Genomic DNA, 57,236 nt, shown 5'->3' on the forward strand with positions numbered 1-57,236 from the left:
TTCGTTCCGTACAAAAGCAGTTTACAACCCGAAGGCCTTCATCCTGCACGCGGCATGGCTGGATCAGGCTTGCGCCCATTGTCCAAAATTCCCCACTGCTGCCTCCCGTAGGAGTCTGGGCCGTGTCTCAGTCCCAGTGTGGCTGGTCGTCCTCTCAGACCAGCTACAGATCGAAGGCTTGGTGAGCCTTTACCTCACCAACTACCTAATCTGCCATCGGCCGCTCCATTCGCGCAAGGTCTTGCGATCCCCTGCTTTCATCCGTAGATCGTATGCGGTATTAGCACAGCTTTCGCTGCGTTATCCCCCACGATTGGGCACGTTCCGATGTATTACTCACCCGTTCGCCACTCGCCGCCAGGATTGCTCCCGCGCTGCCGTTCGACTTGCATGTGTAAGGCATGCCGCCAGCGTTCAATCTGAGCCAGGATCAAACTCTATAGTTCGATCTTGATTTGCGCCTGATCTCGCGACCAGGCAAAACTCATAAAAAAAGAAATTGAAGTGAACTTCACTTCTATTCTCATGAGCGTTTTTAAGTCTTGCGACTTGTTCCGAAGAACTTGTGCAATTACCTTCAAACGCCCACGCTTATCGGCTGTAATTTTTTAACGATCACCGAAGCAACTTGTCGTTTACTTCGTTTGCTTGCTGCGATCAGCGAAGCCTTGTAGTCTAGCACGATTTTTAAAGAATCGCCAAACTTTTTTCGCTTTCTTTTTCTTCGTTATTCGCGACTCACAACTTTCATTGTCAGCCACCGAAGTCATTTCAGCGGAGCCTTGCAGTCTAGCACGATTTTTTCAAATCCACCAAACTATTTTGGCTTTTCACATCCGCCAACTTCTTTCGCAACCCGCAACTTTCATCGCAAGTCGCTGAAGCAGTTCGTTTCAGCGAAGCCTCCGATTATGCACTGTTTTTTCAAACGGCGTCAACTTTCGAAGACTTTTTCTTCACCCCATCCAACCAGTCCCGAAGAGCCCGTCAGACCCGAACACCACAGGCATTCAGCAGCGAAGCCCACGAGTATATGACAGATTTGGGCTTGCGCAAGACGCTCGTGAAAGAATCTTGGATCGGCGTCACAACGGGCTCTTCTCTGCTCCAGATATAGAGGAGGAAACACTCCCCAGGACGATCCGACATCCCCTCCTCCGATAATCCGCGCCACATGGCACTCATCACACTCCTCGACGCACAGCTCGCGTTCGGTCACGTCCCGCTGCTGGATCATGCGGACTTCTCTCTTCTCGAATCGGAGCGCATCGGCCTGATCGGCCGCAACGGCGCTGGCAAGTCCTCCCTGCTCAAGATACTGGGCGGCCTGGAAAAGACCGACGACGGCACCCTGCAGCTGCAGCAGAACCTCCGCGTCGCCTACGTCGCCCAGGAGCCCGCGCTCGACATGGATGCCGACGTCTTCACCGCCGCCAGCCAGGGCCTGGCTCCCGTCATCGCGCTGCGCGATCTCTATCTCTCCGGTGCCGAAGGCCTGGACCTCGACGCCCTTCAGTCCCAGATCGAAGCCTTCGACGCATGGAACTGGGAGCAGCGCGTGGAAGAGACGCTGCACCGCCTGCACCTCGACCGCGACGCGCGCGTCGGCTCGCTCTCCGGCGGCACCCGCAAGCGCGTGGCCCTTGCCCAGGCACTGGTGGCGGCTCCGGACGTCCTCCTGCTCGACGAGCCCACCAACCACCTGGACCTCGACTCCATCGAATGGCTCGAACAGCTTCTGATCGACTTCAAGGGCAGCGTCGTCACCGTCACCCATGACCGCAGCTTCCTGAACCGCGTCGCGACCCGCATCGTCGAGTTGGACCGGGGCAAGCTCGGCTCTTACCCCGGCAACTTCGAACAGTACCTCGCCCAGAAGGAAGAGCAGCTCGCCCAGGAGGCGGTGATCAACGCCAAGGCCGACAAGCTGCTGGCCCAGGAGGAAATCTGGATCCGCAAGGGCGTGGAAGCCCGCCGCACCCGCAGCCAGAGCCGCATCACCCGCCTGCAGGAGCTGCGTGCCAGCCACGCCGCCCGCCGGAACGTGCAGGGCAGCGTCAACATGGACGTGGCTTCGGGCCAGGCCAGCGGCAAGATCGTGGCCGAGCTCACCGACGCCACCAAGTCCTTCGGCGACAAGACCGTGATCCGCAAGTTCAGCGGCACCATCCTGCGCGGCGACAAGGTCGGCCTGCTCGGCCCCAACGGCGCGGGCAAGACCACCCTGCTGAAGCTGATCCTCGGCGAGCTCGAGCCCGACAGCGGCAAGATCCGCCGCGGCACCAACCTGCAGGTGGCGTACTTCGACCAGATGCGGGACAAGCTCGACCTCGACGCCACGCTGGAAGACTTCATCAGCCCTGGCAGCGAGTGGATCGAGATCGGCACGCAGAAGAAGCACGTCAAGAGCTACCTCTCCGACTTCCTCTTCTCCCCGGCGCGCGCCAATTCGCCCGTGCGCTCGCTCAGCGGCGGCGAGCGCAACCGCCTGCTGCTGGCCCGCCTGTTCGCGCGCCCGGCCAACGTGCTGGTGCTCGACGAGCCGACCAACGACCTCGACATCGACACCCTCGAGCTGCTCGAAGAACCTGCTGCAGGACTACGACGGCACCGTGTTCCTCGTGAGCCACGACCGCACCTTCCTGGACAACGTGGTCACCAGCACCATCGCGTACGAAGGCGACGGCCGCTGGCGCGAGTACGAAGGCAGCGTGCAGGACTGGCTGACGCAGTCCAAGCGCGCCCGCGAAATCGCCGAGCAGCGCCTTGCCGCGGCTGCGGCAGCAGCACCGGCGGCGGCTCCCGCCCCTGCGGCGGAAGCGCCCGCCCCGAAGGCGGCACCAGGCCCGCGCAAGAAGCTCTCTTACAAGGAGCAGCGCGAGCTCGACGCCCTTCCCGCTCAAATCGAGGCCCTCGAAACCGAACAGAAGCGCATCACCGAAATGCTCGAGCTCGACGGCGGCGCCATCTACGCCACCGACTCCTCTCGCGCGGCCGAGCTGGCGGAGCGCCACGCCAAGATCGACGACGAACTGCTGGCCGCCATGGAGCGCCAGGAAGAACTCTCCGCCGGGCGCTGACACCCGGGCGCGCCTGCCGTCCGACGCGCGGCGGCCGCCGACTAGGCTATATATGCGGCACCTCCCTTCAAGCCCCGGGAAAGCCGCATGCCTTCATCCTTCCAGACGTTCTTCCGCCGGTCGACGGCACTGCTGGCGCTGCTGACCCTCGGCGCCTGCGCGCAGCTGCCGCAGAACGTCGACCGCCCCGTCTCGACCGCCATCGCCGCGCCGGCCACCGGCACCGCACTGGCCGACCTGGTACAGCAGCGCCGGCAGGCCGAGAAGGCTCGCTACGAATCCGGCTTCCTGCTGCTGGGCGGTCCGCAGGCGGCCTACGGCAGTCGCCTGGCGCTGATCGAGGGCGCCCAGAAGACGCTGGACCTGCAGTACTACACCATCCACGCCGACGCCAGCACCGGCCGGCTGGTGCGCGGCCTGCGCGCGGCCGCCGAGCGCGGCGTGCGGGTGCGCGTGCTGCTCGACGACTTCCACACCACAGGCCGCGACGCGCTGGTGCTGGGCCTGGCCTTCATTCCCAACATCCAGATGCGGCTGTTCAACCCGCTCGCGGGCTCGCGCGATTCCACCTTCAGCCGCCTGCTCAACTCGATCGACGACGCCTCGCGCATCCAGCAGCGCATGCACAACAAGCTGTTCCTGGCCGACAACGTGCTGGGCGTGACGGGCGGGCGCAACCTGGGCGACGCCTACTTCGGCAACGCGACCAACGGCAACTTCGTCGATGTCGACGTGCTGGCCGCCGGCCCCATCGTGCAGGACCTGTCGCGCAGCTTCGACAGCTACTGGAACAACGAGCGCGCCTACCCGGTGCAGTCGCTGGTCACCCGCGAGGAGCTGCAGGCCATGCGCGACCGCGCGAAAAGGGCCGACCAGGAACTGGCCGAGGAATCGACCCGCCAGAAGGAAGGCGCCGGCGCCCCCACCGCCGAGCAGCGCGCCCGCGCCTGGGACGAGAAGCCGCTGGACCTGCGCACCGCCACCTTCGTCTGGGCGCCGGCCGTGATGCTGGCCGACAAGCCCGGCAAGATTCCGGCCGACTCGGACCCGGGCAACAAGAAAGCGCCCGGCCTCGTGGTGAGCCGGCCCGACGACAAGGCCGGCGCCTCCCGCGGCGCAGCCTCGCTGGAAGCCGCCTCCGACCTCGCCGCCAGCGGCGACACCGTGGTCGAGGGGCTGCTGCAGCTCATCGGCCAGGCACGAACCGACCTGACCATCATCTCGCCCTACTTCGTGCCCGGAAAGGACATGCTGCAGGCCTTCTCCACGGCCCGCGCCCGCAACGTGCGCATCCGCGTGCTGACCAACTCGCTGGCCTCCAACGACGCGCCGGTGGCGCACGTGGGCTACGCGCGCCACCGCGAGGCGCTGCTGAAGATGGGCATCGAGCTCTACGAGCTGCGCAGCGAGCAGGCGAGCTTCGGCAATGTCTTCGGTTCCTCGGGCGGCAGCAGTGCCCCCGGCGAATCTCGCGCGATGCTGCACTCCAAGGTGCTGGTGATGGACGGACGGCTGCTGGTGGTGGGCTCGATGAACCTCGACCTGCGCTCCCAGCTGCAGAACACCGAGATCGCGCTGCTGATCCGCAGCAACGAGCTTTCGCGCGCCGCCACCGAGCAGATCGAGCGCGGTATGAGCGAGCGCTCGTGGCACGTCGAGCTGGTCGACGGCTCGCTGGTGTGGCGGGCGCCCCAGGGCAGCGGCCTGAAGGACGCCACCACCGAGCCCGACGCCGGCGCCATGCTGCGGCTGATGCTCAAGCTCTTCGGGCCGCTGGCGCCGGACCAGCTGCTTTGAATGAAGCCTTGAGGCTGCCGCTCAGTGCTTGTGCTGGTGCGCCGATCCGGCCGCATCGGCACCTTCGGGCGCACCCACCGGCAGCGTCACGTCGAGCGTGGTCTTGGCGCCCTTGGCGTCCTGGAAGCTCAGCGTCATCGGCACGGTCGCGCCCTTCGCCAGCGCGCCCTTCAGGTCCATCATCATCACGTGGTAGCCGCCGGGCTTGAGCTCGACGGTCTGGCCCGCAGGCAGGTCGAGGCCGGCCGGGAGCTCGCGCATCTTCATGGTGTCGCCCTCCATCTTCATCTCGTGCACTTCGGCGACACCGGCGGCCGGCGTGGAGATGCCCACCAGCTTCGCGCCGGTGGGCGAGGTCAGCTTCATGAAGGCACCGGTGCCGCTCTGGCCCGGCACCGACTGGCGCACCCAGCCGTCGCGCACGTCGACCGTGGCCACGCCCTGCGCCACCACATTCAGCTTTGCGGCGGGGCTCTTCAAGCCGGCGGTGGAACTGCCCGAGGCCGGCACCTCGGCCCAGTCGGCCGCGCCCACGTCGCAGCTCTGCAGCACCTTGAACCACAGCGTGCCCGGCGTCGCGGGCACCTTGCCGCGCAGTACGAACTCGGCGCGCTCACTGCCAGGCAGCGCGTTGCCGGGCGTCTCTGCCGTCCAGCGGACTTCACCGTCGCCGCTCTTCTGCACGTCGAGCTTCCAGCCCTTGCGCGCCTGCGCGTCGCTCAGGACGAAGCCCTTGGGCAGGCGCACGGCCAGGCCGGTGGTGGCCTTGGCGCCTTCGCATGCGTGGCCGACGCGGAAGGCGGCGTCGTAGTCGCTGCCGACGGTCACGCCGCCCGGTCGCAGCGTGACGTGCGCCACCGCGGCGCCCATGCCGGCCAGCATGGCGCATGCGGCGGTGGTCCTGAGGATGGCCGTCGAAGTCGTTTTGTTCATGTCGTTTGGTCCTTGCGGTTGGAACGGGGAGTCATCAATCAAAGGTCGAACTTCAGCTCGGCCACGTAGGTGCGCTGCGGGTACGGGTGGAAGGCCCAGTACTTGTTGTTGTTCAGGTTGTCGATGCCGAAGGAGGCGCTCCACTGCCGGTCGATCCGGTAGCGTATGCGCGCATCAACCACGAAGAACTTCGAGAAGCCCATGTACGCGAAGCCGTTGGGGTCGCTGTTGTCGAGCGTGCCGTACTGCCTGCCGCTGTAGCGCGCGCCGACGGTGTAGCTCCAGCGGTCGTCGGGCCGGTAGGTGGCCAGCAGCGTGGCGCGCACCCTGGGCACGCGCGGCTGGTCGTGGCCGACGCTGGCCGGGAAGCCGCTGTTGGCGGTGATCTTCGAGCGGGTCAGCGTGAGGCTGCCGCTCAGGTCCAGCCCGCGCACGCCCACGTCGGACGCGTTCAGCGCCACCTCCAGCCCGCGCGTGCGGATGGCGTCGACGTTCTGCACCGTGCTCACCAGGTTGTTGAGCGCCTGGGTGTAGAGCGCGTCCTTCGTGTTCTCGAAGAAGAGCGTGGTGCGCAGCACGCCGTCGAGCCCCCAGCCCTTGAGGTCGCGCTCGGCGGTGAGCTCGGTGGTCCACGAGCGCTCGGGGCGCAGGTTGGGGTTGGTGTTGACGATCTGGTTGCCGCTGATCGAGCCCTGGTAGAGCTCGCTCACCGTCGGCATGCGCACCGCGCGGCCGGTGGAAGCCTTGAGCAGCCAGTCGGAGGTGGCCTGCCAGGCGACCGCCGCCTTGGGCGAGTCGTAGCTGTTCTTGCGCGGGGCAAAGTTCAGCAGCGTGGCGGCGTTGCCGAGCTGGCCGCCGTAGGCCTCCCAGCGCTCGTGGCGCAGGCCGAGCGTGGTCTTCCAGTCCTTGGCGAAGCGCCAGGTGTCCTGCACGTAGAGCGACTGCAGCCGGGTGTTGCCGTTGAAGGCCGAGAACGGCGAGACGGGCGAGCCGCCGATCCAGTCGAGTGTGTTGCCGACGCTGGTGCGCAGCCGCGCCGTGTCCTGCTGGAAGCCGAAGTCGACCACGTGCGCGCCCACGCCCTCGGCCGAGCCGGTGGGGCGCCAGGTGCCGGCCGCCTTGAAGGTGCTCCAGCCGGTGCCGCCCATGTCGGTGGTGCGGCCCGGGCCGCCGCTGAAGGCGCCCGGCAGCGGCGTGGTGGGCGTGCGGGAGGTGTCGCGCGAGTAGTCGTAGAGGCTGGCGGCCACCTCCCAGTCGAACACGCCGCCGGTGTGGCTCTTCACCGAGAGGCCGTGCATGTAGTGCGTGAGCGCGGTTTCGGTGGGGGCGAGCGCTGCGCTGGGCGAGTCGAGGTTGAAGGTGCGTCCGCCGATGTTCACCCTCCCGCCGTACACCGGCCGGCCGAGGGCGTCGCGCAGCCAGGTGTCGACGCCGCCGTGGGTGGTGTTGTTCCATGCGCCCAGCGTGTAGGTGGCGCGCACCGTGGGCGAGAAGTCGTAGGCCAGCTTGAGCTTGGCCTGCTCCTGCGTGGTGTCGTAGATGGTGGAGCCGCCGACCAGCCACCAGGGCTGGTTCGACGGGTTCAGCCCGCCCACCGCGCCGGTCACCGGCGTGCCCGCGCTGCCCACGGTGCCGGCGCTGACGAGCCGGTTGCCGAACACCAGCGCCTGCCCCTTGCTGTGCGTGCGCGAGGCGCTGAGCCACCACGACCAGTCGCCACTGCGGCTGCCCAGCGACAGGTCGAGCTGCTGCCCGGCCGGCGAGGAGTGGCTGTTGTAGAGGTCGAAGTTCGAGACGAAGCCGCTGAGCTTGACGTGCGCCTCGAACTTGGTCGGCATGCGCGTGACGTAGTCGACCACCGCGCCCACCGAGTTGCCCGGGTACGCCGCCGAGAACGGCCCGTACAGCACGTCGACGCGCTCGATCTCCTCGGGCGACACCATGCCCCAGCGCGGCGCGTAGGTGGCGCCGTTGCCCAGCGGGTTCGACAGCATGATGCCGTCGGCGTACACCATCGAGCGCGCGCTGTTCCCGGTACCCGAGGCGCGCGTGGCGAGTACGGCGTGGTTGAAGTCGCCGATGTAGCGCTTGCGCACGACCAGGCTCGGCAGGTACTTCAGCGCGTCCTCGCTGTCGGTGGCGTTGACGGTCTCGACGATCTGCTCGTGCGTCACGCCTTCGATGGTGGTGGGGATCTGCGCCGGCAGCGAAGTCGGCCGCCCGCCGGTCACGGTGATGGTGTTCAGCGTGCGGCCGCCGGGGCCGCCTTCAGGGACGTCGGCCGGCTGCGCCTGTTGCGCCAGCGCGGGCACGCCAAGGGGGAATGCCATGGCGATCGCCAGGGCGCGGGAATGCTTGTTCAAGAGGAACCTTCTCCACGGAGCTTCAAACCGGACGGGCCGGACAAGCCGCGTACGCGCTTCGGGCGCGCGTGCACGGCTACGGTTTCGAAAGCGTCAGGAGAGGTTTGGCGGCCCGCGCGCCGGCAGCGGCGCCGCGGTGGCCGCGGCCAGTCGCGCGGCGGGGATGGGCTGGACCACGCGGCCCAGCGGCAGGGGAAGATCGAAGGCCGGCGCCGCCATGGCCGGCGGCGGAGCGCCAGTCAGCACGCACAGCGGGCAGTCCATGTGCGAGGCGCCCATTTCCTTGACGCCGTCCTCGGTGTGGACCACCACCTTGATGGAGCCCGCGGCGGAGCACACCAGCTCCATGGCTTGCGGGTTCACCAGCGGCGACGCCACCGCCACGCCCAGCGACATCACGAACCACAGCAGCAGCCAACGCCCGGCGAGGGCGATGGAGCGGGTGGATCGGTGCAGCGCGTGCATGGCGGCCGCGATTATCGGCGCACTTTGCCCTTGGCGGCAGGGGCCGCGGCCTTGGAGGGCGCGCGGGCCCCGCCCCTGGACGCGGCGGGTGCCGCCTTGGCCGACTTTCCGCCCCTTGCGGCAGCCGCGGGCGTCGCCTTTCCGCGCTGGCCCTTGACCGCCTTGCCGCCGCGCACCGCCCTGGGCGATGGCGAAGGCGCCGCGAGCGCGGGCATGGGCTGCGCGGTCTGCTCCTGCGCGCTGGTGAGCACTGGCGTCACGGTGAAGCCGCGTGCCGCCATGAGCGTGGGCAGCCCCTGCGGGCCGATCATGTGCAGCGCACCGACCGCGGCGAACACGCCCTTGCCGCCTGCATGCAGGCGCTCAATGCCGTCGGCAAGGTTCGGGTTGCGGTCGTCGAGCAGGCGCTTGAGCAGCCGCTGCTCGGCGGGCGTGTTGAGGCAGTCGCACCATTCGGGGTAGCGGGCCAGCCGAGCCGCGTCGCTGCGGGCCCAGACCTCGGCCAGTTCCTTGATCTGGCCGCGCAGCTTGCCCGATTCGAGCTCGTCGAGCGCCGCGTCGACCTGCTCGGCCTCCTCGGACTCGGAGCCGCCGGTCAGCACCTTGAGCTGGTCGGCCGCATTCTCGAGAGCGACGATCGGCTTGTTGCTGTTGCGCGCGGCGACCGCCAGCGTCTCGTCCACGCCGAATTCCGGGTACAGCCCGTCGGCTCGCCCCACCAGCCCGGCCAGCGCCGTGACCTGCAGGATCGGCTGCAGCTTCGACAGCGAGCCCGGCGGCACGCAGGCCTCGCTGTTCTGGCGCTCCAGACGGCGGGCGCGCTCGCCGCTGAGCATGCGCGCCAGCAGTTCAGGGTCGGCCGGGCGGGCCATGGCGCGGGCGGTGGATTCGTCGCGCATGTCGAGTTCGAGCGCGACGGTGTCGCTCTGCGCCAGTGCCTTCTGGATGGTCGGGCCGGGCCGCACCCAGTCGCCGCGGCCGATGTGGATGGTGCCGTAGAGCCACGAGGTGCGCCCGTCGCGCTCGATGCGCCAGAGCACGCCGCGGTCGATGCCGTTGCGCACGACCACGCCGGGCTTCTCGAGGCTCGCGATGGCAGAGGGCGGGCAGGCCGCCCGGGCCGCCCCGAAGGTGAAGAGGAAAGCGATGCCGCACAGGGGCGCGGCGAGGATCCGGAGTATCCGCAAGGCTTGCTCCACGATGAAAGAAAGTCCGGCATTCTCACAGCACCGCTGCCCATAATCCGAAACCATGCAGAGCATCTTCCACCTTGCCTTCAATGTCCGCGACCTCGACGGCGCCCGCCGCTTCTACGGCGGCGTGCTCGGTTGCGCCGAAGGCCGCAGCACCGACACATGGGTCGACTTCGACTTCTTCGGCCACCAGATTTCCCTTCACCTGGGCGAGCCCTTCGCCACCGCCCCCACCGGCCGCGTCGGCGACGTGATGGTGCCGATGCCGCACTTCGGCCTCGCGCTCGCGCTGCCCGACTGGCAGGCGATGGCGAAGCGGCTCGAGGCCGCCGGCACCGAGTTCGTGCTGAAGCCGCAGGTGCGCTTCGAAGGGCAACCGGGCGAGCAGTGGACGATGTTCTTCCTCGACCCGTTCGGCAATCCGATCGAGGTCAAGGGCTTCCGTTCGCTGGACACCCTCTACGACAAGTAATAAGAAGAAGCAGCAGATGCTCCCGCGTGCGGCCGCCGTCATCGCTCCCCTCGCGCTGCTGTGCGCCACGCTCGCGCACGCCCAGCTCGACTGCGAGCTCAACGGCCGCAGCGTGAACCCCGACGACGGCAGCAGCACCGCGGGCAAGACCGGCCTGCTGCGCTGCAAGGACCGCTCGACCGGCGAGCTGCAGCGCGAGTCGCAGATACAGAACGGCGTGTCGATGGGCCTCGTGCGCATCTACGAGAAGGGCAAGCTCGCCAAGGAGCACAGCGTCAACGCCAAGGGCAACCTGCACGGCCGCGCGCGCGAGTTCTCGCCCACCGGCCGCGTGCTGCGCGACGCCACCTACGACGACGGCCAGGAGCGCGGACTGGTACGCAGCTTCTACCCCGACGGCAAGCTGCGCCGCGCGATCTTCTATCCCAACTCCGACACCGGCGGCGGCAACGAGCGCGCATCGGTCGAGTTCACCGAGCACGGCCAGCTCTCGGCCCTGCGCTGCGCCGACGCGCCCACGCTGGCGCCGGTGGTGGACGACGCCAGGCTCTGCGGCTTCTCGGGCACCGGCCCGTCGCAGGTCGACCTGTTCGACGCGCGCGGCATCCTGCGCTCGCGGCTCGCATACGTGTCGGGCAAGCGGGTGCGCGCGCAGAGCTTCTACGACAACGGCAAGACTTCGTCGCTCGACGAGACCGTGGGCAACCAGCGCACCGAGCAGAGCTTCTCGTCCGAAGGCGTCAAGCGCCGCGAGACCGCCTTCCTGCTGGTGGAGCGCACGAGCGTCCGCGTGCGCGAGCAGGCTTTCTCCGAAAAGGGCACGCTGGTGCGCGACCAGCGCTGGAACAGCGCGGGCGAGCCGATCGTCGACGACAGCTACTACATCAACGGCCAGCCGCGCAGCAAGTCGGCCTACAGCGGCAGCGGCGACGCGCGCAGCGTCGAGATCACCGAGTTCTACGACAGCGGCCAGCGCGCCGCGCAAGGCCGCTACGAGATCCAGGGCCGCAACCGGCAGATCCCGGTCGGCACCCATCAGCGCTTCAGCGAGAAGGGCACGCTGCTGGCCGAGTCGAGCTTCGACGCCAAGGGCCGCGTCACGCGCGAGCGCGCTTGGGACGAGAACGGCGAACTGCAGCGCGACGACGAAGTCTTCGAGGACGGCTCGCGCAAGGCATACACAAGGTAACTGGGCTCGCCCCCAGGCTGCGCGCACTTCGTGTCGCTCCTCCACCCCCTACCGGGGGCAACACCTGCGGCCCGGCGAAGCCGGTTCCGCGGTGTTTCGCGAAAAGAGCTGCTCCTGGCGAGCTCAGTCCAGCTTGATTCCTGCCTGCTTGATGATCGGGCCCCAGCGCTTCGATTCCGCGCGCGACAGCGCCGCGAACTGCGCCGGCGTGCCCGGCATCGCTTCCATGCCGAAGTCGTCGAAGCGCTTCTGCACGGCCGGCGTGCCGAAGGCCTTGTTCAGGTCGCCGTTGAGCTTGTTGACCACCGCCGCCGGCAGGTTGGCCGGGCCAAGGATGCCCTGGAACGCGAACACCTCCGTGTTGGGCACGCCCACCTCGGCCAGCGTCGGCACGTTGGGCAGCGGCTTGCTGCGCGCGCCGGAGCCGATGGCCAGCACGCGCACCTTGTTGCTCTGCATGACCGGCAGGCCCGAGGCCAGGTCGAGGAACATGCAGGGCACCTGACCGCCCATCACGTCGGCCATGGCCGGCGCCGCGCCGCGGTACGGGATGTGGGTGATGAAGGTGCCGGTGCGAACCTTGAACATTTCCATGGCCAGGTGGTGCGGCGAGCCGTTGCCGGGCGAGGCGTAGTTGACCTTGCCGGGGTTGGCCTTCACGTAGGCCAGGAACTCCTTGAAGTTCTTCGCCGGGAAGTCCGGGTGCACCACCAGGGCCAGCGGGAACTTGCCGATGGCGCCGATGTAGGTGAAGTCTTTCTCGGGGCTGAAGGGCAGCTTGCTGAACAGGTGCTCGTTGAAGGCCAGCACCGCGTTGTCGGCCGAGAGGATCGTGTAGCCGTCGGGCTTGCTCTTGGCGACGATGTCGGCGCCGATGTTGGTCGAGGCGCCGGGGCGGTTGTCCACCACGATCTGCTGGCCCAGCGTCTGGCGCATGGCCTCGGCCAGCACGCGCGCGATCACGTCGGTGCCGCCGCCGGCCGGATAGGGTACGACCCACTTGATGAGCTGCGCGGGGTACTCCTGCGCGCGGGCGAAGGGCGATGCGGCCATTGCGGCGCCGGAGGCGAGCGTGGCGAGAAGGGTGCGGCGATCCATGGAATCAGTCTCCAATCTGCTGGTTGTATGTATGTCGTTCCGGAAATCAGGAAGCGGACAGGGATGGTACGGGCAGAGCGCGCAGTGCGTCGGCCAGTGCGGTGCGGCAGCGTGCCTCGTCGCCGACCTGTTCGAAGAGCAGCAGCGCGAGCCGCGCGAGGAACAGCGATTCGCGCTCGGCGCCGGCTTCGGTGATGGCTCTCGCGCATTCGGCATAGAGGCGGTCGCGGGCGTCGGGTTGGAGCTGCGGTGTGGTGGTCGTCGTCATGCGGAAATCTCCCGGGCCGCGCGGGCCAGTGCGGGTTGCAGGGCGCCGGCCGGCAGGCGATGCCAGCGCGCGGCCACGTGGCCGTCGGGGCGCAGCAGGTAGACGGCGCCGTCCCTGGCGCCCAGCGCTTCGAACATGGCGGGCGACGCATGCGCGTCGGCACCGTCGATGCCCGGGCTCGCGATGCTGCGCACGATGAAGGGCAGCGCGCCCTTGCGTGCCCGCTCGATGTCGGCGGCAGGCAGCGCGACGAGGTCGGGCCGCAGCACCAGCAGCGTGAAGGTGGGCGCGATCCAGTCGGTGAGATGGCCGCGTTCGAGCTGCTGCTCGGGCATCGCCTCGCCCGGCAGCGGGCCGGCGGGCAGCGCATCGCCCTCGCTCGACAGCGGCGACGCCGCATAGCGCACCGCCTGCGTCTGGCGCGGGTTGATGAGCTGCGCGATACCGCGGTGCGCCTCCGACAGCGACAGCGCCCCCTCGCGCAGCAGGTCGAATCCGCGCGAGGGCGGCGACATGAACTCGGTGCTGCGCATCGCGTTCTCGGCGTTGACGTGGAAGGCCTCGATGCGCTCCTGCGAGTACGAATCGAGCAGCTCAGCGTCGGACAGCCCCTTCGCGACGAAGGAGAGCTTCCACGCGAGGTTGTCCGCGTCGTCGAAACCGGAATTGAGCCCGCGCACGCCGAAGATCGGCATTGCGTGCGCTGCGTTGCCCGCGAAGACGACGCGGCCGTGGCGGTAGCTTTCGAGCGTCATCGCGCCGGCGCGGTAGACCGAGGTCCATACCGTCTTCCAGGGCAGGTGGCCTTCGCCGATGGCGTCGAGGTGGCGCTGCACGAACTCGGCCACCGCCGCCGGCTGCAGCGCCTCCTCGGTGCTCTGGCCGGGGCGCAGCTGGTAGTCGATGCGCCAGATGTCGTCGGGCTGGCGGTGCATGAGCACGGTCGAGCCGGGGTTCCACGGCGGGTCGAACCAGGCGCGGCGCTCGGTGGGGTGGCCGCTCTTGAGTTCGATGTCGATGATCACGTAGCGGCCTTCGTAGCCCGTGCCTTCCAGCGCGAGCCCCATCGCCTTGCGCACGAAGCTCTGGCCGCCATCGCAGGCCGCGAGCCACCGGCCGCGCAGCCGGTAGGCGCCTTGGGCGTTGCGCACGTCGAGCGTCACGCCTTCGTCGTCCTGCGCGAGGCCGGTGAGCTCGGTGCCCCAGCGGATGTCGACGAGCCCCGGCGTGCGCTCGTTGCGGCGCAGGATCTCCTCCAGCAGGTAGTGCTCGGCGTAGTACTGCTCGAGGTTGATCATCGGCGGCAGCTTCTGCCGCTCGTCGTGCGGCATCTCGAAGCGGAACACCTCGGCGGTCTTGTAGAAGCTGCGCCCGCCGGTCCAGGGCAGGCCCTTGTCCATGAAGGCGCGCAGCACGCCGAGCCGCTCCATGATCTCCAGGCTGCGGCGCGAGATGCAGGCCGCGCGGCTGCCGACGCACACGGTGTCGTCGGCTTCGAGGATCACGCTGCGCAGGCCGTGGTTCGCGAGCCCCAGCGCGAGCGCCATGCCGACCGGGCCGCCGCCCGCGATCACCACCGGGTGGCCGGCCGCTTCGACGCCGTCGGGGCCGAGTTGCGGCGTGCGGGGTTCGTAGCGCGTGTAGTGGAAGGCGCCGACCGAAGGCGGCAATCCGGCATCGGCGCCGGGCTTCGGCGGCACGGGGCCGCTGGCGGCATCGCCCAGGGTGGCAGCGGGGGAGTTCGTCATCCGGCGGGATTGTCCCGATGCGGGGCGAGCGGCAATGTCATAACTTCGTACGAGGTGTTTACCCGTATCCATCCCCACTTCTCCTCCTTTCCTCACGCATGAGACGCTGGCGCATCCACCCTTGCGAGGACGCCGCGCTGGCCGCGGCCGTGGTCGGCGACGTGCTCTCCGGCGTGGGCACGCCGCTGCTCGCGACCAGCTACCTCAAGGCCATGCAGCGCGTGATGCCGGTGACCTTCTGCACCGTGTTCGTGGTCGATGCCGCCGGGCGCATCGAGCTGGTGTCGGCCGCCAGCAGCTACGGCAGCACCGCCGAGCGCACATCGGAACGCTACGTGGCACAGCGCTTCGACCTGCTCGACCCCAACATGGCCTGGCTCGCGGCGCGCAAGCTGCCCAGGCGCGCCCAGCTCTGGATGGGCCACCAGCGCGCCGACGAGGTGGCCGATCCGGTGTATCGCGCCGCCTGCTACGGCGACGTGGGCATCCGCGAGCGCGCGTCGGTGCTGTTGCTGCAGCCCACCGGGCAGCGCGTGGCGGTGAGCTTCTATCGCAGCCTCGCGCAGCCGGAGTTCGGCGCGGCGGACTTCGCGCTCATCGAGGCGCACGCCACGCTGCTGGCCGACGCCACCGCAGCGCACGGCCGCAGCGCAGTCGGCGCCCGCAAGGCGGTGGAGCCCGCCCTCGCCGAAAGGCTGCTGCGCCTGAGCCTGCGCGAGCGCGAGGTCATCGGCCATCTGATGGCCGGCCGCACCGCCAAGGAGGCGGCGCGCGAGATCGGCGTGGAGCTGACGACCGTGCGCACCCACCAGTACCGGGCGTTCCGGCGGCTGGGGATACGGTCGCAGAAGGAGCTGCTGCGCGGCGCGGGGCCGCACTGAGCGGGCCGCTTCAGTCTTCCGGGGTTTCTTCCTCGGCCTGCGGGGTTTCGTCGCCGGCCTGCGGTTTGACCAACGACACCGGCGCATCCTTCGGCCGCCCGGCCGTCGACACGATCTCCTGGTCGATCGCGCCGAAGATCGAGCGCCCATCCAGCCCCTTCATCTCGATGCGGATGGTGTCGCCGAACTTCATGAAGTCGGTGTAGGGCTGGCCGGTCTGGATGGTCTCGATGCAGCGCTTCTCGGCGATGCACGAGTAGCCCTTGGGCCACTCCATCTGGCCGTCCTTTTTCTCCACGCCCTTGTTGCTCACGGTGCCGCTGCCGACGATGCTGCCGGCGCGCACGTTGCGCGTCTTGGCGATGTGGGCGATGAGCTGGCCGAAGTGGAAGGTCATTTCCGGGCCGGCGTCGCACATGCCGACCTTGCGGCCGTTCCAGCTGCTTTGCAGCGCGAGGTGCACGCGGCCGTGCTGCCAGGCCTCGCCGAGCTCGTCGAGCGTGACGGCCACGGGGCTGAAGGCGGTGGCGGGCTTGCTCTGGAAGAAGCCGAAGCCCTTGGCGAGTTCGGCCGGGATGAGATTGCGCAGGCTCACGTCGTTGGCCAGCATCACGAGGCGGATGCCGTCGAGCGCCTGGTCGGGCGTGGCGCCCATGCGCACGTCGCCGGTGACGACGGCGATCTCGGCCTCGAAGTCGATACCCATGGCCTCGCTGGGCACGACCACGTCGTCGGTCGGGCCGAGGAAGTCGTCGCTGCCGCCCTGGTACATCAGCGGGTCGGTGTAGAAGCTTTCGGGCACCTCGGCGTTGCGCGCCTTGCGCACCAGTTCCACGTGGTTGATGTAGGCCGAGCCGTCGGCCCACTGGTAGGCGCGCGGCAGCGGGGCCATGCACATCGAGGGGTCGAAGGGAAAGGCGTGGCGCGCGCGGCCGGCGTTGAGATTCGCGTACAGGTCCTGCAGCTGCGGGCTCATGAAGCCCCAGTCGTCCAGCACCTGCTGCAGCCGGTTGGCGATGCCGGTGGCGTAATGGGCGAGCGTGAGGTCGCGCGAGACGACGACGAGCTGGCCGTCGCGCGAGCCGTCCTTCAGGGTGGCTAGTTTCATGATGCGGTGCGTGCGTGCGTGAGGACTGGAGCGGGCCGCCGGCACGGACCGGTCGCCGCTCCCACTTAAACTGGTTGGACGGGCGGCAGTTTACCGAGGTGGTCTTTGGTGAACCTCCGGGCCGGCGCCCCACTCCACATACCGATGCCGACGCTCGTCGCCCCTTCTTCCTCGCCGTCGCTGCCTCCCGGCCTGCCGGGGCGTCCGTCGTGGCGGGTGCTGATCGGGTTGACGCTGCTGGTGGGGCTGGTCCACGTGCTGCTGCTCGGGCTGGCGCCGATGGCCATCGGCCCGGAGCCCTCGCCGCTGGCGAACAAGTTCAGCACGCGCACCATCGTGATCGCGCCGCCGGCCGCCGAAGCGCCTGCACCGGCGGCCGCACCGGCCGAAGCGAAGCCCGCGCCGCCCCCGAAGCCCAAACGGCCGCGCGAAGCCTCGGTGCCCAAACCGAAGCCCGCACCGAAGCCGGCCCCCGCCGAGCCATCGCCCGAACCTGAGGCAGCCGCGACGCCCACGCCTGAAACGCCCAATCTGACGGCCCAGGCCGCTACCGATTCAGGAGCAACACCGCCCGAAGCGGCGGCCAGCGCGCCAGCTGGGGCGACATCGCCTTCCGGTGGCAGCGGAACCGGCACGCAGGCGGCGGCCGGGGGCGAGGCCTCGGGCACCATCGCCGGCACGCAGGCGATGAAGATCCCGGGCTCGGTCACGCTGGATTTCGAGGCCACCGGACAGAGTGGCTCATCCCCCCAGCGCGGCGTGTTCGGCGAGCTGGTCTGGCTGCAGGACGGCACCCGCTACGACGGCCGGCTGACGCTCAAGGCCGTGTTCTTCACCCTGCTCAACTGGCACAGCACGGGGCGCATCGGCCCTTCGGGCCTGGAGCCGGAGCGGTACTCCGAAAGCCGCAAGTCCGAGGTGGCGTCGCATTTCGTGCGCGACCAGAACCAGATCGTCTTCAGCAACAACGCGCCCCCGGTGCCGCTGCTGCCGGGCGCGCAGGACCGCATGAGCGTGATGATGCAGCTCGGCGGCCTGCTGGCGGCCAGCCCGCAGCGCTATCCCGCCGGCACCAGGATCTCGGTGCAGACCGTGGGCCCTCGGGACGCCGATGTCTGGGTCTTCGTGGTCGGAGAGGAGGAAAAACTCAGCCTGCCGGCCGGCGAATTCACCGCCCGCAAGCTCACGCGCGACCCGCGCAAGGCCTTCGACCGGAAACTGGAGCTCTGGCTGGCCCCGGAATACGGGTATCTACCCGTTCGGATCAAGCAAACCGAGACCAACGGGGACTTCGCTGACGCCCAGTTGCGCAAACCCCTGCCTTCAGGCCCGCCCAATTGAGGAGAAAGTCACACTAACGAAGCGAAAGGAGCCAGGGATATGCCAATTAGCCAGTTGGTTTTACAGATAGACAACCTATCTTGAAACTGGCGCGTTGATTGCTATCTAACCCCCATGAACGCCATCGACATTCTCACAGGGCCCGCCATGAACATGCTTTATGACTCGGAGTCTTTCGTCGTCGTGCACGTGCAGCCCAACGAGGGCGACGCGCCCGCGCAGCCGAACATGCCGGTCCTGGAGCGCCATGGCTTCGAGATCGTGGACAAGCGATCGGGCAAGGAGGTCTACCTCGACGGCTCCTGGGCCGAACTGTTCCAGCAGCAGATCGCCGCGTGGCAGCTCAATACCCCCACGCAGGAAGAAGTCGAAGACACGCTCGAGGGCTACGCCGAACTGGCGCACACCCCGGTTCTGGTGCACTGAGCCCGATCCGGCCAGCTTCCCGAAAGATCACCAAAAAGCGCCCCGAGGGGCGCTTTTTTCATGTCTTGCCATCCCGCGGCGCCCTCAGCGGTAGATCCACCGGAACATCGGCCCCACGATCAGCAGCACCGCCACCAGCCGGCAGACCTGGAAGGCCGTGACCACCGGCACGCCCAGTTGCAGCACCTTGGCGGTGATCGACATCTCGGCGATGCCGCCGGGCGAGGTGCCCAGGATCATCGTGGCCGGATGCAGCCCTGTCGCCCACGCCAGCAGCCACGCCACCGCGGCGCAGAGCAGCAGCATGCCGAAGGTGCCCAGCACCACCGAGCCCAGCCAGCGCGGCGCCGTGTGCAGGAACTCCCGGCTGAAGCGCACGCCCAGGCTCACGGCGATGACCAGCTGCGCCGTGTTCGACATCCAAGCGGGCACGGCCGACAGCGACTGGCCCGCGATGGTGAAGCCCATCGCCACCAGCAGCGGCCCGATGAACCACGGGTTGGTGCGCTTCAGCGCGCGCATCGCCAGGGCGCCGATGCCCGTCGCCGCTGCCAGCAGCGCAAGGCCGCCCGGGTTCACTTCCCGCACGCCGGGCGGGTTGATCTCCAGCCCGTGCAGCCCGCTCCACTGCATCGCGAAAGGGATGGTCACCGTCACCACCACCAGCCGCAGGCTGTGCGCCGACGGCCACGAGATCGGTACGCGCGCCGGCCGATTCGGCCATCAGCGTCATCTCCGACGCGCCGCCGATGGCGCCGGAGAAGTAAGTCGTGGCTCTCATGGATCGATCCGGTACATGCGGCATGCGCCCCGCATGCATCGCGTGCAGCCAGCGTCCGAAGCCCACACCCAGCAGCAGCGCCCACGCGATCGCCAGCACGATCGCCCACCACACGCTGGCCACCAGCCCGACCACGTGCGGCGTGAAGTAAAGCCCCAGCGCGGTGCCGATGGTCCACTGCCCCACGTTGCGCAGCGGCGTGAAGCTGGCGGTGGGCGCGCCTGCGATCGAGGCCAGCGACACCGCGAGCAGCGGGCCGATCATCCAGGGCAGCGGGGTGCGCAGCGCGAGGCAGACGCCCGCGGCAGCGAGCGCGAGCAGCAGCGTGGCCAGCACGCGAACGGGATAACGGGAAAGCACGGACCGGAAGAAGGGACGACAGGGAAAAGCGGCGGCGGACGGCACCGCGTGCGCGCGCCGGGGGCATAGTATGGCGCGATGCCCCTTCCATACTGGCCCGCCCGGGTTTCACGCTTCCTGCTGCCGCCCCTGTTCGCCGCGACCGCATTCACGGGCTGTTCGGCGCTGTCCTCTTTCTCCGGCGCCGATGCACCCGACGCTCCCATCGCGCGCCGCGTGGCCGCCCTGCAGCCGGTCGACGCCCTGCTGATCGGCGAGCAGCACGATGCGCCGGAGCACCACGTCATCGAGCGCGAGGCGGTCGAGGCGCTGGCCGCGCGCGGCCATCTCGCCGCCCTGGCGCTGGAGATGGCCGAGGAAGGCCGCAGCACCGCGCAGCTCGCGCCTACCGCCACCGAGGCGCAGGTGCAGGCCGCGCTCGACTGGAGCGACAAGGCCTGGCCCTGGGCCAGCTACGGCCCCGCCGTGATGGCCGCCGTGCGCGCCGGCGTGCCGGTGGTCGGCGCCAACCTGCCGCGCTCACGCATGAAGAACGCGATGGCCGACGTCTCGCTCGACGTGCAGCTCAACGGCGAGGCCTTCACCGCCCAGCAGGATGCCGTGCGCGACGGCCATTGCCGGATGCTTCCCGAATCGCAGATCGTTCCCATGACGCGCATCCAGGTGGGCCGCGATCGCGCGATGGCGCAGGCCATCGTCAAGGCGAGGAAGCCGGGCCAGACGGTGCTGCTGATCGCCGGCGCCGGCCATGTGGTGCGCACGCTCGGCGTACCGCAGCACCTGCCCGACGACGTGAAGATCGCCACCGTGCGGCTGCTGGCGGCACCCGCCTCAGCCGCCGGCCCCAAGACCGGCCCTCAGACCGGCGATTACGACCGCATCTGGCGCACGCCGCCGCTGCCCGAGAAGGACTACTGCGCCGAGTTCACGCGCCAGGCCAGGCCGCAGCCCAAGACCTGAGCTGACCTGAAAAGAAAAACGCCGCCGGCCCGAAGGCCCGCGGCGTTTTTTGTCGCCCCGGGAACGGCGCAGCTCAGCGAGAGCTTATCGTCGACACTGCCGAGTTGCCCGTCGCCGACGCCGTGATCTGGTTGCCCGTGGTGCGCAGCGTGCTGTTGCCCACCGGGCCCGAGATGCCGACGCCGAAGTTCACGCTGGTCACGGTGGCCGTCACCGCGCCGCTGTTGACTTGGTAGTTGCCCACCGCGGCGCTCGGCGCACCGGTGTTCAGCGCCGTCTGCGTCACGCGGTTGGTCGCGCTGTTGCCGAAGGCCTGTGCGGCCAGCGTGTTGCCGGGGACGCCAGCCGTGCCGTTCGACACGCCCGCGCCGGTGCCGTTGAGCGCCACCTGGTAGCTGGTGCCCGTGCTCGTGGCAGTCACCGCGCCCGCGTTGTTCTGGCTGTTGAGGATCGCGGCGCTCGCGCCGACGTTCAGCGCCAGCGGCGCGCCGACGAGGTTGGACGAGCCCGCAGCGGCCGCGCCGCCGTAGCTGCTGCCCGCGCTCGACTCCAGCACGTTGGTCGCCGCATTGCCGCGCGCCAGCGCCGCCGTGGTGTTGCCGTCGAGCGAGACGCTGCTGCCGTTGAGCGGCACCGCGCTCGCCAGCGTGGCATTGGCCACGGTGCTCGACGTCGCCGTCACGCCCGCCGTGCTGCTCTGCACGTTGAGAATGCCGGCGCTCGCGCCCTGCGTCGCGCTGCTCGCCACGGTGACGGTGTTGGTGGCGCGGTTGGCCGTGGCTTCGGCGAAGGTGCTGTTGCCCGAGATCGTGAACGCGCCGTTGGCCAGCGTCGTCGTGGGCGCGGCGTTGTCGTCGTTGCGGATCGTGGTGGCGGCTGTGCTGCTCACGGTCGATGCGGCCGTCTGGCGGTTCGACAGCACGTGGTCGGCGGTGGCCGCGATGTTGTCGGAGCTGCCGGTCTCGCTGAGCGTGGCGGAGCCCGTCGCGCCCGCCGGCTGGGTGTTGACCGCGCTCACGCTCAGCGCGTTGGCCGCGTCGTTCATCACGCCCAGCGCGGCGTTGCTGTTGCCCGAGAGCCGCACGGTCGAGTTGGTGGAGCCGGCCGGCGCGAACACTTCGAGCAAGGACGACGCAGTCACCGCCGCGGTGCCCGACTGGCTCGACTGCAGCGCGCTGCGCGCGCCCACGTTCGAACCCGCCAGTGCCACGCTGTTGAGCGCGGTGTTGGCCACGGCCTTGGCGCTCTGGCTGTTGCCGCTCACGCTCAGCGTGGAGGCGCCGACCGCAGACAGCGGTGCCGAGTCGATGCCGATGCTGCCCGTCGCGGTGGCTGACACGGTGCCGGTGCCGACCTGCACGTTGGCCAGCGCATGGTCGGCCGACACCGCGACAGTCGAGGCCGGCCCGCCGGTGGCGGTCGCCGATGCCGGCAGGCCTCCGGCGATGGCGCCGCCCTTCACGTCGATGCTGTTGGTCGCGGCGCTGCCGGTGGCGGCGGCTGTGGTGCCGTTGCCGTCCAGCGTGGCGCTGCTGCCGGCCAGCGCGGTCGGGCCGGTAAGCGTGAGCTTTGTCGCGTTGTTGGCATTGGCGGTCACGGCCGCGCTGCTGTCCTGCGCGTTGAGCACCGCGGTCTTCGCCGACTGCGAGGCGCCGCCGGCGAGCGAAGCCGCGTTGGTCGCGCGGTTGGCCGAGGCTTCGGAGTACGTCGTGTTGCCCGAGGCCGCGAAGCTGCTGTTGGTCAGGCCCGCATTGCCGGCCACCAGCCGGTCTTCGTTGTAGACGGCCGTGTCGGCGGTGCTGCCGACCGAGGTTCCGGCCGACTGGCGGTTCACCAGCACCTGGTCGCCCGTCGCCAAGGTGTTGCCCGGCAGCGGGCCCTGGGCGATGAGCGCGGGCACCGGGAGCGCGCTGGAGGTGCCGCCCGTCACGCTGAGCTTGTTGTCCACGTCGTTGATCACGCCCAATGCCGAGTTCGCGTTGTTCGACAGCTTCACCGACGAGCCCGACACCGAGGCCGGTGCAAAGGCCTGCGTGAAGGAGCGCGCCTCCACCGCCGCCGCGCTGCCCTGCGAGGACATCAGCGCGGCGCGCGCCGATACGCCGGTGGCCGCGAGCGCGATGGCGTTGCTGCCGGTGTTGGCCACGGCCTTCGCGCCCTGCGTGTTGTTCGAGGCGCTCAGCGTGGAGCCCGAGATGACCGCGCCCGGGGCCGTGTCCACGCCGAAGGCGGCCGCCACCTTCGAAGAGATGGTCGGGCTGGTCACCAGCTGGATGTTCGAGAGCGCATGGTCGGCCACCGCGCCTGCAATGCCCCCGATGTCGGCTGCGCCGCCGAGCGGCAGCCCGTTGCCCACCGCGATGGTGTTGCCCTTCACGTCGATGCGGTTGGCCGCGGCGTTGCCCGTGGCCGAGCCGCTTGCCGAGTTGCCGTCCACCGCCACCTGCGAGCCCTGGATGCTCGCGCCGCCCAGCACCACCTGCACGCCGTCCTTGTTGGTCAACAGCGGGCCTTCCTGGCCGGTCAGCGAGCTCACCGCCGCGCTGGTGAGCTGCAGGTTCTGCACCGCGGTGGTGGTCGAGACGCCGACCGCATCGATGGTCACGCCGTTGCTCGCGCTGTTGCTGGTCGCGCCGGCCAGCGTGGCGTTGCCGGTGGCGGCGATCTTCGAGTTGCTGACCGCGCCGCCGACCGAGATGCTGACTTCGGGCCCGCCGCTGCGCTGCGCCGACACCGAGCCCTGGCCCGACTGCGCGTTCTGCACGCTGAAGGCCGCGTTGGCGGCGAGCGTGCTGCCCGTGAGCGTCGCGCCCGACAGCGAGAAGCCGGAGGTGTCGATGTTGTTGCCCGTCACCTTCACCGTGTTGCCGGTGGCGCGGCTGCCGTAGGCCAGCGCCTCGGCCGTGTTGTCCGAGCTGGTGACCGAGCCGCCGGTCAGCGTGCCCGTGACTGTCGTGCGCGCCACGATGCCCCCGGCCGCGGTGGCGTCGACGACGGTGCCCGTGCCCGCCACCGCCTGCGTGTTGGTGACGTTGGCCACAGAGGCGTTCGCGCCGCTGACGTTGTTGACGTTCAGCGTCACGCCGCTGGCCGCATCGTTGCCGTAGGCAGCGGCGACGAAGGCGTTGCCGCTGTTCGCGACGCTCGCCGCGGAGACGTTGCCGGCGACCGTGGCCGCGAAGGTGTTGGGCCCGGTGGCTGCCGAATTGACGTTGGCCTGCACCGACTGGTCGTTGAGCACGCCGTAGGCGGCGCTCACCGTCGGCAGCGCGCCGGCCGCGTTGCTGAAGGGCAGCCCGCTGAGCGCGTCGACGGTGACGTTGGATGCCGGCGTGATGCCCAGGCCGGGCGCCGCCGCCACGTTGCCCGCGCTCACGCCGAGCGCGTTGGCGGCCGAGTTGCCGTAGGAGATGGCACGCTGCAGGTTGCCGGTGAGCGAGGCCGAGCCGCCGGCGAGGTTGCCGTTCACCAGGATCCGCGCCTCGGGGCTCGACAGCCCCGCGCCGACGGCGGAGTTCGCGTCGTTCATCTGCACGCTCGCAATGCCCGCGCCCGTGCCCACCGAGTTGCCCGTGAGCGTGAGCGTGTTGGTGGCGCCGCTGCCCAGCGCCACGGCTTCCTGCCGGTTGCCGTCCAGCGACAGCGTGCTGTTGCCCACCGCCGCGCCGCCGCCGTTGGCGGTCAGCCAGATCTGCGAGCCGATGTTCACGGCCGCGACGCCGCCGCCGTAGTTGCCCTGCAGGTTGGTGAGCGTGGCCGAGCCGCCGGCGGACACGCGCCCGTCGGAATCCGTGCCGCCCGTGAGCGTGGCGTTGCCGGTGCCCAGCGCCACCGTACCGGCCTGCAGCGCGAGGCTCTGCGTGATCTGGTTGCCCTGCGCGCTGGCCGCCGAGGTGTTGTCTGAAACGCTGACCGAGCTGCCCGTGGTCTGGCCCGTGCCGGGCGACTCGCCGGTCTGCGCCGCGATGACCGAAGGCAGCAGCAGCGCGCTGACCGGTGCATTCAGGTTGGCCTGCTGGTTCGACACCGCGGTGGTGCCGGTGAACGAGGCCGCGTTCTTGCCGGTGGCGATGGCGCTGGAGGCGGTGTTGCCCGTGACGGTGGCCGTGACGCTGTTATCCGCCAGCGTGACCGCGCTGTTCTTGCTCGACTGCACGCCGGCCAGGATCTGCGCGCCCACGGTCTGCGCGACGGTGATCACGCCGAGGTTGCCCTGGCTGTTGACGATGGCCAGGTCGCTGTTGACGTTGCTGGTCACGCCCGCGCCGTTGTGGATGCTGTTGTTGGCCGCGGTGGCCGCCGTGCCGCTGCCCGCGACGCTCACGTCGTCGATCAGGATGCGGTTGCCCGCAACGCCGGCCGTGGCGCCCAGCGCCTCGTTGCCCGTGGCCTCGCTGGAGATCGCGTTGCCCTGCACCGATAGCGACCCCTGCAGCACGTTGGAGCCGCCTGCGGGCGCGCCGCTGACGATGCCCACGATCACCGAGCCGGCGTTGAGCGCGCTGCGCACCGCGAGAATGCCGTTGCCGTTCGCCTGCAGGTTCGCGACCACCGCCGAGCCGGCGAAGGTGGGCGCGCCGCCCGACTGGATCTCGGCCGTGCTGCTGGCGCTGTTGGCCTTGAGCACGGCCGAGATCGAATTGCGTTCCAGCGACGCGGCCGTGGTCATCGTGTTGCCCGCGTTCGCGGTCAGCATCAGGTCGACCATGTTGCCCAGCACCTGCGCGCTGGAGCCCGCCCCCGTTGCCGACTGCAGCGAGGTGACGACGATGTTGCCCTTCGCGTCGAAGAGCGGTGCACCCGCCGGATAGGTCAGCACCGAGGTGCCCGCCTGCACCGGCGCAGCCGCCGCGGCTGCGCCCGAAATCACCGAGCTGCCGCTGTTGAGCGTGGTGGCGGCCGAGATGGTGTTGTCGGCGTTGACCACGCTGCCGGTCTGCAGCGTGCTCGATTCGGAGGCGAGCTTGCTGCCGGCCACGCTGCTGTCGATCACGCCCGTGTTGGTGGCCACGCCCAGCGTTGCCGCGTTGTTCACCGGAGAACCGGGCGCCGGCTGGATGCCGTTGCCGAAGCTGTTGCCGGTGGCGGTCGCGCCGATCAGGTTGCCGCTGGTGTTCACCGCCACCGGGTTCGGGTTCGATGGCGTGCCGGTGGAGGTGGTGCCCACGGTGGCGCCGGTGATGGTGGCGTTGACGTTGGCCGAGTTGGTGGTGCCCGCATTCACCGAGGGCGTGCCGGTGGCCGTGCCGTTGTAGGCGGCATCGACCGAAGTCTCCGCGGCCTGCGCGCCGGAGGCCGCGGCGATCAGCGCCAGCGCGACTGCGGTGCCGATGCTGCTGCGGCTGAACATGGGCGCGCGTGCGGCCCGGCTCTGGATCTTGCGTGCTTTCATGTCGTGACTCCTCGGATGTTGGATGCGGTCTGGCTTGGAAAACGGATGGATGCGCGGTGCGTGGAGCGCGCAGAGCGCCGGTCAGTCGCCCTTGACGGCGCTGTCGGAAGAAGAAGAAGCGGTAGGAGCTGAGGAAGGCGCGGCGCCGCCGACCACCGGGCTGCCGACGCGCAGCTTGGCGATCTCCTGCAGCCCCGGGCCGTCGCGATGGATCGAGGTGTCGGCCGCGTCGGGGCGCCAAGTGATGCTGATCGCGCCCGGCGCCACGCCGCGGTTGGCCAGCGCCGAGGTGACGGCCGCGATGCGCTGGTCGGTGAGCTCGTCGCGCTTGCGGGCGTCCCAGTTCTCGGTGTCGCGCGCCACCAGCACGATGTCGGTCGTGCCCTTCTTGGCCGCGCCCGCGATCTGGTCAATGAGCGCGAGCGAGGCGCCGCCCAGCGTGGTCGCGCCGAAGTCGAAGGGCACCTGCGTCGCCGTGCCCGTGAGGCGTGCGCCGCCCGCGCCGCCGGCGTTGACGGCCACGCTGCCCTGCGCGACCGGCGAGGTGACGGCCGCGCCGCCCACCGCCGCTTCGCCGGGGTTGTCGACCTTGCGCAGCTCGGCCGCGGGCGTGAGCGGAATGGGCTCCCCGCCGCCGGGGCGCATCGTCATGCAGGGCCGGTGGTCGACCTGCGTGACGGCGGCCATGAGGCGCACCACGCCCTCTTCCAGCGCGGCGCGCACGCCCATCTGCACCGGCTCCTGGCCCTTGGCGCCGATGTCCACGTCGTACAGCTTGCTGCCGAAGAAGCGGAACACGTTCAGGCCCACTTCGTAGCCGTTGAACTGCTTGGTGAGGCTCACCGTGCGCACCACCATCAGCGACTTGGTGTCGACGATGCGCAGGTCGATGCTCACCGACTGGCTGAAGGTGCGCGCCTTGACGCCCACCTGGTTCACGCCGAACTCCGCGCCGCCGGAGTTGATGTTGTAGTTGAGCTCGGTGATGCCACCCACGATGAAGTAGTCGGACTTGTTGATGGTGCCGCCGAAGTACGGCAGCCACGGCACGTTCTGCCCGCCGTTGGGGCCGCCGAGCTGGTGCGTGCGTCCGTCGCCGAGCTGGCGCCGGTCGGCATACGCGAGCTCGCGCTCGGCGATCACCGGGTCGAAGCGCTCGGCGATGCTCACCGCGCCGCCGAGCTTGCCGAGTGCCGAATACACCATCAGCGCGCCGCCTTGCGTGATGGCGTTGCCTTCGTTGATGCTGTACTTGCCGGTGTAGTCCTTCACGTCGCCCACGCCGATGATCACCGGCGGGCGCCGCGTGGCCGCGATGTGGTCGGAGTAGCAGGCGAGCACCGCCTCCATCGGCGTGACGTTGTCGCGCACCGCGGGGCCGAGCACCACGGGTGCCTCGTTCGGTGCGAAGCGCTGCTGCGGCGCGGAGACGCAGCCTGCGAGCGCCAGCGTGGCGAAGGCGGCTGCAAGAGCGAATGTGCGGCGGATGCGTTGCTGCATGACTCGCTCCCGCTCAGTTGAGCACGCCGAAAGCGCAGGCCGAGCTGCCGCCCACGCTCGCGGTCTGCGCACCGGTGTTGCCCTGCGCCGAATTCAGCGCCTGGTTGGCCGCGCCCTGCACCTGCGAACTGGTGCCGCCGACGATGCCCGATGCGACCGCGCCCGAGTTGGCCTGCGAGGTGCCCACCGTCGCGCCACCCAGCGTGCCCACCGCCGTGCGGCTGTCGTTGCCCGATGCATTCGAGGTGGCGCCCGCCGTGCTCGGCGAATTCGCGACCGTGCTGTTGTTGCCGTCGTTGCCGGTGGAGGTGGCCGAGACGTTGCAGTTGTACTGGCGGCCGACGTAGTTGTTGGTGTTGTAGACCGGCGCGGCGTAGTAGCCGCTCTTCTGCTTGCGGAGCATGTCCTGGATCGCGGCCTGGTTGACCTTGTCGGTGCTGGTCTGGAACTGCCATGCGGCGTTCTCGCCGACGTTGTTGGCGTGCGCAGCCAGAGGCATGCACAGCAGTGCCCAAAGAAATACGCGTTGCATGACGGTCCCTCTTTCGAAAATACACCCGATGGATTTACGAGTGCTGCGTTTCGCGGAGGGATGCTAGGGACCGGCTGCCATGGCCGGTATCCCTGGAACCGGTAGGCGGCATCCCGCGAACCGGTAGAAGTTAAGGAGGCCGGAAAGAAGAAGAGCCGGGCAGGCCGGCTCTTCAAGGCACAGGGCGGTGCAGGCCCTGCGTGGATTGCGGATGCTGCGCGGGCGCGCTCAGGCGTGCGCCTTGATCGAATCGGCCAGCGTGTTCACCAGCGTGTCGATGTGCGACTTCTCGACGATGTACGGCGGCGCGATCACCAGCACGTCGCCCGCGGGCCGCACCAGCGCGCCCTTGTGGAAGCAGTCTAGGAAGATCTCGTAGGCGCGCTTGCCCGGCGTGCCCGCGATGGGCGCGAGCTCTACCGCCGCGGCCAGACCGAGGCTGCGGATGCTGATGACGTTGGGCAGGCCCTTGAACGTGCTGTGGAATGCATCGCCCAGCACCTTGCCCATTTCGCCGGCGCGCGCGAAGAGGTTCTCCTGCTTGAACAGATCGAGCGTGGCGATGGCCGCGGCGCAGGCCACGGGGTGGCCCGAGTAGGTGTAGCCGTGGAAGAACTCGACCACGTGCTCGGGTGCGTCGGTCTTCATCATCGCGTCGTAGAGCTTGTCTCGGCAGATCACGCCGCCCAGCGGGATGACGCCGTTGGTCACGCACTTGGCGAAGTTCAGCATGTCGGGCACCACGCCGAAGTAGTCGGACGCGAAGTTGGTGCCCATGCGGCCGAAGCCGGTGATGACCTCGTCGAAGATCAGCAGGATGCCGTGCTTGTCGCAGATCTCGCGCAGGCGCTTGAGGTAGCCCTTGGGCGGCAGGTACCAGCCGGCCGATCCGGCCACCGGCTCCACGATGATCGCGGCCACGTTGCTCGGGTCGTGCAACGGCAGGATGCGCGTCTCGAGCTCGACCAGCGGGTCTTCGGCCCACACCGGCTCCTCGTTGTGGATGTAGGCGTGGTTCACCGGATCGTGGATGAAGCGCATGTGGTCCACTCGCGGCAGGAAGGCCGAGCCGAACACCTTGCGGTTGCCCGGGATGCCGCCCACCGACATGCCGCCGAAGCCCACGCCGTGGTAGCCCTTCTCGCGGCCGATGAACACGTTGCGGTGGCCCTCGCCGCGCGCGCGGTGGTACGCCAGCGCCACCTTCATCGAGGTGTCGGCGGCTTCGGAGCCCGAGTTGCAGAAGAGCACCTTGTTGAGGTCGCCGGGAGCGAGCGAGGCAATCATCTCGGCCGCCTTGAAGGCCTTATCGTTGCTCACCTGGAAGGCGGTGGCGTAGTCGAGCGTGTCGAGCTGCTTCTTGATCGCCTCGTTGATCGGCTTGCGGTTGTGGCCCGCGCCCACGCACCACAGCGAGGAGATGCCGTCGATCACCTTGCGGCCGTCGTGAGTGGTGAACTCCATGCCGTCGGCCGCGACGAACACGCGCGGGTCCTTGCGGAAATGACGGTTGGGGGTGAAGGGCAACCACTGGTTGTCCATGTTGAAGTCCTGGTAGGCCATGTCTCGCTCCTGCGGTTGGGTTATCGGGGAGGGGAAAATCGCGATTCTGGCACCCCTGCGACAATCCCACCCCTGGATAGGGATCACCCCCAGGCTTGCCCACTGCGTGTGGCCGCCAACCCCCTTGCCGGGAGGCGATACCTTCGGTCCGGCAAGCCGGTTCCGCGGTATCCCTGGAATCGGCACGTGGCGGTACAGCCGCCTGCCGGTCGATCGAGCAACTGAACTGATATGACAACGAATACGCCCGCCTACATCCTGAACCTCTACTGCCCCGACCGCACGGGCATCGTGCACGCCGTCTCGGGCTTCCTGCTCGAGCGCGGCGCCAACATCGAGGAGGCGGCCCAGTACAACGACCACGACACGGGTCTTTTCTTCATGCGCGTGCGCTTCGCCTGCGGCGCCCACAGCGAAGCCGTGCTGCGGGAAGAACTGAAGACATTCGCCACCGGCTTCGGCATGACGCTGCAGCTGCACGCGGCCGCCCAGCCGATGAAGACGGTGATCATGGTCAGCAAGGAAGGCCATTGCCTCAACGACCTGCTGTTCCGCTGGAAGAGCGGGCTGCTGGCCATCGACGTGCGCGCCATCATCTCGAACCACCGCGACTTCTACCAGCTGGCCGCCAGCTACAACGTGCCCTTCCACCACATCCCGGTGACGGCCGCGACCAAGGCGCAGGCCGAGGCGAAGCAGCTGGAGATCATCGAGGCCGAGGGCGCCGAACTCGTGGTGCTCGCGCGCTACATGCAGATCCTGAGCGACAACCTGTGCCGGAGCCTCTCGGGCCGCGCGATCAACATCCACCACTCGTTCCTGCCCAGCTTCAAGGGCGCCAAGCCCTACTATCAGGCCCACGACCGCGGCGTGAAGCTGATCGGCGCCACCGCCCACTACGTGACGGCCGACCTCGACGAAGGCCCGATCATCGAGCAGGACGTGGCCCGCGCCGACCACACCGATACGGTCGAAGACCTCACGGCCCGCGGCCGCGACACCGAGAGCCAGGTGCTGGCGCGCGCGGTGAAGTGGCACAGCGAGCACCGCGTGCTGCTGAACGGGCACCGCACGGTGGTGTTCCGCTGAGCATCCGGCAGCAGGCCCCCAAATAGACATGCCCCCTTTTCAGGGGGCATGTTCGCTTCAGGCACCGCCGTCAGTTGCGGTACGGATTGTTCGGCCGGCGGTCGTAGCGATTCGGCACGCCGTCGCCGTCACGGTCCCAGCGGCCCCTGTCGTAGACCCAGCGGTCGCCGTCCTGGCGCCACTCCGGTGCGCGGTAGGCATAGCCCGGGCGGGCGCGGACCCAGCCGCCGCCGATCCACACGTGGCGGCCGCCGCGCCACTCGTAATGTCCCGGCGCCCACACGTAACCGCGGCGCGGCGGGGGAACGCGCTCATAGCGCGGCGGAGGCGGCGGCGTCTGGATGGTGACCACGGGTTGCGCCTGCGCAGCCGTCGGAACGGTGATCGCGCCCACCGACAGAAGCGATGCAGCGCCGACGGAAAGAGCCAATGCGAGTTTTTTCATGAAGAACTCCTCATGAGTTGTTGGAGGAGCCTTCATGCTGCCCAGCCGTTGTGAACCTCCTGTAAGCCGCGCGCGAAGTCTTGTGTAAAGCTGTGACGCGCGTTTTGGGGTCTTTTTGGCTCGTGCTAGCGCTCACTCACAGCCGTTTCACAGCTGTTTTGCGGCCTTCACTCCTGCAGTTCGTGCAGGTCTATGGCCGTGGCCATCGCCGCATGGCCAGCCTTGTTGGGATGCAGGTGGTCGCCCGAGTCGAAGAGCGGGTTGAGCGCCTGCGGGTCTGCCGGATCGCGCAGCGCGGCGTCGAAATCGATCACGCCGTCGACGTCCTGCTTGCCGCGGATCCACCGGTTCACAGCCTCGCGCATGGCTTCGTTCCCTTCGCTCCAGTAGGGCGTGTTCCTGAACGGCGGCACGGTGCCGATCAGCACCTTCACGCCCTTGGCGCGCGCCTGCTTCACCAGCTGCCGCAGCCCCTCGGTGATGCGCTCGGCCGTGGGCATGTCGCGCGGCTTGAGCTCGGCGCCGGGCACCTTGGCGAACATCGCGCGGCCGATGTCGTTGGTGCCCAGCAGGATGATCGCGTGCGTCACGCCGCTCTGCTTGAGCACGTCGAGCTCGAAGCGAGAGAGCCCGCTGGGCCCGATGCCGTCGGCCAGCAGCCGGTTGCCGCCGATGCCGACGTTGAGCACCGCGACGTCCTGGCCGCCGGGCTGCGTGTCGCGCAGGCGGGTGGCCAGCATGTCGGGGTATGAGCCGATGGTGGCCTCGGCACCACCCGCGGTGATCGAATCGCCGAAGGCCACGACAGTGCGAATGGACTTGGTGGTGAGCACGTCGAGCCCGGTCACGACCTGGTTGAAGGAAAGCGGCACCGGGTTCTGGAGCTTCGGCGACCTCACCGCATTGCCGGGCGCCATCCATGTCGTGCCGGGCTCCTGCAGCGCGATAGTGGCGAAGGGCGCGGCGCGATCGAAGAAGGCGCTCGCGACCACGGTCTGCCCAGCCTCCACCGCCAGATCGACGCCGTCGCTCCACACCTCGGCACCAGGTGCGATCGTGACGCTGGACCGCCCGCCGAAGCGCAGTTCACGCAACGTCGTCGGCGAAAAGGCTTCGGCACCGGTGCCGCGCGCCGCGCTCGCGGCGGCAATGCGCAGCGGCGTCTTGCCGAAACGGTTCGAGAAGCGGATGCGGATGCGCTCGCCGTCGAGCGACAACTCCAACTTCTGGCGAAGCGTCCGTCCACGCAGGTCATTGCCCGCGGGCGAGGAGTACCTGGCACCTCCAGGGCTCGCGGCCAGCTCGGCGAAGTCGAGCGGCGCCACCGCCCAGCTCGCGACCCAATGCGCCTCCGCAGGCTGCCGCGGACGCCCGTCGGGCGTGACGGCCTGAACGCCGACGGCCAGCAGGGCAAGGAGGAAGGCAGCCACCCAGTGTGCGACGGCAACGTCGCGGAGGCGGGCTGCCCATCGGGAGACCAGGTTCATGCGCGCAAAGCGGCCCAGTGTACGGAGCCACTGTTCCCCCGCGCGTGACGAGGTCTAAAGCCCGGTTACCAGGTGTCTACATATGCAACCGCCGGTCCCTGCGCCTTCGTGGCCGATGAAAGGCCGCGCACCAGCCAGGTGCGCGTTTCCGCGGGGTCGATCACCGCGTCGATCTCCAGCGTCTGCGCCATGTGAATGGCCTCGCCGTTCTCGTACTGCTGCGCCACCAGCTTCTTGAAGAGCGCATCGCGTTCGGCGCCCTCGGGTGCGGCGGCCAGCTCCTTGCGGAAGCCCAGCCGCACCGCACCTTCGAGGCCCATCGCGCCGAACTCGCCCGTCGGCCAGGCCACGGTGAACACCGGCGCATCGAAGCCGCCCGCCGTCATTGCCTGCGCGCCCAGGCCATAGCCCTTGCGCAGCACCACGGCAAAGAAGGGCACGCGCAGGTGCGAGGCCACCATGAACATGCGGCACACGTGACGCACCTGCGCCTGCGCCTCGATCTCGGGCCCGACCATGAAGCCCGGCGTGTCGCACAACGAAACAATTGGCAGGCCGTGCGCATTGCACAGCTGCATGAAGCGCGCCGATTTGTCGGCCGCTTCCACATCGATGGCGCCGCCCAGGTGATGCGGGTTGTTGGCCATCAGTCCGACCGGCCTGCCCTCGATGCGCGCGAGCGCGGTGACGATGCCCGCGCCGAAGCCCGCGCGCAGCTCGAGCAGCGAGCCGGTGTCGGCCACGCCGCGCATCGCGGCGCGCACGTCGTACACGCGCAGGCGGTTCTCGGGCACCACGTGGCGCAGCGTGCGCGGGTCGGCGCACTGCCAGTCGGAGGTCGCGCCCTGGAAGTACGAGAGGTACTGCTTCGCCGCGGCTACCGCCGCGGCCTCGTCTTCCACCAGGATGTCGATCACGCCGTTGCGCGACTGCACGCCGCTCGGCCCGATCTGCTCCGGCGCGAAGGTGCCGAGCCCGCCGCCCTCGATCATCGCGGGGCCGCTCATGCCGATGTTGCTGCCCCTGGTGGCGATGATCACGTCGGCGCAGCCCAGCAGCGCCGCGTTGCCCGCGAAGCAGCGGCCATGCACGATGCCCACCACCGGCACCTTGCCCGACAGCGCCGCGAACTGGCTGAAGGTGTGGTTGTTGAGGCCGGCCACGATGGGCATGTCGGTGTCGCCCGGCCGCCCGCCGCCGCCTTCCGCGAACAGCACCACCGGCAGCTGCAGCTGGTGCGCCACCGCGAGCAGCCGGTCGGTCTTGTGGTGGTTGCGCATGCCCTGCGTGCCGGCCAGCACGGTGTAGTCGTAGGCCAGCACCGCGCAGCGCGAGGCCTCGGGCCCGAACAGCTTCGCATTGACGCTGCCCAGCCCCGTGACCATGCCGTCGGCGGGCGTGTTGGCGACGAGGTCTTCCAGCGTGCGCCGCCGCGTCTGTGCGGCGATGGCCAGCGCGCCGTACTCGATGAAGTTGCCGGGGTCGGACGCGGTGTCGCACAGGTCCGCGATGTTCTCGCGCGCGGTGCGGCCGCCCTGCGCATGGCGCTTGTCGACGGCCGCCTTGCGGTTGGCGTCGAGCGTGTAGGCATGGCGGTCGATCACCTTCCGCAGGTCGGGGCGGATCGCATCGAGATCCTGCTCGGCGCGAGCCTCTGCCTGCACGGCCTGCGCATCGACTGCTTCGAGCTGCACCAGCGACTGCCCTTCGACGAGATAGTCGCCCGGCGCCGCCAGCAGCGCCACCACGCGGCCGGCCACTGGCGCGTGCAGCAGGTGCTCCATCTTCATCGCTTCGAGCACGCCGAGCTGCGCACCGACCGGCAACACGTCGCCCACCTCGACCTCGAACTGCACGAGGCGCGCGGGCATCGGGGCCTTGACGGTGAGTTCGTCCGATCCGTCGTCGGCGACAACGGGCGGCGGCTCGGCGGACGCCGTCACCGTCTTCCTCGCCTGCTTCTCGAACGCCGACGCAGCAGCCAGCAGATCGCCCAGGTGCGCCTCCACGAAGCGTGTGTGCACCGCCTGCGTCGCGAACTCGGGCCGTGCCGCGATGGCGCGCAGCAGCGCCAGATTGGTGGCGATGCCCTCGATGTGGCATTCGTCGAGCGCGCGCAGCGAGCGGCGCAGCGCGTCCTCGAAGCGCGGCGACGGCGAATGCACGATGAGCTTGGCCAGCAGCGTGTCGTAGTGCGGCGAAGGCGCCAGGCCCGCGTAGCCGTGCGTGTCCACCCGCACGCCGGGGCCGGCCGGCAGGTCGAAGCGCGCGAGCGTGCCGCCCGATGGCCGCGCGTTGCCGCGGCCATCGAGCGTTTCGGCGTTGATGCGCCACTGCACCGCGAAGCCGCGCTGCGGCGCGGTGCGATCGGCCTCCACACCGAGCTCGGCCAGCGGCTGGCCGGCCGCGACGGCGATCTGCAGCTGCACCAGGTCCAGCCCCGTCACCGCCTCGGTCACGGTGTGCTCGACCTGCAGGCGCGGATTGGCCTCGATGAACACGAAGGGCAGCGTCGCCGAGGACGCATCGACCAGGAACTCAAAGGTGCCGAGCCCCCGGTAGCCCACCGCCTTGGCCATGCGCAGCGCGGCCTGCGTGACCTGCGCACGCAAGGCCTCGGGCAGCGAGGGGCTGGGCGCGATCTCCACCAGCTTCTGGAAGCGCCGCTGCAGCGTGCATTCGCGCTCGCCGAGGCTGGCCACAACCTTGCCGTCGCCGATCACCTGCACCTCGATGTGCCGTGCGTTCAGCATCAGCCGCTCGACGTACACGCCCTCGATGCCGAACGCCGCGCTGGCCTCCGACATGCAGCGCGCATGCGCCTCGGGCAGCTCCTGCGCGTTCAGCACCGCGCGCATGCCGCGCCCGCCGCCGCCGCCGATGGCCTTGACCATCACGCCCGCGCCCTGCGCCTGCTGCTCGGCGTAGAAGGCCTGCGCCTGCGCGAGCGTCACGGCGCCGGCGCTGCCGGGCATCACCGGCACGTCGCATTGCGTTGCGAGTTCGCGTGCGTGTGCCTTGTCGCCGAACAGGCCGAGCTGTTCGGGCGTGGGGCCGATGAAGACCAGGCCCGCATCCGCGCAGGCCTGCGCGAAATCGGTGCGCTCGCTGAGGAAGCCGTAGCCGGGATGCACCGCGTCGCAGCCCTGCGCCTTCGCTACCGCGATCAGCGCGGCGGCATCGAGATATGCGGAGGGGCCGGTGGCATCGAGCGCCACCGCCGTGTCGGCCAGCTGCGCATGCAGTGCGGCGGCATCGTCGCGCGCATGCACCGCCACGCTGGCGATGCCCAGGTCGCGCAGCGCGCGCACCAGGCGCACCGCGATCTCGCCGCGGTTGGCAATCAGAACTTTGGAGAACAGCAAACGGAACCTCTCAGTTTTTGTCTTTGAGCAGGCGGCGCAGCACCTTGCCCGCCCCGGTGGTGGGCAGCGCGTCGATGAAGCTCACCGCGCGCGGCGCCTTGTAGCTCGCCATGTTGTCGCGCGCCCAGGCGATGAGCGCATCGGCTTCGAGCGCGGCGCCGGTCTTGCGCACGATGAAGGCCTTCACTACCTCGCCCTTCTCCGCGTCGGGCTGCGCAACGACGGCCGCCTGCGCCACCGCCGGGTGCTTGATGAGGATGGTCTCGACCTCCTCGGGGAACACGCTGTAGCCCGAGACCTTGATCATTTCCTTGAAGCGGCCGATGAAGGTGAGGTAGCCGTCGGCGTCGATCTTGCCCATGTCGCCCGTGTGCACCCAGCCGTTGCGCAGCGTGGCGGCCGTGGCCTCGGGCTTGTTCCAGTAGCCCTTGAAGGTGCCGGGGCTGGTGAGCACGATCTCGCCGACCTCGCCCGCGGGCAGGTCTGCCAGCGTGTCGGCATCGACGATGCGGATCTTCACGCCCGGCACCGCGACGCCCTGCGTGCCCCAGCGCGGCGCATGGTGCGGGGTGTAGGTGTCGCAGGTGTGGGTCTCGCTCAGCCCGTAGGCGGCCTCGAACGAAGTGCAGCTGGGCGCATGCGAGCGCCACTGCAGCGCCAGCGGCTCGGTGAAGGCGATGCCGAAGCTGGTCACCGGGTTCATCTTCAGGCTGCGCAGGTCGAAGCCGCCGATGTCCGGCACCTGCATGCAGGCCACGTTCATCGGCGCGATGCTGTACCACCAGCTCACCTTGTAGGCAGCAATGGCCTGCAGCGCCGCGCGCGGATCGAAGCGGTGCAGCAGCACCGAGGCCGCGCCGGTGAGCACCGGCACGTTGACGCCCATCAGCATGCCGGCGATGTGATACAGCGGCGCGATGGACAGCAGCACGTCGTCGGGCCCCACGCCGTTGCAGTCGGCCGCCGCGCGCGTCTTGAAGAGCGCGTTGCCGTAGCTCAGCATCGCCCCCTTGGGCAGGCCGATGGTGCCCGAGGTGTAGGTCATGAGCGCGACGTCGTCCATGTCGATGGCCACCGGCTGCGGCCTGGCGTCGGCGCGCATCACGGCGAGGAAGTCTTCGCAGCCTTCGGCCGTGGCGCGGCCAGCCCTGCGCTCTGCCGCCAGCTCCGGCGGCAGGTCGAGCTCGGGCTCGGGCGGCAGCAGGTCGGCGTAGTGCACCACGAACACGTGTTCGAGCGCGCTCTGCGGCTGCACCTTGCGCACCACCGGCAACAGCGGCGCAGCCGCGACGATCACGCGCGCCTTCAGGTCGTTGACCTGGTAGGCCAGCTCGTGCTCCTTGTTGAGCGGCCCGCTCGGGCAGACGATGGCGCCGATCTTCTGGATGCCGAAGTGCGCGACAAGGTACTGCGGACAGTTGTTGAGGAAGAGCACCACCGGCTCGCCCTTCTTCACGCCCAGCGCCTGCAGGCGCGCGGCGAAGGCGTCGCTCGCACGGTCGAGCTCGTCCCAGCTCATCGCGTGGCCGTACCAGATGCAGGCGGGGCTGGCGCCGCGTTCTCGCGCGTGGGCGCGCAGGTACTCGTGCAGGGGCTGCTGCGGGCGTTCGGGCAATGTCTCCATGGCGTCACTTTCTCAGGGTTATCGATAGCAGCCCGCAAGGGGCTGGCGCTTGCCAATGGTGCATGGTGCACGAACAATCCTACCCATGGGTATAACTTCCGCGACACGGCAAAAACCCTCTGGAGACCAGAGCGACACCACGGCACAGCCGCACCTGCCGCAAGGCACCGGCCGCCAGCGCGCGGCCACGCAGGGCACCGACCTGCAGCGCGAGCGCATCCTGCAGGCGGCTGCGCAGCTCTTCGCGGCGCAGGGCTACGCCAACACCACCATGGCGCAGATCGTGCGCGAACTGGGCGTGACCAAGCCCTTCGTGTACTACTACTTCCGCGACAAGCAGGAGATCTTCGAGACGCTGTCGTGGCGCCCCGCGGTCGACTGCTTCACCGCGCTCGACTTCGCCGCCACCGACCCGCGCCGCGCGAGCGAGAAGGTGCTCGAAGGCCTGGAGCGGCTGATCCGCGCGACCATCTCGCACCACCCGGTGGCCTTCTTCCCGTACCGCGAGCCGCAGGTGTACCGCCCCGAGTACATCGCCGCGCAGAAGAAGCTCGCGCATCACTTCTACGAGCTGCTGTGCCCGCTGCTCGAGGAAGCGCGCGCCGACGGCGACCTCGACTTCACCGAAACCAAGATCACCGCGCTCGCAGCCTGCAGCCTGCCGGGCTTCCTCTACAGCTGGTATCGCCCGGGAGGGCGCCTCTCGCCCGACGAGGTCGTGGCCGAGCTCACCAGGCTGGCGAGCCGCGTGATCGGGCTGCGAACGAAGAACTGAAGACAACACCTCCGGAGACAAAGCACCATGAAGTCCAGCAAAGCGCCACTGGCGCGGATCGCCCTTGCCTGCCTGATTGCCGCCGCCGGCGCGGCACACGCCCAGCAGGCGACCTACAAGATCGCCTACATCGACCCGCTCTCGGGCCCCTTCGCCAACGTGGGCGAGCTGATGCTGATGCACACGCAGTACGCCATCGAGGACATCAACGCGAAGGGCGGCGTGCTCGGCGGCACGAAGCTGCAGCTGCTGCAATTCGACAGCAAGCTCTCGGCCCAGGAGAGCCAGAGCGCGCTGCAGGCTGCCATCGACCAGGGCGCGAAGGCCATCGTGACCGGCGGCTCGGGCTCCTCGGTGGTCACGGCCCTTGTGCAGTCGGTGGCGCGCTGGAACCAGCGCAACCCGGGCAAGGAGCTGATCGTGCTGAACCACTCCTCCATCGACCCCGAGATGACGGGCAAGGCCTGCAGCTTCTGGCACTTCCAGACCGAGGCCAACACCGCGATGAAGATGAAGGCGCTGGCCAACTACATCAAGAAGACGCCCGACGTGAAGAAGGTCTACTTGCTGAACCAGGACTACGCGCACGGCAAGCAGTGGGCGAGCTACGGCAGGCAGCTGGTGGGCCTGGCGCGGCCTGACATCCAGTTCGTGGGCGAGACGCTGCACCCTATCGGCCGGGTGAAGGACTTCGCGCCCTACATCGCCAACGTGAAGCAAAGCGGCGCCGACTCGGTCATCACCGGCAACTGGGGCCAGGACATGACGCTGCTGCTGAAGGCGGCCGGCGACGCGGGCTACAACCTGCGCTACTTCAACCACAGCGCGGGCTCGGTGCCGGGCACGGTCACGGCGGTGTCGCAGGCCAAGCTGGGCCAGCTGACCTGGGTGGCCGAATGGCACCCGGGCGAGGCCGATACGCCGAAGGTCGACGCGCTCGCCAAGGCCTACAAGGCCAAGACCGGCAAGGACTTCCTCGCGCCGCGCATCGACATGACGCCGCGCCTGCTGGCCGCGGCCATCAACAAGGCCGGCTCCACCGACACGGTGAAGGTCGCGCATGCGCTCGAAGACCTGAGCTTCGACTCCGTGGTGGGCCCGGTGCGCATGCGCGCCGAAGACCACCAGCTGCTGCTGCCGCAGGTCGTCAACACCATCGTGCCGGTGGACGGCAAGACGGTGAAGACCGGCTGGGAAGGCACGAACTATGGTTTTCGCACCGACGCGGTCTATACCGGGAACGAACTGGCACAGGGCACGGAGTGCAAGATGGTCCGGCCCTGAGCTATTTCTTCACGACTGCTGAAGAGGGCGGGGTCTTGTAAGGGAAACCCCGTCCTGCCTGTCGCCTGTGCCGTCGGGATACTCCGGCTTGCGAAGCCCGGATATCAGAGGCGGGTCCATTCCAAAGGCACAACAAGACCATGGCAGGCAAAAACTCGCTCCACCCGATCCCGCATCCGGCGAAGAAGCCCTTCGTCGGCAACCTGCTGTCGATCGGCTCCGACTCCCCCGTGCTCGACATGTGGAAGATCGCGCAGGACCTGGGCGGCATCTACTGGCTGGACATGCCGGGCATGCCGGTGATCGTGGTGTCGTCGCCCGCGCTGGTGGACGAGCTCTGCGAGGAGGAACGCTTCGACAAGAGCACGCGCGGTGCGCTGCGCCGGCTGCGCGCCGCGTCGCACGGCCTCTTCACTTCCGACACGCACGAGGAGACCTGGTCGAAGCCGCACAACATCCTCCTGGCCAACTTCAGCCAGCGTGCGATGCAGGCCTACCACCCGATGATGCTGGACATCGCCGGGCAACTGGTCACCAAGTGGGAGCGGCTCAATTTCGACGAGGAGGTGGACGTGGTGCGCGACATGACCGCGCTCACGCTCGACACCATCGGCCTGTGCGGCTTCGGCTACCGCTTCAACTCCTTCTACCGCGAAGGCTTCCACCCCTTCGTCGATGCGATGGTGCGCACGCTGGAGACGGTGCAGAACCGCCGCGGCCTGCCGCTCGAGGAGCTGATGCTCAAGAAGGAGCTCGCCCAGCAGCGCAAGGACATCCGCTACATGCACAAGATGGTGGAAGACATCATCGAGGAGCGGCGCGCGAGCGGGGCCGACATCGCCACCAAGCCCGACCTGCTGAGCTACATGATCGCGGGCGTGGACAAGAAGAGCGGCGAGAAGCTCACCGACAAGATGATTCGCGACGAGTGCATCGAATTCCTCATCGCGGGGCACGAGACCACCAGCGGGCTGCTGTCGTTCGCCATCTACTTCCTGCTGAACAACCCCGACGCCATGGCCAAGGCGCAGGCCGAGGTCGACAACGTGTTCGGCCCCGACACCACGCAGAAGCCCACCTACGCGCAGGTCAACCGCCTGCAGTACGTGATGCAGGTGCTGAAGGAATCGCTGCGGCTGTACCCGACGGCGCCTGCGATCTCGATGCGCGCCAAGGAAGACACGAAGATCGGCGGCCAGTACACGATCAAGAAGAACAACATGGTCATCATGCATGCGCTGGCGCTGCATCGCGACAAGGGCATCTGGGGCGAGGACGCCGACCAGTTCAACCCCGACCACTTCAGCCGCGAGGCCGAGCGCGAGCGGCCGGTGAACGCCTTCAAGCCCTTCGGCAACGGCCAGCGCGCCTGCATCGGGCGGCAGTTCGCCCTGCAGGAGGCGGTGCTCACGCTGGGCATGATCCTGCAGCGCTTCAACCTGGTGGACCACACGGGCTACAAGCTGAAGATCAAGGAAGCGCTCACGATCAAGCCGGAGAGCTTCAGGATCAAGGCGCTGCTGCGCGATCCGGCCACGCGCCCGCGCGGCAACATGAGCGATGCGGCCGCGGCGCCGGTGCAGCCCGCCAAGGCCGCCGAGCGCAAGCCGCAGGCGGCGCGCCACGGCACCTCGCTGCTGGTGCTGCAGGGCTCGAACCTCGGCACCGCCGAAGACCTCGCGCGACAGCTCGCGGAGGCCGGCGAGATGCGCGGCTTCTCCACGCAGCTGGCCTCGCTCGACGACTATGCCGAGCGGCTGCCGGCCAGCGGCGCGGTCGCGATCGTCTGCGCCTCGTACAACGGCGCGGCGCCCGACAACGCGGCCGAGTTCCACCGCTGGCTCGACAAGGCCGACGACTCGCTCAACGGCGTGCGCTTCAGCGTCTTCGGCTGCGGCAACACAGACTGGGCTTCCACCTACCAGGCAGTGCCGCGCCGCATCGACGAGCGGCTCGAAGCGCTGGGCGCCACGCGCGTCCACCCGCGCGGCGAAGGCGATGCGCGCGAGGACATGGACGGCGCCTTCCAGGACTGGAGCGACGCCCTGTGGCCCGAACTGGCGAAGGCCTTCGGCATCAAGACAGGCGCCGACACGCCCGCGCAGAGCGAGCCGCTCTACACGCTGGAAGAGCTGCCGCCGCCGCAGAAGAACGCGATCGTCGATGCGCTGGGCGCGGTGGCGCTGCGCGTCATCGAGAACCGCGAACTGCAAAGCGGCGGCAATGGAGAAGCCGGCCGATCCACGCGGCACGTCGAACTGATGCTGCCCGAGGGCCTCGTCTACCGCGCCGGCGACCACCTGAGCGTGGTGCCGCGCAACAGCCCCGCGCAGGTCGAACGCGCGATGGCGCGCTTCGGCTTCGACCGCACGGCCCACGTGCGCCTGCATGCCGTCGCGGGCCGCAAGGCCGCGCTGCCGGTGGAACAGGTGATCGCGGTCGACCGCCTGCTGGGCGACTACGTCGAGCTGCAGGACGTGGCCACGCGCAAGCAGATCGCCACGCTCGCGGCGTACACCGAGTGCCCGTTCACGAAACCGAAGCTGGAGGCCCTCTCGGGCAGCGACGATGCCTCGCAGGCCGCGTACAAGGCCGAGGTGCTGCACAAGCGCAAGTCGCTGCTCGACCTGCTGGAAGAGCACCGTGCCTGCCAGGTGCCGTTCGCCGTGTTCCTGGAGATGCTGTCGCCGCTCTCGCCGCGCTACTACTCGATTTCCTCGTCGCCGACGATGACGCCAGGCCGCTGCAGCGTGACGGTGGGCGTGGTGAGCGGGCCGGCCAAGTCGGGCATCGGCACCTTCGAGGGCGTGTGCTCCAACTTCCTGGCGCGCGCCGAGGCCGGCGACACGGTGCACGGCGTGGTGCGCGAGACCACGGCCGAAGGCTTCAGGCTGCCGGAAGATGCGAGCCGGCCGCTCATCATGGTCGGCCCCGGCACCGGCCTCGCGCCGTTCCGCGGCTTCCTGCAGGAGCGCGCGGCGCAGGCCGAGGCGGGCACCGCGCTCGGCGAGGCACTGCTCTTCTTCGGCTGCCGCCATCCCGAGCAGGACTTCATCTACGCCGACGAACTCCAGGCCTGGGCACGCCGCGGCCTGATGAAGCTGCACACCGCCTTCTCGCGCGCAGGCGAGCGCAAGGTCTACGTGCAGGACCTGATCCGCGAACAGGCCGCCCAGGTGTGGAAGCTGCTGGAAGCCGGCGCGGTGGTCTACGTGTGCGGTGACGGCTCGCGCATGGAGCCCGACGTGCGGCGCACGTTGAGCGACCTCGCGCGCGAGCATGGGCATGACAGCACCGCGTGGATGGACAGGATGATTGCCGACCAGCGCTACGTGCTGGACGTGTGGGCGGGGAACTGAGGGGTCAGGCTTCCAGCGCTGGAGCGAAGGTTTCCAGCGTGCCGCGCACGCACCAGCCGTCGGCGGTCAGCGCCATCACGCTGTCGGAGAGTCGTTCGAACCCGGCAGCTGCCCTGACCTTTTCGGCGGCGGCGCACATGCGGCCCAGCGCCTCGGCGCTGCCCCGGCTGTCGGCGAAGTAGACGACGTCGCGGCTCGGCACCACCGCGACCAGCTCGCCCTCGAAGTCCTGCGCGAGCTGCGCCCACAGATCAGGCAGCAGCAGCATGCAGGCCTCGAAGCCGTCGCCCGCGACGAGCGCCCTGTAGCAGCCGAGATCCCGCGTGCGGACATTGGGCGCCACCAGCCGCAGCATGTTGTCGATGGCCAGTTCGTACATCGACTGGGTGTCGAGCCCCGTCTCTAGCAGGCCCTCGCGCGTGAGCGTGACGAACTGCACCGACGTGTCGACCACGAAGCTCACCACCAGGTCGGAGTCGGCGGCGAGCGGAAAGGCCACGGCCTCGTGCGCCTTGCGGCTGCCGCCGAGCGCCTCGATCAGGCCAAGCATGGGCCGCATCGCTTCCTCGAGCAGGCCGGCATGCCTGATGCGAGGGTAGATGGGCGGGAGGCTGTGCATGGTGGCGCCATTGTTCGGGGCGGGACGGAGGCGCCGCAAGTGACGGAAGTCATGTCTGAAGGCATATGTCCGGCCAGCCGAAGGCCCGGAAATCACCGCCCGGTGCGTCAGAAAGCGAAAAAGCCGGCAACCGCCGGCTTTTTCGATCGAGCCCTTGCAGCTCAGGCTCCCCTGTCCGGATCCGGATAGACCAGCGGCCCCAGCACCCCGCGATTGAACGGCTTCCACTCGCCCTCCGGCTGCGCCAGCCGGTCCGCCACCGCATAGAGCACCGCCGGGTGCGCTCCCAGGCCCAGGTGGCTGGCGACGACCTCGATGTTCTCCGACTGCGGGCCGGTCTTCTCGATGCTGCAGCGCCATGCGACGACGCCGTCGGTGCGGCTGAAGATCGAGGTGGTGGGCACGGGCGGCGTGGGCTGCACGAACTTCATGCGGCGCGGGTCGTGCGAGCTCTGGCCGCTCACGCCTTCGTACACGCGCCATGCGTTGGTGGCGCGCGGGCTGCCCGAGAAGGGGCTGCCCAGCGTGATGACGTTGCGGATCATGTGCGAGTACGAAGAAGCCAGCATCCGCGCGTACACGCCGCCCAGGCTCCAGCCGATGACGCTGACCTTCTGGCCGCTGCCGTCGTGCAGCGTCTTCAGCAGTTCGACCATGCCTTGCTCCACGCCCTCGCGCGGGCCGAAGTTGCGGCCCTGGCCCCAGCCGTGGGCGTCGTAGCCGCGGCTGCAGAGGTATCGGCGCAGCAGCAGCGTGGAGCCGTCGCCCGCCACCAGGCCCGGCAGCACCAGCACCGGGTGCCCGTCGCCGCGCGGCGTGAGCTGCAGCAGGGGCCACATGGCGATGCCGGCGCCGGTTTCCCAGAGCGCGCGGGCTTCAGCCAGCAGCAGCAGGCGCGAGGGCGGCGTGATGTGTTCCTTGGCGTAGGTGGCGGTGGTCATGATGGTTGGCTCCTTTGTGGTTTTTATCTGCTTCAGGACGAACATGAGGCCCGCGGACCCAATGCCCTGTGGGACGACAGCGGCATTTATCCGAGGTATTTGGCCCTCAGGTAATCGAGGTAAGCCCTCGATTCGCCGGAAACATACGGGGAAACCAGCGTGAGCGTGTAGAAAGCCGCAAGGCCCGGGTCGGCCTGCGCCAGCGCCTCCCGCCCCGGCACCAGCCGCTCGAACGAGAGCCAGCAGGTGGTGGTGAAGACCATCTGCAGCGCCAGGATGCGGGCCTGCTCCGCGCTGGTCTCGATCACGCCCGAGGCCACGAGGCCTTCGCACAGCGTCTGCGCGGCGAGCAGGTTCTGCGCGGTGAGGGCCTGCGCGCGCTGGCCGAGCGCCGGGTATTCGCTGGCCAGGAAGGCCATGTCGCGGTAGATGAAGCGGTATTCGTCGATGGCCTCGAAGCGCAGGTGCAGCGCCAGCCAGAGGTCGTCGATGGCCGCGATGGAGGCCGATGAGCCGTTCAGGGCCTCCAGCCGCTGCTCGAAGCGCCTGAACAGCCATTCGACGATGAGCTGCTTGGCCTTGAAGTGGTAGTGCAGGTTGCCCGGGCTGATGCCCAGTTCCGCTGCGATCTTGTGGGTCGACACGGCCGCGAGGCCTTGCGCGTTGAACAGCGCGAGGCTGGCCTGCAGGATGCGGTCGCGCGTGGTGTTGGAGCTGGCCACAAGCGGCTTGCTGCTTTGCCTGCCGTTCAGCGCTTGCCGCGCCCGCGGGTTGTGCCTGCGCTGCCACCTGTGCCGGTGCCGGCTTCGAGTTGCACCACGCGCTCGCGCAACTGCGCCACTTCGTCGCGCAGGGCCTGCACCTCGGCGGCGTCGGGCATGCCCAGGCGCTGCATGGCGGTGGCGACGCGCTGGTCGAACACGTCCTCGAACTTGCGGATGCCGAAGCTGTCGAGCCCCAGGCCAGGGACCTTGCCCTGCCCGATGCCGAGCAGGCCTTCGATCACGTTGGCCTGGCGCTTGGCAACGTCGTTGCGCACGTTGTCCAGCGCCTTGAGGCCGGCGCGCAGCAGGACTTCGGCCTTGCCGGGCTCGGCGGGCTTCTTGCTCGCCGCGGGCGCCGCCTTACGGGGCGCCGTCTTCCCGGCGGCTGCCGGAGCCTTCTTCGCAGGCGCTGCCCTCTTCTTCAACTTTGCAGTTTCGTCAGGACGGGTCGCCATGCAGTGCTCCAGATGCCGGAAAAAGGGAAAAGGGCGCCGCAAGGCGCCCGGGGGTCAGGCCGCCTTGCGAGCGGCGGCGCGGCGAACCGGCTTCTTCGCGGCGGCGGCCTTGGCCTTCACCGTGCGAACCGGCTTGGCGGCTTGTTCGGTGCCGTTCACGCGGGCTTCGATCTGCTTGGTGCCGGCGGCGATGCGGTCGGCGATCTGCACCGAGACGGTGGCCAGCGGCTGGTTCAGCGCGCCGAGGGCGTTGATCACCGAGGTGGCGACCGGCGATTCGACGCGGGCCACGCGGCCGGCGACGGCTTCGATGCCGCTGGTGGTGCCGGCGGCGACGCGGTCCATCACCGAGACGATGCGGCCGGTGTCGATATCCACGCGGTTGGCCAGGAAGCCGTTGATCTTCTCCTGCGCGCCGATCAGGTTGGCCTTGACCTGCTCGCTCACCAGCGGGAGCTGGCGGCTGCCGAGGAAGTCGCTGTAGCGCGAAGCGGCGCCGCCCAGCAGGCGGTGCACGCCGGCGCGGTAGGCACCGACCAGGGTCTTGCCCGCGTCGTTGTACTGGCCGACGACGTGGACGGCTGCGGAAGCGATGGAGGTTTGCGTGGACATGATGGAGATTTCCTTGAAGTTGATGGGCTTCGCGAAGGAAACGAGAGATGAATCAGTCGCGATGGGCCTATCTTCTTCCGCGGGGCCTAGGCCTGGAAAACTAGAACGGTCGGAAAACTAGTCCAACTGCCCCAATTTTCTTCGGCCGGCCCGGCCTGCCGATCAGGCCACGGCGGCCCTGGGCGAGGCGCTCGACGAACGCTTGGCCGGGGCGGCCTTGCGGGCCGGAGGTTTGGGCGTGGCCTTCTTCGCGGCGGTTTTCGCGGGGGCCTTGGCTGCCACCTTCGCGGCGGCCTTCACTGGCGCCTTCTTCGCAGCGACCTTGACCGGGGCCTTCTTGCGAGCAGCCGGCTTCTTCTTTGTGGCAGCGGCAACGGGCCTGGCTTCGGCTTCGTCGTCCGAAGGCTCCGCCACCGTCTTCGGCGGCACCGGAGCGGGCGCGGCGCCGGCTGCGGCCGGGTGCTTCTGCGTCAGTTCCATCAGCAGCTTGTGCTCGGCCAGCATGTAGTCGCCGATCTCGGTGATGTCGGGCACCGCGCGGCGGCAGGCGATCAGGCCGTAGTCCATGCGGCCGTTGTAGCTCTGCACCGTCACGTTGAGGGCCGTGCCGTGGCTGGCGATCGACACCGGGTAGTAGCAGGTGACCAGCGCACCCGCGAAATACATCGGGAACGGCGCGCCCGCCACGTTGGAGATGGCGACGTTGGCCGCCGGCGGCAGCAGGTTGACAATGCCCGAGCGCCCCACCATCGACGCGATGCCCGACACCAGCCAGGGCGCGGCGAAGGTCGGAAAGTCGTCGAGGACCACCGCCTTGAAGCGGTTCATGGTCGACTTCGAGCTGGTCGACGAGGCGTTGATGGCCTTCAGCCGCTGTATCGGGTCGGTGATGTCGCTGGCCAGGCTCACGAGGATCATGCTGGCCTGGTTGTTCGCCGTGTCGTCGCCCGCCTCGCGCAGGCTCACCGGAACGCCTGCCACCAGCGGCTTGGCCGGCAGTTCGTTGTTGTCGGCCAGGTAGTGGCGCAGCGCGCCCGACACGGTGGCCAGCACCACGTCGTTGAGCGACACGCCGAAGTGCTTGGCGATGTACTTGGTCTCGGCCAGCGAGATGGTGCGGCCCGCGAAGGTGCGCTGGTTGGTGATCGACACGTTGAGCGACGTGCGCGGCGCGAAGAGGTTGAACTTCTTCGGCGCGGCGGCGGTGTCCTTCTCGGCCGCCTTCTCGTCGGGCTTGGCGAGGCCGCTGATGGCGCGCGCGATGGCCGGCGCCATCTTGAAGAGCTTCACATACTGCTGCGCGGTGTTGCGCAGCGCGGCGGTCGCGAGCTCGGCCATGCCCAGCTGGTAGTTGCTGGCGCGCGGGCGGCTGCGCGGCGGCTTCACCACGCGTCCGGTGGGCTCCAGGTCGAAGATGGCCTTGCCCACTTCCACGCCGGCCTGGCCGTCGATACCCGCATGGTGCACCTTGGTGTAGAGCGCCACCTGGCCGCTCTTGAGGCCGTCGATGATGTAGAACTCCCACATCGGGCGGCTGCGGTCGATGAGCGACGAATGCAGCCTCGCCACGTACTGCTGCAACTGCCGGTTGGTTCCGGGCCTGGGCAGCGTGATGTGGCGCACGTGGTAGTCGAGGTCGATGTCGTTGTCTTCCACCCAGACCGGGTTGGTCATGTCGAAGGGCATCAGCGCGAGCTTGCGCGTGAACACGTCGGCCAGGTGGATGCGGCTGGCCATGAACTTCTTGGCGTCCTCGTAGAACTCGCCCTTGTAGCCCTTGGGCAGGTCCAGCACGTTCAGCGAGCCCACGTGCATGGGCATTTCCGGCGTTTCCAGGTGCAGGAAGGTGGCATCAAGACCGCTCAGGTGTTTCATGTGTGGTGTCTCCTTGGTGGGGCATGAGCCGTCTGGCAGGATACCGTGGGCATCGCGTTCCAGGGCCTTCGCTTTTTCAGTGTTTCCACCGAGGGCAGGCACGGGCGCGACAGGGGTTTGCCCCAGTAATCCGAAAGTGCGGCATCCGCAAAGGCCCCTCGACAACCTCTCGCAGGGCGCCATGTCTTTCCATGCCTTTCCATGTCTTTCATGGGGCCTCCGCAAGGCCTCCGTAAGGCCTCCGTACACTGGCGCCATGACATCCAGCCTCCCCCCGCAACAGGACGACGACTACCTCTGGCTAGAGGACATCGACGGAGAGAAACAACTGGCCTGGGCGCGCGCCGAGAACGCCGTCACCGTGCAGGCCTACGCGCAGTCGCCTGCGTTCGAGGCGCTCCAGCAGGGCATCCTCGAGGTACTCGACTCCGACGAGCGCATTCCGATGGTCTACAAGATCGGCCCGCGCTTCTTCTACAACTTCTGGCGCGACAAGGCGCATCCGAAGGGCGTCTGGCGCCGCACCACGCTCGACGAGTACCGCAAGCCCCGGCCCGAATGGGAGACGGTGCTCGACCTCGACGCGCTGGCCGCGGCCGAGGGCGAGAACTGGGTCTGGCACGGCGCCGACTGCCTGGAGCCCGAATACAGGCGCTGCCTGATCTCGCTGTCGCGCGGCGGCGCCGACGCCGACGTGGTGCGCGAGTTCGACCTGGAGACGAAGCAGTTCGTGCCCGGCGGCTTCTCGCTGCCCGAGGCGAAGAACCACGTGGGCTGGAAGGACATCGACCACCTCTACGTGGCCACCGACTTCGGCCCCGGCTCCATGACCAGCTCCAGCTACCCGCGCATCGTGAAAGAGTGGCGCCGCGGCACGCCGCTGGAGAGCGCGGTGACCGTGTACGAGGGCCTGCACGAGGACATGTCCGTGAGCGCCTGGCGCGACAACACGCCCGGCTTCGAGCGCGACTTCGTCTCGCGCCAGATGGACTTCTACGAGAGCGAGACCTGGCTGCGCGGCGCCGACGGCAAGCTCGTGAAGATCGACGTGCCCGACGACTGCGACACCGACATCACGCGCGAGTGGCTGCTAGTCGAGCCGCGCGAGGACTGGACCGTGGGCGGCACTACGTACAGGGCGGGCTCGCTGCTGGCCACGAAGTTCGACGACTACATGGCCGGCAGCCGCGCGCTCACGGTGCTGTTCGAGCCCGACGACACCACGGCGCTCGACGACTACTCGTGGACGCGCAACCACCTGATCGTCAACGTGATGCACGACGTGGTGAACCGCCTGGAGGTGCTCACGCCCCCGGCCGACGGCAAGGGCCCATGGAAGCGCGAGGGCCTGGGCGGCGCGCCCGAGCTCTCGACCATCGCGGCGGGCGGCATCGACGAGGACGAGAACGACGACTACTTCCTCACCGTGAGCGGCTTCCTGCAGCCCACCACGCTCTACATCGGCACCATCGGGCAGGGCGAGCCCGAGGCGCTCAAGCACAGCCCCGCCTTCTTCGACGCCTCGCGCCACCGCGTGAGCCAGCACTTCGCCACCTCGAAGGACGGCACGCGCGTGCCCTACTTCGAGATCGCGCCGAAGGACCTGAAGGCCGACGGCACCAACCCCACGCTGCAGCACGCCTACGGCGGCTTCGAGGTGCCCTTGCAGCCCGCCTACAGCGGCAGCATCGGCCGTGCATGGCTGGACCAGGGCGGCGTGTACGTCGTCGCCAACATCCGCGGCGGCGGCGAGTACGGCCCGCGCTGGCACCAGGCCGCGCTGCAGGAGAACCGGCTTCGCACCTGCGAGGACTTCGCGGCCGTCTCCGAGGACCTCATCGCGCGCAGGGTCACCTCGCCCGCGCACCTGGGCGCCATGGGCGGCAGCAACGGCGGGCTGCTGATGGGCAACATGCTCACGCTATACCCGCACCTGTACGGCGCCATCGTGAGCGAGGTGGCGCTGCTGGACATGCGCCGCTACACGCACCTTTCGGCCGGCGCCTCGTGGATCGCGGAGTACGGCGACCCCGACCAGCCCGAGGAGTGGGAGTTCATCCGCACCTTCTCGCCCTACGAGAACGCGAAGCCGGGGCTGGCCTGTCCGCCTGTGCTCTTCACCACCTCCACCCGCGACGACCGCGTGGGCCCGGTGCATGCGCGCAAGATGCACGCGAGGATGAAGGCGCTGGGCTACGACAGCAGCTTCTACGAGAACCTGGAAGGCGGCCACAGCGCGGCCACGGACAACAAGGAGTCCGCCTTCATGGACGCGCTGGGCTACGCGTACCTGTGGCAACACCTGAGGAGCTGAAATGAGCAACGCGAACGTCACCCTCGAACTGATCGGCGCGCCCACCGACGTCGGCGCCAGCGTGCGCGGCGCCGGCATGGGGCCCGACGCGCTGCGCGTGGCGGGCCTGCCGGAGGCGCTCGCGCGGCAGGGCTATGCGGTCGTCGACCGGGGCAACCTCGCGGGGCCGGCCACGCCGTGGGCTCCGCCGGCCAACGGGCTGCGGCATCTGGACGAGGTGATCGCGTGGAACCGCGCCGTCTACGCGGCCATCGACGCCACGCTGGGCGCCGGCCACGTGCCGCTGATGATGGGCGGCGACCACTGCCTGGCCATCGGCTCGATCAGCGCGGTGGCGTGGCATGCGCGCAAGCGGGGCAAGAAGCTGCGCGTGCTGTGGCTCGACGCGCATTCCGACGTCAACACCGAGACCACCAGCCCCAGCGGCAACCTGCACGGCATGCCGGTGTCGTGCCTGCTGGGCCACGGGCCGGCGGTGCTCACGGGCTGGAGCGGCGAGCGCGCGGCGCTGCAGCACGACGCGATCCGCTTCATCGGCATCCGCAGCGTGGACGGCGACGAGAAGGAAGCCATCCGCACGCTGGGCCTGAACGTGTTCGACATGCGCCACATCGACGAGCACGGCATGCGCACCACCATGACCGAGGCGCTGCAGGACGTCGACGAAGACACGCACCTGCACGTGAGTTTCGACCTCGACTGCCTCGACCCGGCCGATGCACCCGGCGTGGGCACCGGCGTGCGCGGCGGGCCCACCTACCGCGAGATGCAGCTGTGCATGGAAATGATCGCCGACACCGGGCGGCTGGGATCGCTCGACGTGGTGGAGCTGAACCCGGCCCTCGACGTGCGCAACCAGACGGCCGAGGTGGCCGTCGAGCTCATCGAGAGCCTGTTCGGCAAGTCGACGCTGGTGAGGTAGAAAAGCTCAGGGGCGCTCGACCTGCGCGGCCTTAACGCGCGTCAGGTAGCCCTGGTAGGCCGGAATGGCAACGGCCGCCAGGATGCCCAGCCCGAAGATCACGGGCATCAGCCACGCGCCGATCAGCACGCCGATGCCGTTGGGCGGCGGCGGGGCGCCGAAGCGGTTGCGGCCCTTGGTGCCCGGCTTGAAGATCCAGATCAGCGCGACGAACGGAATCAGCGCCAGGAACAGCATCCAGCCAGACCAGTCCATGTCGTGCGAACGCTGGATGCCGGTCAGCACGTAGAAGACCAGGTAGGGAATGGCGAGCAGGAAGGTCAGCCCTCCGATCGCGCCTTCCGACCGCGCGAGGCCGGTGACGCCGAGGATCACGCCCAGCAAGACGGCCGCGACGATGAAGATGAGGTAAGAAAAAAGCGTGTACGCCAGGAAGCGGGCGCGTCCGATGCGGCCCTTGGCGGACCACAGCTTGACGGGCTGCACGGCGCCGGAATCGCCCTCGTACACGTCGGCCACCGCCGAGCGGGGCGCCGCGTACGGATTGGGATTGGTGAAATCGGTCGTCATGTTTTCTCTCTCCTCTGCTTTGATTTGTGAAGCACCCATTGTGGGCAAAGACCTTTACAAAAGGCCAGCCCTTTTGACTGCGTGGTAGCGATTCACCAGCGCCACGGCCAGGTCGGCAGGCTCCACGTCGACCGACAGCGGATCGTTGCCCACCACGCGCGCAAAGGCGTCGCGGCGCGACTGATCGAACAGGTGCGCCGCGGCCACGTCGACCGCGTCGCGCGCATGCACCAGCGGCTGGCTGGCGATGTGGCCCAGCACGCGCTCGCGCAGGCTCGCCACCAGCACCAGGTGCTTGCGGCGCAGCAGCTTGATGGCGGGGCGCAGCTCGGCGGCGTCCTCGTCGCGGAAGTTGGTCAGCACGATGACCAGCGCGCGCCGCTTCTGCACCCGCAGCAGTTCCTGCGCGGCCAGCAGGTAGTCGGAATGGGTGGCGCCGGGCTGGATGTCGTGCAGCCGGTTCATCAGCGCGTTGAGCGTGGCGCTGCCCTTGCGCGGGGCGAAGTCGCGGCGCTCTTCGGCGGGGCAACCGAAGGTCATGGCGCCGACTTCGTCGCCCTCCTTCAGCGCGACGTAGCTCAGCAGCATCAGCGCGTTGAGCGCCTCGTCGAAGTGGCTGCTGGCCTTCAGCGCCAGCGCGCCTTCGTCGGCGCGCATGCGGCGGCCGCAGTCGAGCAGGAACAGCACGCACTGGTCGCGGTCGTCCTGGAACTCGCGCACGATGGGCCTGCGCTGGCGCTGCGTGGCCTTCCAGTCGATGTGGCGCAGCGAGTCGCCGGTCTTGTAGTCGGCCAGCTGCCGGAAGTCGGTGCCGAGCCCGCGCTGCGCATAGGTCTTGATGCCGATCTGCGCGAGCCGCCGGTCGCCCGACAGCCACGCATAGCGCGCCAGCGCGGCGAAGTTGGGATACACGCGCAGCCGGCGCGGCTCGCCGAGCGTCTGCCGCATCTCGAAGCAGCCGAGACGGGTGCGCCAGCGCAGCTGCGTGGCGCCGAACTGCGCGACGCCGCGCTGCGTGGCGGTGGCCGTGTAGCGCAGCGCGACGCGCGAGAGCGCCGGCACCGTGTGCTCCTGCGGCAAGCCCTCGAAGGCGAAGTGCGTGTCCAGCTCGTCGAACACCGACACCCGCCAGGCCTGTGGACCTTCATTGACCAGCGTGAGCGTCAGCACGGTGGGCACGCCGAGCGAGAACGCGCCCGGCAGGTTGCGTTCGATGCGCAGCGGCGCCGCGCGCCACGCGCGCAGGCTGCTCCACAGGTCGAAGCCGGCGAGCACGAAACCCAGCGCCAGCAGCACGCCCGCCGCGACGGCGACGTAGTCCAGCGGCGCGCCCAGCAGCAGCGCCACCGCGGCGGCCGCGCTCAAGCCGGCCAGCGCCAGCACGGGCGGGCGCGCGGGAATCGGAATGGCAGCTCGCATCCGCGCGGTGCCTAGAGCCGCGGGGCTTCCACGCTGTCGCGCGCGGCACGCAGCAGGGTGTCCACGCCCATGCCTTCGAGCTGCGCGTCGGGCGAGATCGTCACGCGATGCCGCAGCGCGGGCAGCGCCTGGCGCGCCACGTCGTCGGGCGTGATGAAGTCGCGCCCCGCCATCAGCGCGGCGGCGCGGGCGGCACGCACCAGCGCCATGGTGCCGCGCGGCCCTGCGCCCGACGACAGCCCCGGCCAGTCGCGCGTGGCGCGCGCGATGCGCACCGCGTAGTCGATCACGCGCTCGTCGGCCTGCACCAGGCAGGCCAGCCGCTGCAATTCGAGCACCTGCGCCTCGTCGAGGCAGGGGCGCACGGCCTCCAGCGGAAACTGGTTGCCCGCACGCTGCCGCGTGGTGAGCTGAACGATGGCGTTCTCTTCGCTGTGGCTCGGAAAGCCGATGTCGATCTTCAGCAGGAACCGGTCGAGCTGCGCCTCGGGCAGCGGATAGGTGCCCTCGGTGTCGATCGGGTTCTGCGTGGCCATCACCATGAAGGGACGCGGCAGCGCCATGGCTTTGCCTTCGAGCGTGACCTGGTACTCCTGCATGACTTCGAGCAGCGCGCTCTGGGTCTTGGCCGGCGCGCGGTTGATCTCGTCGGCCAGCAGCAGGTTGGTGAACACCGGGCCCTGGTGCACGCGCAGGGTGCCGAGGCTGCCGTCGCCGCGCGAGGCGATGTCGAGCACCGCGTGGCCGGTGACGTCCGAGGGCATCAGGTCGGGCGTGAACTGCACGCGCGAATAGCGCAGCGTCATGGCCTGCGCGAGCGCGCGTGCGAGCAGGGTCTTGCCGAGCCCCGGCACCCCTTCGATCAGCACGTGGCCCGAGGCCACCAGCGCCACCAGCGTCTGGTCGACCGCCTCGAGCTGGCCGACCACGGCCTGGCCGACCTCGGCGCGCAGCGTCTGCAGCCACTGGGCCGCGCGCGTCAGTTCTTCGGGTTGGATGGCTTGCATGGGCGTCTCTCGGTTCAGGATGAAGAGGAAGAAGAAGGTGATGAAGAGGAGGAAGGCCGGGGCGTGAACGGGCCGTTGGCGTCGAGCCGCCTGCGCGCGGTTTCGAGCACCTCCAGGTCCACCGCCATGCCGCCGGCATGCCGGGCTCGCGCGCCGTCCATCGCGCGCGCGACCATGGCCGCGTCCAGGCCGGTCGCCCGGGCGATGGCGGCCGCGCGCGCCGCGGCATCGCGATGGGCATGGCCGCGCAGCTGGCGGCGGGCGGACTCGTCGAGCGCGCGCAGCTGCGCCGCGTGCAGTGCCTGTGCGCCGTGCATGTGCAGGAAGCCGGCGGTGCCGCGCACCTGCTCTGCCATGGAGCGCCGGTGCGTGCCGGCGGAAGGCGCCAGCGGCCCGAAGCGCACGGCCGCGCGCCACAGCGCGAATGCCAGCGCCAGCATGCCGACGACCAGCGCCACCCAGCCCCGGTTCCAGATCCAGAGCATGAAGGGCTCGCGTGCCTCCTCGACGACGAACCACACCTCCGCCCCGCTGCGCGCCTGCACGGCCGCGGCGGCGAACAACGCGTTGTCGGCGCGCAGCAGGTTCTCGTTGTGCCACAGGCCCCAGGGCATCACGGTGACGGTGCCCCTGCCGACCCGCACGCGGATCGCCTCCGTGGTGCCGCGCGCGCCGAGCACGGCCCACAGCGGCGGCGGCTGCCTGTCGGCAGCGCGGTAGTGCGACGACGCCCACCATGCGCAGATGCGGAAGCTGCGTCCGCCGGCATAGCTCGCGGGCACGGTGCCGGGCTCCGTGACGGCGTGGCAGTCCGAGTCCTTGGGCGGCGGCTCGAAGCGGCGCGAGGCGGGCTTTTTCTTCTTCGGATCGGGAGCGGCTTTATCTTTCTTCTCGTCCGACGCGGGCGGCTTCTCGCGGACCAGCGGAAGCCAGTCTTCCAGCTGCTCGCCGCTGACCAGGTAGTTGGGGATCACCAGGTGCCCGCCCTGCTCCACCCATTCGCGCAGGCGCCGGCCGCGCTCGGGGAACATGTCCCAGTGGCTGGAGGCGAGCACCAGCCGCGCCTGCGCGGGCGGCATGGCATCGAGGCTCTCGCGCCTGACCACCTTCATGCCGAGTTCGCGCAGCATGGCCTGCGCGCCGTAGAACCGGTTCTTCCTGGCTTCGCCGCTCGCGGGCGTGGGCACCTCGGTGTCCGCCCATTCGGTGGCGGAGACCAGCCAGAAGCCGACCAGCGCCACCACCAGCACCGCGAGGATGCGGACCACCCAGGCGCTGTTGTTGTTGCTGCTGCTGGCGCTGCTCATGCGGCCGCGCCCTTCAGTCCGTCGGCAGGCGCGCTGGCAGCGGCGGCTGCGTCGGGCAGGTGCAGGTCGAACTCGCCGCAGATCGCCAGCACCTGCGCCGTGCCGGGCAGCCGGCCGCCGTACGCGGCCAGTTGCCAGGCATCCACCAGCCTCACGAAGAAGGCCTGCGCCTCGGGCGCGAGCCGCGTCGCGGCAAGCGCCACGCACTCGCCCTCCGTGCTCGCGGCACGCACCGGCACACCGTGCGCATGCGCCAGGCGCGACAGCGCCCCGCGATACAGCAGCGACAGCGCCGGGCGCTGCTGCCCGCGCTGCCAGAGCGCGGCCGCGGCATTGCCGATGTCGTCCGGCAGGCTCTCGGGCCGGATGTCGAGGCTGCCGACATGGCTGGGCAGCAGCGCCTTGCCCGGCCGCGCACCGCCGGCGCGCACCCGCACCCAGCGATGCAGCCGGACCACCAGCCAAGCCACCGCCAGCGCCGCCAGTCCCCAGATCAGCCAGCGCGCCCCCTCGGCCACCGCCCGCACGAAATCGCGCAGCCAGTCGAGGCCGCCCGTCTTCTTCTCGGGCTCCTCTTCCTCTTCGTCGCGGTCCTTGAAGCGCAGCTGCTTCTCGGTCTTGGTGCCGGGCATGTTCGGGTCGGCACGCACCTTGTCGATCGCGGCCGTCACCTGCTCGCGCGTGGATGCAGTTCCGTCCGCAGCCAAGGCCGCCGAAGGCGCCATCACCCCCACGCACAAGAGCACGAGCAGCGCGACCACAAGCCCCCTTCCAGGGATACCGTGGAACCGGCTCTGCCGGGCCACCGGTATCGCCCCCTGCAAGGGGGTTGGCGAAGCGACACGAAGTGCGCGCAGCCTGGGGGTGCTACCTGAACCCACGACGGAACTCCTGCTCGATGTCCCAGGCCTCGAGTTCCACCCGGCGGTTGAGGTACATCGCGAAACCCGCCGCCACGTAGAACGGCTCCAGCACGCCGACGACGAGCGCATATGCGCCGGCAGTCAGGAGGCTCTGCAGTAGCGTGTCCGACTGCGTGAGCCAGCCGAACAGGTCGCGCGTGCCGCCCTCGGGCGCGAACCAGAACAGCAGCGACAGCAGGCAGATGTCGAGCGCCATCTCGGCATTCGCGAAGACCAGCTGCATCCCCGTGGCCGCGCCACGGCGTCCGCGCAGCAGCTGCGCGCGCCGCTTGCGCCGGGCGCTGCCGCGTTGTCCTTCGAGCTGCTCGATGGCCTGGGTGAACGAGCGCCAGGGCGAGAAGCGCCGCCACAGCAGCGTGCGCAGCAGCTGCCCGCCCCACACGGTGCGGCGGTTGGCCCACAGGTCGGACCAGCGCGTCTCCTGTCCGAACACGGCGCGCGAATGCACGAAGAGCAGGCTGCGGTCGAGCCAGGGCTTGAGCCAGAAGATCAGCAGGCTGGGCAGCCAGCCGGCGATCTCCACCGTGCTGAGAGCCAGCAGCACCATCACGACATGCACCGGCAGGAAGGTGCGCCACACCGAGCGCGCATGGCTGCGCACCAGCTGCGCGCCCAGGTCGGCGGCCTCGG

The 57,236-nt window shown here is 69.1% G+C and carries 41 protein-coding genes, 1 rRNA gene and 2 pseudogenes (2 of these 44 cut by a window edge); 14 read left to right on the plus strand and 30 right to left on the minus strand.

Features of this window, described 5'->3' with window-relative positions; all coding sequences use genetic code 11:
* A 16S ribosomal RNA gene (locus tag ACHMXA_RS00030) occupies positions 1-446 on the minus strand (it extends 1,089 nt beyond the left edge of the window).
* Between the two features lie 728 nt (positions 447-1,174).
* Here ACHMXA_RS00030 and ACHMXA_RS00035 point away from each other — a divergent pair.
* Together ACHMXA_RS00035 and ACHMXA_RS00040 are read left to right on the plus strand one after the other, a co-directional pair.
* Positions 1,175-3,080, plus strand: a pseudogene (locus tag ACHMXA_RS00035) (ATP-binding cassette domain-containing protein).
* 87 nt (positions 3,081-3,167) lie between these two features.
* Positions 3,168-4,877: a phospholipase D family protein gene (locus tag ACHMXA_RS00040; protein ID WP_395317550.1), complete on the plus strand. Its 1,710-nt coding sequence runs from the start codon at positions 3,168-3,170 to the stop codon at positions 4,875-4,877.
* A 21-nt stretch (positions 4,878-4,898) separates the two neighbouring features.
* Here ACHMXA_RS00040 and ACHMXA_RS00045 read toward each other — a convergent pair whose 3' ends face one another.
* The 4 genes from ACHMXA_RS00045 to ACHMXA_RS00060 all read right to left on the minus strand — a co-directional run bounded on the left by ACHMXA_RS00045 (position 4,899) and on the right by ACHMXA_RS00060 (position 9,825).
* Entirely contained in the window at positions 4,899-5,810 is a 912-nt protein-coding gene (locus ACHMXA_RS00045; protein ID WP_395317551.1) for a copper chaperone PCu(A)C, read from the minus strand.
* Positions 5,811-5,848: 38 nt separating this feature from the next.
* A complete protein-coding gene (locus ACHMXA_RS00050) occupies positions 5,849-8,140 on the minus strand; it encodes a TonB-dependent receptor (protein ID WP_395317552.1) in 2,292 nt (763 codons plus the stop codon).
* Positions 8,141-8,266: 126 nt separating this feature from the next.
* Complete coding sequence (locus ACHMXA_RS00055; RefSeq protein ID WP_176668357.1) at positions 8,267-8,638, minus strand: DUF2946 family protein; 372 nt, start codon at positions 8,636-8,638, stop codon at positions 8,267-8,269.
* Between the two features lie 11 nt (positions 8,639-8,649).
* The gene (locus tag ACHMXA_RS00060) at positions 8,650-9,825 is read right to left on the minus strand and encodes a TraB/GumN family protein (RefSeq protein ID WP_395317553.1); all 1,176 of its coding nucleotides are present in this window, start codon (positions 9,823-9,825) and stop codon (positions 8,650-8,652) included.
* 64 nt (positions 9,826-9,889) lie between these two features.
* Between ACHMXA_RS00060 and ACHMXA_RS00065 the strand changes: the two genes are divergently transcribed.
* Together ACHMXA_RS00065 and ACHMXA_RS00070 are read left to right on the plus strand one after the other, a co-directional pair.
* Positions 9,890-10,303: a VOC family protein gene (locus ACHMXA_RS00065; RefSeq protein ID WP_093206477.1), complete on the plus strand. Its 414-nt coding sequence runs from the start codon at positions 9,890-9,892 to the stop codon at positions 10,301-10,303.
* A gap of 16 nt (positions 10,304-10,319) precedes the next feature.
* Entirely contained in the window at positions 10,320-11,492 is a 1,173-nt protein-coding gene (locus ACHMXA_RS00070; protein ID WP_176668359.1) for a toxin-antitoxin system YwqK family antitoxin, read from the plus strand.
* 123 nt (positions 11,493-11,615) lie between these two features.
* Here the strand turns inward: ACHMXA_RS00070 and ACHMXA_RS00075 are convergent, their stop codons facing one another.
* The 3 genes from ACHMXA_RS00075 to ACHMXA_RS00085 are packed head-to-tail and all read right to left on the minus strand — an operon-like array spanning position 11,616 to position 14,606.
* Positions 11,616-12,590 (minus strand): tripartite tricarboxylate transporter substrate binding protein, encoded by a 975-nt coding sequence (locus ACHMXA_RS00075; RefSeq protein ID WP_176668360.1) that lies wholly within the window; start codon positions 12,588-12,590, stop codon positions 11,616-11,618.
* Between the two features lie 46 nt (positions 12,591-12,636).
* A complete protein-coding gene (locus ACHMXA_RS00080; protein WP_126185861.1) occupies positions 12,637-12,858 on the minus strand; it encodes a DUF2783 domain-containing protein in 222 nt (73 codons plus the stop codon).
* Positions 12,855-14,606 carry an FAD-dependent monooxygenase gene (locus ACHMXA_RS00085; protein WP_395317554.1) on the minus strand — a complete coding sequence of 584 codons (1,752 nt, stop codon included), beginning with the start codon at positions 14,604-14,606 and terminating at the stop codon, positions 12,855-12,857. Before ACHMXA_RS00085 ends, ACHMXA_RS00080 begins: the two co-directional genes overlap by 4 nt.
* 98 nt (positions 14,607-14,704) lie before the next feature.
* Here ACHMXA_RS00085 and ACHMXA_RS00090 point away from each other — a divergent pair, with 98 nt between their 5' ends.
* Positions 14,705-15,487 carry a LuxR C-terminal-related transcriptional regulator gene (locus ACHMXA_RS00090; protein WP_395317555.1) on the plus strand — a complete coding sequence of 261 codons (783 nt, stop codon included), beginning with the start codon at positions 14,705-14,707 and terminating at the stop codon, positions 15,485-15,487.
* A 10-nt stretch (positions 15,488-15,497) separates the two neighbouring features.
* Here the strand turns inward: ACHMXA_RS00090 and ACHMXA_RS00095 are convergent, their stop codons facing one another.
* Positions 15,498-16,595, minus strand: coding sequence for a fumarylacetoacetate hydrolase family protein (locus tag ACHMXA_RS00095; protein ID WP_395317556.1), 1,098 nt, complete (start codon positions 16,593-16,595; stop codon positions 15,498-15,500).
* A 144-nt stretch (positions 16,596-16,739) separates the two neighbouring features.
* On the opposite strand from ACHMXA_RS00095, the gene ACHMXA_RS00100 reads away from it, so the two are divergent.
* Together ACHMXA_RS00100 and ACHMXA_RS00105 are read left to right on the plus strand one after the other, a co-directional pair.
* Entirely contained in the window at positions 16,740-17,936 is a 1,197-nt protein-coding gene (locus ACHMXA_RS00100) for a DUF3108 domain-containing protein (protein WP_395317557.1), read from the plus strand.
* Between the two features lie 147 nt (positions 17,937-18,083).
* Complete coding sequence (locus ACHMXA_RS00105) at positions 18,084-18,362, plus strand: DUF3567 domain-containing protein (RefSeq protein ID WP_170217241.1); 279 nt, start codon at positions 18,084-18,086, stop codon at positions 18,360-18,362.
* 84 nt (positions 18,363-18,446) lie between these two features.
* Here the strand turns inward: ACHMXA_RS00105 and ACHMXA_RS00110 are convergent.
* A pseudogene (locus tag ACHMXA_RS00110) lies at positions 18,447-19,503 on the minus strand (AbrB family transcriptional regulator).
* Positions 19,504-19,581: 78 nt separating this feature from the next.
* Here ACHMXA_RS00110 and ACHMXA_RS00115 point away from each other — a divergent pair.
* Positions 19,582-20,463: a ChaN family lipoprotein gene (locus ACHMXA_RS00115; RefSeq protein WP_395317558.1), complete on the plus strand. Its 882-nt coding sequence runs from the start codon at positions 19,582-19,584 to the stop codon at positions 20,461-20,463.
* A gap of 73 nt (positions 20,464-20,536) precedes the next feature.
* Here the strand turns inward: ACHMXA_RS00115 and ACHMXA_RS00120 are convergent, their stop codons facing one another.
* The 4 genes from ACHMXA_RS00120 to ACHMXA_RS00135 all read right to left on the minus strand — a co-directional run bounded on the left by ACHMXA_RS00120 (position 20,537) and on the right by ACHMXA_RS00135 (position 29,450).
* Positions 20,537-25,855, minus strand: coding sequence for a beta strand repeat-containing protein (locus ACHMXA_RS00120; RefSeq protein ID WP_395317559.1), 5,319 nt, complete (start codon positions 25,853-25,855; stop codon positions 20,537-20,539).
* An 81-nt stretch (positions 25,856-25,936) separates the two neighbouring features.
* On the minus strand, positions 25,937-27,355 hold the full coding sequence (locus ACHMXA_RS00125; RefSeq protein ID WP_395317560.1) for a CsgG/HfaB family protein: 1,419 nt from the start codon (positions 27,353-27,355) through the stop codon (positions 25,937-25,939).
* A gap of 13 nt (positions 27,356-27,368) precedes the next feature.
* The gene (locus ACHMXA_RS00130; protein ID WP_395317561.1) at positions 27,369-27,887 is read right to left on the minus strand and encodes a hypothetical protein; all 519 of its coding nucleotides are present in this window, start codon (positions 27,885-27,887) and stop codon (positions 27,369-27,371) included.
* A gap of 228 nt (positions 27,888-28,115) precedes the next feature.
* Positions 28,116-29,450 carry an aminotransferase class III-fold pyridoxal phosphate-dependent enzyme gene (locus ACHMXA_RS00135; RefSeq protein ID WP_395317562.1) on the minus strand — a complete coding sequence of 445 codons (1,335 nt, stop codon included), beginning with the start codon at positions 29,448-29,450 and terminating at the stop codon, positions 28,116-28,118.
* Positions 29,451-29,681: 231 nt separating this feature from the next.
* Between ACHMXA_RS00135 and purU the strand changes: the two genes are divergently transcribed.
* Positions 29,682-30,539, plus strand: coding sequence for a formyltetrahydrofolate deformylase (gene purU, locus ACHMXA_RS00140; protein WP_395317563.1), 858 nt, complete (start codon positions 29,682-29,684; stop codon positions 30,537-30,539).
* A gap of 70 nt (positions 30,540-30,609) precedes the next feature.
* Here the strand turns inward: purU and ACHMXA_RS00145 are convergent, their stop codons facing one another.
* From ACHMXA_RS00145 to ACHMXA_RS00160, 4 genes are all read right to left on the minus strand, one after another.
* Positions 30,610-30,984, minus strand: a complete 375-nt coding sequence (locus ACHMXA_RS00145; RefSeq protein WP_395317564.1) for a YXWGXW repeat-containing protein — start codon at positions 30,982-30,984, stop codon at positions 30,610-30,612.
* A 167-nt stretch (positions 30,985-31,151) separates the two neighbouring features.
* Positions 31,152-32,414, minus strand: coding sequence for an SGNH/GDSL hydrolase family protein (locus tag ACHMXA_RS00150; RefSeq protein ID WP_395317565.1), 1,263 nt, complete (start codon positions 32,412-32,414; stop codon positions 31,152-31,154).
* Between the two features lie 122 nt (positions 32,415-32,536).
* The gene (locus ACHMXA_RS00155; protein ID WP_395321178.1) at positions 32,537-35,833 is read right to left on the minus strand and encodes a carboxyl transferase domain-containing protein; all 3,297 of its coding nucleotides are present in this window, start codon (positions 35,831-35,833) and stop codon (positions 32,537-32,539) included.
* Between the two features lie 13 nt (positions 35,834-35,846).
* Complete coding sequence (locus ACHMXA_RS00160; RefSeq protein ID WP_395317566.1) at positions 35,847-37,460, minus strand: AMP-binding protein; 1,614 nt, start codon at positions 37,458-37,460, stop codon at positions 35,847-35,849.
* Positions 37,461-37,545: 85 nt separating this feature from the next.
* On the opposite strand from ACHMXA_RS00160, the gene ACHMXA_RS00165 reads away from it, so the two are divergent.
* From ACHMXA_RS00165 to ACHMXA_RS00175, 3 genes are all read left to right on the plus strand, one after another.
* Positions 37,546-38,235: a TetR/AcrR family transcriptional regulator gene (locus ACHMXA_RS00165; RefSeq protein ID WP_176668378.1), complete on the plus strand. Its 690-nt coding sequence runs from the start codon at positions 37,546-37,548 to the stop codon at positions 38,233-38,235.
* 27 nt (positions 38,236-38,262) lie between these two features.
* Positions 38,263-39,519, plus strand: coding sequence for a branched-chain amino acid ABC transporter substrate-binding protein (locus ACHMXA_RS00170; protein WP_395317567.1), 1,257 nt, complete (start codon positions 38,263-38,265; stop codon positions 39,517-39,519).
* A 140-nt stretch (positions 39,520-39,659) separates the two neighbouring features.
* Positions 39,660-42,878, plus strand: coding sequence for a bifunctional cytochrome P450/NADPH--P450 reductase (locus tag ACHMXA_RS00175; protein ID WP_395317568.1), 3,219 nt, complete (start codon positions 39,660-39,662; stop codon positions 42,876-42,878).
* Positions 42,879-42,882: 4 nt separating this feature from the next.
* On the opposite strand, the gene ACHMXA_RS00180 is transcribed toward ACHMXA_RS00175, so the two are convergent.
* From ACHMXA_RS00180 to ACHMXA_RS00205, 6 genes are all read right to left on the minus strand, one after another.
* Positions 42,883-43,497, minus strand: coding sequence for a hypothetical protein (locus ACHMXA_RS00180; RefSeq protein WP_395317569.1), 615 nt, complete (start codon positions 43,495-43,497; stop codon positions 42,883-42,885).
* 161 nt (positions 43,498-43,658) lie between these two features.
* Positions 43,659-44,438, minus strand: a complete 780-nt coding sequence (locus ACHMXA_RS00185; protein ID WP_395317570.1) for an esterase/lipase family protein — start codon at positions 44,436-44,438, stop codon at positions 43,659-43,661.
* 86 nt (positions 44,439-44,524) lie between these two features.
* The gene (locus ACHMXA_RS00190) at positions 44,525-45,160 is read right to left on the minus strand and encodes a TetR/AcrR family transcriptional regulator (protein ID WP_176668383.1); all 636 of its coding nucleotides are present in this window, start codon (positions 45,158-45,160) and stop codon (positions 44,525-44,527) included.
* Between the two features lie 26 nt (positions 45,161-45,186).
* Complete coding sequence (locus tag ACHMXA_RS00195; protein ID WP_395317571.1) at positions 45,187-45,627, minus strand: phasin family protein; 441 nt, start codon at positions 45,625-45,627, stop codon at positions 45,187-45,189.
* A gap of 84 nt (positions 45,628-45,711) precedes the next feature.
* Positions 45,712-46,269: a hypothetical protein gene (locus tag ACHMXA_RS00200; protein WP_395317572.1), complete on the minus strand. Its 558-nt coding sequence runs from the start codon at positions 46,267-46,269 to the stop codon at positions 45,712-45,714.
* 162 nt (positions 46,270-46,431) lie between these two features.
* Positions 46,432-48,144 carry a wax ester/triacylglycerol synthase family O-acyltransferase gene (locus ACHMXA_RS00205; protein WP_395317573.1) on the minus strand — a complete coding sequence of 571 codons (1,713 nt, stop codon included), beginning with the start codon at positions 48,142-48,144 and terminating at the stop codon, positions 46,432-46,434.
* A gap of 256 nt (positions 48,145-48,400) precedes the next feature.
* Here ACHMXA_RS00205 and ACHMXA_RS00210 point away from each other — a divergent pair, with 256 nt between their 5' ends.
* Positions 48,401-50,458 carry a prolyl oligopeptidase family protein gene (locus ACHMXA_RS00210; RefSeq protein ID WP_395317574.1) on the plus strand — a complete coding sequence of 686 codons (2,058 nt, stop codon included), beginning with the start codon at positions 48,401-48,403 and terminating at the stop codon, positions 50,456-50,458.
* Between the two features lies 1 nt (position 50,459).
* Complete coding sequence (gene rocF / locus ACHMXA_RS00215; RefSeq protein ID WP_176668388.1) at positions 50,460-51,380, plus strand: arginase; 921 nt, start codon at positions 50,460-50,462, stop codon at positions 51,378-51,380.
* A 6-nt stretch (positions 51,381-51,386) separates the two neighbouring features.
* Here rocF and ACHMXA_RS00220 read toward each other — a convergent pair whose 3' ends face one another.
* From ACHMXA_RS00220 to ACHMXA_RS00245, 6 genes are all read right to left on the minus strand, one after another.
* Complete coding sequence (locus tag ACHMXA_RS00220; protein WP_395317575.1) at positions 51,387-51,950, minus strand: DUF805 domain-containing protein; 564 nt, start codon at positions 51,948-51,950, stop codon at positions 51,387-51,389.
* A gap of 54 nt (positions 51,951-52,004) precedes the next feature.
* Positions 52,005-53,369 (minus strand): DUF58 domain-containing protein, encoded by a 1,365-nt coding sequence (locus ACHMXA_RS00225; protein WP_395317576.1) that lies wholly within the window; start codon positions 53,367-53,369, stop codon positions 52,005-52,007.
* 11 nt (positions 53,370-53,380) lie between these two features.
* Positions 53,381-54,376 (minus strand): AAA family ATPase, encoded by a 996-nt coding sequence (locus ACHMXA_RS00230; protein WP_395317577.1) that lies wholly within the window; start codon positions 54,374-54,376, stop codon positions 53,381-53,383.
* 14 nt (positions 54,377-54,390) lie between these two features.
* Entirely contained in the window at positions 54,391-55,683 is a 1,293-nt protein-coding gene (locus ACHMXA_RS00235; protein WP_395317578.1) for a DUF4350 domain-containing protein, read from the minus strand.
* Positions 55,680-56,444 carry a DUF4129 domain-containing protein gene (locus ACHMXA_RS00240; protein WP_395317579.1) on the minus strand — a complete coding sequence of 255 codons (765 nt, stop codon included), beginning with the start codon at positions 56,442-56,444 and terminating at the stop codon, positions 55,680-55,682. Before ACHMXA_RS00240 ends, ACHMXA_RS00235 begins: the two co-directional genes overlap by 4 nt.
* Positions 56,445-56,550: 106 nt before the next feature.
* On the minus strand, positions 56,551-57,236 hold the 3' portion of the coding sequence (locus ACHMXA_RS00245; protein WP_395317580.1) for a hypothetical protein. 46 nt of this gene lie beyond the right edge of the window; only the last 686 of its 732 coding nucleotides appear in the window; its start codon lies off the right edge, out of view; its stop codon occupies positions 56,551-56,553.

The organism is Variovorax sp. UC74_104 (genome assembly GCF_044055375.1).
Taxonomy (GTDB): domain Bacteria; phylum Pseudomonadota; class Gammaproteobacteria; order Burkholderiales; family Burkholderiaceae_C; genus Variovorax.

What these genes read in the sequence shown, in the direction of transcription:
- ACHMXA_RS00040 (WP_395317550.1), top strand. Translation starts at nt 3,168, where the DNA reads ATGCCTTCATCCTTCCAGACGTTCTTCCGCCGGTCGACGGCACTGCTG.
- ACHMXA_RS00045 (WP_395317551.1), bottom strand. Translation starts at nt 5,810, where the DNA reads ATGAACAAAACGACTTCGACGGCCATCCTCAGGACCACCGCCGCATGC.
- ACHMXA_RS00050 (WP_395317552.1), bottom strand. Translation starts at nt 8,140, where the DNA reads ATGGCATTCCCCCTTGGCGTGCCCGCGCTGGCGCAACAGGCGCAGCCG.
- ACHMXA_RS00055 (WP_176668357.1), bottom strand. Translation starts at nt 8,638, where the DNA reads ATGCACGCGCTGCACCGATCCACCCGCTCCATCGCCCTCGCCGGGCGT.
- ACHMXA_RS00065 (WP_093206477.1), top strand. Translation starts at nt 9,890, where the DNA reads ATGCAGAGCATCTTCCACCTTGCCTTCAATGTCCGCGACCTCGACGGC.
- ACHMXA_RS00070 (WP_176668359.1), top strand. Translation starts at nt 10,320, where the DNA reads ATGCTCCCGCGTGCGGCCGCCGTCATCGCTCCCCTCGCGCTGCTGTGC.
- ACHMXA_RS00075 (WP_176668360.1), bottom strand. Translation starts at nt 12,590, where the DNA reads ATGGATCGCCGCACCCTTCTCGCCACGCTCGCCTCCGGCGCCGCAATG.
- ACHMXA_RS00080 (WP_126185861.1), bottom strand. Translation starts at nt 12,858, where the DNA reads ATGACGACGACCACCACACCGCAGCTCCAACCCGACGCCCGCGACCGC.
- ACHMXA_RS00085 (WP_395317554.1), bottom strand. Translation starts at nt 14,606, where the DNA reads ATGACGAACTCCCCCGCTGCCACCCTGGGCGATGCCGCCAGCGGCCCC.
- ACHMXA_RS00090 (WP_395317555.1), top strand. Translation starts at nt 14,705, where the DNA reads ATGAGACGCTGGCGCATCCACCCTTGCGAGGACGCCGCGCTGGCCGCG.
- ACHMXA_RS00095 (WP_395317556.1), bottom strand. Translation starts at nt 16,595, where the DNA reads ATGAAACTAGCCACCCTGAAGGACGGCTCGCGCGACGGCCAGCTCGTC.
- ACHMXA_RS00100 (WP_395317557.1), top strand. Translation starts at nt 16,740, where the DNA reads ATGCCGACGCTCGTCGCCCCTTCTTCCTCGCCGTCGCTGCCTCCCGGC.
- ACHMXA_RS00105 (WP_170217241.1), top strand. Translation starts at nt 18,084, where the DNA reads ATGAACATGCTTTATGACTCGGAGTCTTTCGTCGTCGTGCACGTGCAG.
- ACHMXA_RS00115 (WP_395317558.1), top strand. Translation starts at nt 19,582, where the DNA reads ATGCCCCTTCCATACTGGCCCGCCCGGGTTTCACGCTTCCTGCTGCCG.
- ACHMXA_RS00120 (WP_395317559.1), bottom strand. Translation starts at nt 25,855, where the DNA reads ATGAAAGCACGCAAGATCCAGAGCCGGGCCGCACGCGCGCCCATGTTC.
- ACHMXA_RS00125 (WP_395317560.1), bottom strand. Translation starts at nt 27,355, where the DNA reads ATGCAGCAACGCATCCGCCGCACATTCGCTCTTGCAGCCGCCTTCGCC.
- ACHMXA_RS00130 (WP_395317561.1), bottom strand. Translation starts at nt 27,887, where the DNA reads ATGCAACGCGTATTTCTTTGGGCACTGCTGTGCATGCCTCTGGCTGCG.
- ACHMXA_RS00135 (WP_395317562.1), bottom strand. Translation starts at nt 29,450, where the DNA reads ATGGCCTACCAGGACTTCAACATGGACAACCAGTGGTTGCCCTTCACC.
- purU (WP_395317563.1), top strand. Translation starts at nt 29,682, where the DNA reads ATGACAACGAATACGCCCGCCTACATCCTGAACCTCTACTGCCCCGAC.
- ACHMXA_RS00145 (WP_395317564.1), bottom strand. Translation starts at nt 30,984, where the DNA reads ATGAAAAAACTCGCATTGGCTCTTTCCGTCGGCGCTGCATCGCTTCTG.
- ACHMXA_RS00160 (WP_395317566.1), bottom strand. Translation starts at nt 37,460, where the DNA reads ATGGAGACATTGCCCGAACGCCCGCAGCAGCCCCTGCACGAGTACCTG.
- ACHMXA_RS00165 (WP_176668378.1), top strand. Translation starts at nt 37,546, where the DNA reads ATGGGTATAACTTCCGCGACACGGCAAAAACCCTCTGGAGACCAGAGC.
- ACHMXA_RS00170 (WP_395317567.1), top strand. Translation starts at nt 38,263, where the DNA reads ATGAAGTCCAGCAAAGCGCCACTGGCGCGGATCGCCCTTGCCTGCCTG.
- ACHMXA_RS00175 (WP_395317568.1), top strand. Translation starts at nt 39,660, where the DNA reads ATGGCAGGCAAAAACTCGCTCCACCCGATCCCGCATCCGGCGAAGAAG.
- ACHMXA_RS00180 (WP_395317569.1), bottom strand. Translation starts at nt 43,497, where the DNA reads ATGCACAGCCTCCCGCCCATCTACCCTCGCATCAGGCATGCCGGCCTG.
- ACHMXA_RS00185 (WP_395317570.1), bottom strand. Translation starts at nt 44,438, where the DNA reads ATGACCACCGCCACCTACGCCAAGGAACACATCACGCCGCCCTCGCGC.
- ACHMXA_RS00200 (WP_395317572.1), bottom strand. Translation starts at nt 46,269, where the DNA reads ATGTCCACGCAAACCTCCATCGCTTCCGCAGCCGTCCACGTCGTCGGC.
- ACHMXA_RS00205 (WP_395317573.1), bottom strand. Translation starts at nt 48,144, where the DNA reads ATGAAACACCTGAGCGGTCTTGATGCCACCTTCCTGCACCTGGAAACG.
- ACHMXA_RS00210 (WP_395317574.1), top strand. Translation starts at nt 48,401, where the DNA reads ATGACATCCAGCCTCCCCCCGCAACAGGACGACGACTACCTCTGGCTA.
- rocF (WP_176668388.1), top strand. Translation starts at nt 50,460, where the DNA reads ATGAGCAACGCGAACGTCACCCTCGAACTGATCGGCGCGCCCACCGAC.
- ACHMXA_RS00220 (WP_395317575.1), bottom strand. Translation starts at nt 51,950, where the DNA reads ATGACGACCGATTTCACCAATCCCAATCCGTACGCGGCGCCCCGCTCG.
- ACHMXA_RS00225 (WP_395317576.1), bottom strand. Translation starts at nt 53,369, where the DNA reads ATGCGAGCTGCCATTCCGATTCCCGCGCGCCCGCCCGTGCTGGCGCTG.
- ACHMXA_RS00230 (WP_395317577.1), bottom strand. Translation starts at nt 54,376, where the DNA reads ATGCAAGCCATCCAACCCGAAGAACTGACGCGCGCGGCCCAGTGGCTG.
- ACHMXA_RS00235 (WP_395317578.1), bottom strand. Translation starts at nt 55,683, where the DNA reads ATGAGCAGCGCCAGCAGCAGCAACAACAACAGCGCCTGGGTGGTCCGC.